The organism is Enterococcus sp. 125944, assembly GCF_051909435.1.
GTDB lineage: Bacteria > Bacillota > Bacilli > Lactobacillales > Enterococcaceae > Enterococcus_D > Enterococcus_D gallinarum.
The window spans coordinates 1-57,671 of sequence record NZ_JBQASY010000001.1; the positions used below are offsets into that span (position 1 = coordinate 1).

Annotated in this window: 53 protein-coding genes and 1 rRNA gene (1 of these 54 running past the window's edge); 16 read left to right on the plus strand and 38 right to left on the minus strand. The window is 40.4% G+C overall.

The window, feature by feature from the left end:
* The 8 genes from ACTFWY_RS00005 to ACTFWY_RS00040 form a co-directional block, all read right to left on the minus strand.
* Positions 1-207: ribosomal RNA gene (locus tag ACTFWY_RS00005) — 16S ribosomal RNA — on the minus strand; the annotation flags it as partial.
* Positions 208-751: 544 nt separating this feature from the next.
* Positions 752-937 (minus strand): hypothetical protein, encoded by a 186-nt coding sequence (locus ACTFWY_RS00010; RefSeq protein WP_003127300.1) that lies wholly within the window; start codon positions 935-937, stop codon positions 752-754.
* Between the two features lie 92 nt (positions 938-1,029).
* On the minus strand, positions 1,030-3,126 hold the full coding sequence (locus tag ACTFWY_RS00015) for a glucosaminidase domain-containing protein (RefSeq protein WP_253938030.1): 2,097 nt from the start codon (positions 3,124-3,126) through the stop codon (positions 1,030-1,032).
* 335 nt (positions 3,127-3,461) lie between these two features.
* Positions 3,462-3,974 carry a GNAT family N-acetyltransferase gene (locus ACTFWY_RS00020; protein ID WP_156233364.1) on the minus strand — a complete coding sequence of 171 codons (513 nt, stop codon included), beginning with the start codon at positions 3,972-3,974 and terminating at the stop codon, positions 3,462-3,464.
* 34 nt (positions 3,975-4,008) lie between these two features.
* Positions 4,009-4,944, minus strand: coding sequence for a dihydroorotate oxidase (locus ACTFWY_RS00025; protein ID WP_311811094.1), 936 nt, complete (start codon positions 4,942-4,944; stop codon positions 4,009-4,011).
* Between the two features lie 188 nt (positions 4,945-5,132).
* Positions 5,133-5,483, minus strand: a complete 351-nt coding sequence (locus ACTFWY_RS00030; RefSeq protein ID WP_060815115.1) for a hypothetical protein — start codon at positions 5,481-5,483, stop codon at positions 5,133-5,135.
* A 366-nt stretch (positions 5,484-5,849) separates the two neighbouring features.
* Positions 5,850-6,179 carry a metal-sulfur cluster assembly factor gene (locus ACTFWY_RS00035; RefSeq protein ID WP_005472593.1) on the minus strand — a complete coding sequence of 110 codons (330 nt, stop codon included), beginning with the start codon at positions 6,177-6,179 and terminating at the stop codon, positions 5,850-5,852.
* A gap of 82 nt (positions 6,180-6,261) precedes the next feature.
* On the minus strand, positions 6,262-7,197 hold the full coding sequence (locus tag ACTFWY_RS00040) for a YitT family protein (protein WP_003127293.1): 936 nt from the start codon (positions 7,195-7,197) through the stop codon (positions 6,262-6,264).
* Between the two features lie 149 nt (positions 7,198-7,346).
* Between ACTFWY_RS00040 and ACTFWY_RS00045 the strand changes: the two genes are divergently transcribed.
* On the plus strand, positions 7,347-7,838 hold the full coding sequence (locus tag ACTFWY_RS00045) for a YajQ family cyclic di-GMP-binding protein (RefSeq protein ID WP_311811093.1): 492 nt from the start codon (positions 7,347-7,349) through the stop codon (positions 7,836-7,838).
* A gap of 36 nt (positions 7,839-7,874) precedes the next feature.
* Here ACTFWY_RS00045 and ACTFWY_RS00050 read toward each other — a convergent pair whose 3' ends face one another.
* Together ACTFWY_RS00050 and ACTFWY_RS00055 are read right to left on the minus strand one after the other, a co-directional pair.
* Positions 7,875-10,262 (minus strand): ATP-dependent DNA helicase, encoded by a 2,388-nt coding sequence (locus tag ACTFWY_RS00050; RefSeq protein WP_103300089.1) that lies wholly within the window; start codon positions 10,260-10,262, stop codon positions 7,875-7,877.
* Between the two features lie 283 nt (positions 10,263-10,545).
* On the minus strand, positions 10,546-11,082 hold the full coding sequence (locus tag ACTFWY_RS00055; protein WP_003127290.1) for a hypothetical protein: 537 nt from the start codon (positions 11,080-11,082) through the stop codon (positions 10,546-10,548).
* 322 nt (positions 11,083-11,404) lie between these two features.
* On the opposite strand from ACTFWY_RS00055, the gene ACTFWY_RS00060 reads away from it, so the two are divergent.
* The 3 genes from ACTFWY_RS00060 to ACTFWY_RS00070 all read left to right on the plus strand — a co-directional run bounded on the left by ACTFWY_RS00060 (position 11,405) and on the right by ACTFWY_RS00070 (position 13,756).
* Complete coding sequence (locus tag ACTFWY_RS00060) at positions 11,405-12,022, plus strand: MBL fold metallo-hydrolase (RefSeq protein WP_311811092.1); 618 nt, start codon at positions 11,405-11,407, stop codon at positions 12,020-12,022.
* Between the two features lie 20 nt (positions 12,023-12,042).
* A complete protein-coding gene (locus tag ACTFWY_RS00065) occupies positions 12,043-12,747 on the plus strand; it encodes a histidine phosphatase family protein (RefSeq protein ID WP_005472589.1) in 705 nt (234 codons plus the stop codon).
* Between the two features lie 175 nt (positions 12,748-12,922).
* Complete coding sequence (locus ACTFWY_RS00070; RefSeq protein ID WP_005472587.1) at positions 12,923-13,756, plus strand: undecaprenyl-diphosphate phosphatase; 834 nt, start codon at positions 12,923-12,925, stop codon at positions 13,754-13,756.
* A 48-nt stretch (positions 13,757-13,804) separates the two neighbouring features.
* Here ACTFWY_RS00070 and ACTFWY_RS00075 read toward each other — a convergent pair whose 3' ends face one another.
* Positions 13,805-14,428 (minus strand): DUF47 domain-containing protein, encoded by a 624-nt coding sequence (locus ACTFWY_RS00075; protein ID WP_003127286.1) that lies wholly within the window; start codon positions 14,426-14,428, stop codon positions 13,805-13,807.
* Between the two features lie 12 nt (positions 14,429-14,440).
* The gene (locus tag ACTFWY_RS00080; RefSeq protein WP_003127284.1) at positions 14,441-15,475 is read right to left on the minus strand and encodes an inorganic phosphate transporter; all 1,035 of its coding nucleotides are present in this window, start codon (positions 15,473-15,475) and stop codon (positions 14,441-14,443) included.
* 255 nt (positions 15,476-15,730) lie between these two features.
* Here ACTFWY_RS00080 and rpsT point away from each other — a divergent pair, with 255 nt between their 5' ends.
* Positions 15,731-15,985, plus strand: coding sequence for a 30S ribosomal protein S20 (gene rpsT / locus ACTFWY_RS00085; protein WP_003127283.1), 255 nt, complete (start codon positions 15,731-15,733; stop codon positions 15,983-15,985).
* A gap of 44 nt (positions 15,986-16,029) precedes the next feature.
* On the opposite strand, the gene holA is transcribed toward rpsT, so the two are convergent.
* Genes holA through ACTFWY_RS00100 form a run of 3 tightly spaced genes read right to left on the minus strand, consistent with a single transcriptional unit; the run spans position 16,030 to position 19,853 of the window.
* A complete protein-coding gene (holA, locus tag ACTFWY_RS00090) occupies positions 16,030-17,055 on the minus strand; it encodes a DNA polymerase III subunit delta (RefSeq protein WP_003127282.1) in 1,026 nt (341 codons plus the stop codon).
* A gap of 31 nt (positions 17,056-17,086) precedes the next feature.
* Positions 17,087-19,327: a DNA internalization-related competence protein ComEC/Rec2 gene (locus tag ACTFWY_RS00095; RefSeq protein WP_311811091.1), complete on the minus strand. Its 2,241-nt coding sequence runs from the start codon at positions 19,325-19,327 to the stop codon at positions 17,087-17,089.
* Positions 19,299-19,853 (minus strand): ComE operon protein 2, encoded by a 555-nt coding sequence (locus ACTFWY_RS00100; RefSeq protein ID WP_005472581.1) that lies wholly within the window; start codon positions 19,851-19,853, stop codon positions 19,299-19,301. The genes ACTFWY_RS00095 and ACTFWY_RS00100 overlap by 29 nt, the downstream gene beginning before the upstream one ends.
* A 692-nt stretch (positions 19,854-20,545) precedes the next feature.
* On the opposite strand from ACTFWY_RS00100, the gene gadC reads away from it, so the two are divergent.
* Positions 20,546-22,060 carry a glutamate:gamma-aminobutyrate antiporter gene (gene gadC, locus ACTFWY_RS00105; RefSeq protein ID WP_005472579.1) on the plus strand — a complete coding sequence of 505 codons (1,515 nt, stop codon included), beginning with the start codon at positions 20,546-20,548 and terminating at the stop codon, positions 22,058-22,060.
* Between the two features lie 31 nt (positions 22,061-22,091).
* A complete protein-coding gene (locus tag ACTFWY_RS00110) occupies positions 22,092-23,492 on the plus strand; it encodes a glutamate decarboxylase (protein WP_021150904.1) in 1,401 nt (466 codons plus the stop codon).
* Between the two features lie 182 nt (positions 23,493-23,674).
* On the opposite strand, the gene ACTFWY_RS00115 is transcribed toward ACTFWY_RS00110, so the two are convergent.
* From ACTFWY_RS00115 to ACTFWY_RS00150, 8 genes are all read right to left on the minus strand, one after another.
* The gene (locus ACTFWY_RS00115; RefSeq protein ID WP_003127277.1) at positions 23,675-25,150 is read right to left on the minus strand and encodes a hypothetical protein; all 1,476 of its coding nucleotides are present in this window, start codon (positions 25,148-25,150) and stop codon (positions 23,675-23,677) included.
* A gap of 544 nt (positions 25,151-25,694) precedes the next feature.
* Positions 25,695-26,291 (minus strand): helix-hairpin-helix domain-containing protein, encoded by a 597-nt coding sequence (locus ACTFWY_RS00120; protein WP_003127275.1) that lies wholly within the window; start codon positions 26,289-26,291, stop codon positions 25,695-25,697.
* A 45-nt stretch (positions 26,292-26,336) separates the two neighbouring features.
* Positions 26,337-26,954: an HAD-IA family hydrolase gene (locus ACTFWY_RS00125; protein WP_003127274.1), complete on the minus strand. Its 618-nt coding sequence runs from the start codon at positions 26,952-26,954 to the stop codon at positions 26,337-26,339.
* A gap of 234 nt (positions 26,955-27,188) precedes the next feature.
* Positions 27,189-28,751: a TPM domain-containing protein gene (locus ACTFWY_RS00130; protein ID WP_138371823.1), complete on the minus strand. Its 1,563-nt coding sequence runs from the start codon at positions 28,749-28,751 to the stop codon at positions 27,189-27,191.
* 260 nt (positions 28,752-29,011) lie between these two features.
* Positions 29,012-30,361: a PFL family protein gene (locus tag ACTFWY_RS00135; RefSeq protein ID WP_311811090.1), complete on the minus strand. Its 1,350-nt coding sequence runs from the start codon at positions 30,359-30,361 to the stop codon at positions 29,012-29,014.
* 10 nt (positions 30,362-30,371) lie between these two features.
* A complete protein-coding gene (locus tag ACTFWY_RS00140) occupies positions 30,372-30,638 on the minus strand; it encodes an ACT domain-containing protein (protein WP_003127269.1) in 267 nt (88 codons plus the stop codon).
* A 103-nt stretch (positions 30,639-30,741) separates the two neighbouring features.
* The gene (locus tag ACTFWY_RS00145) at positions 30,742-31,407 is read right to left on the minus strand and encodes a 2,3-bisphosphoglycerate-dependent phosphoglycerate mutase (protein ID WP_021150912.1); all 666 of its coding nucleotides are present in this window, start codon (positions 31,405-31,407) and stop codon (positions 30,742-30,744) included.
* Positions 31,408-31,632: 225 nt separating this feature from the next.
* A complete protein-coding gene (locus ACTFWY_RS00150) occupies positions 31,633-32,277 on the minus strand; it encodes a 3D domain-containing protein (RefSeq protein ID WP_021150913.1) in 645 nt (214 codons plus the stop codon).
* A gap of 499 nt (positions 32,278-32,776) precedes the next feature.
* Between ACTFWY_RS00150 and ACTFWY_RS00155 the strand changes: the two genes are divergently transcribed.
* From ACTFWY_RS00155 to ACTFWY_RS00165, 3 genes are read left to right on the plus strand one after another with little or no spacing between them, the layout of a single operon-like run.
* Complete coding sequence (locus ACTFWY_RS00155) at positions 32,777-34,255, plus strand: ABC transporter substrate-binding protein/permease (RefSeq protein WP_005472565.1); 1,479 nt, start codon at positions 32,777-32,779, stop codon at positions 34,253-34,255.
* Entirely contained in the window at positions 34,248-34,970 is a 723-nt protein-coding gene (locus ACTFWY_RS00160) for an amino acid ABC transporter ATP-binding protein (protein WP_113849766.1), read from the plus strand. The genes ACTFWY_RS00155 and ACTFWY_RS00160 overlap by 8 nt, the downstream gene beginning before the upstream one ends.
* Positions 34,971-34,987: 17 nt before the next feature.
* Entirely contained in the window at positions 34,988-36,139 is a 1,152-nt protein-coding gene (locus ACTFWY_RS00165) for a pyridoxal phosphate-dependent aminotransferase (RefSeq protein ID WP_242387385.1), read from the plus strand.
* Between the two features lie 108 nt (positions 36,140-36,247).
* Here the strand turns inward: ACTFWY_RS00165 and ACTFWY_RS00170 are convergent, their stop codons facing one another.
* Together ACTFWY_RS00170 and ACTFWY_RS00175 are read right to left on the minus strand one after the other, a co-directional pair.
* Entirely contained in the window at positions 36,248-36,958 is a 711-nt protein-coding gene (locus ACTFWY_RS00170; protein WP_060815127.1) for a DUF4811 domain-containing protein, read from the minus strand.
* Positions 36,955-38,433 carry an MDR family MFS transporter gene (locus ACTFWY_RS00175; RefSeq protein WP_060815128.1) on the minus strand — a complete coding sequence of 493 codons (1,479 nt, stop codon included), beginning with the start codon at positions 38,431-38,433 and terminating at the stop codon, positions 36,955-36,957. Before ACTFWY_RS00175 ends, ACTFWY_RS00170 begins: the two co-directional genes overlap by 4 nt.
* A gap of 136 nt (positions 38,434-38,569) precedes the next feature.
* Between ACTFWY_RS00175 and ACTFWY_RS00180 the strand changes: the two genes are divergently transcribed.
* Positions 38,570-39,037, plus strand: a complete 468-nt coding sequence (locus tag ACTFWY_RS00180; RefSeq protein WP_195957703.1) for a MerR family transcriptional regulator — start codon at positions 38,570-38,572, stop codon at positions 39,035-39,037.
* A gap of 67 nt (positions 39,038-39,104) precedes the next feature.
* On the opposite strand, the gene ACTFWY_RS00185 is transcribed toward ACTFWY_RS00180, so the two are convergent.
* Positions 39,105-39,452, minus strand: coding sequence for a MerR family transcriptional regulator (locus ACTFWY_RS00185; protein ID WP_103300079.1), 348 nt, complete (start codon positions 39,450-39,452; stop codon positions 39,105-39,107).
* A 187-nt stretch (positions 39,453-39,639) separates the two neighbouring features.
* On the minus strand, positions 39,640-40,200 hold the full coding sequence (locus ACTFWY_RS00190) for a sugar O-acetyltransferase (RefSeq protein WP_103300078.1): 561 nt from the start codon (positions 40,198-40,200) through the stop codon (positions 39,640-39,642).
* A 133-nt stretch (positions 40,201-40,333) separates the two neighbouring features.
* Here ACTFWY_RS00190 and ACTFWY_RS00195 point away from each other — a divergent pair, with 133 nt between their 5' ends.
* From ACTFWY_RS00195 to spxB, 4 genes are all read left to right on the plus strand, one after another.
* Positions 40,334-41,218 (plus strand): LysR family transcriptional regulator, encoded by an 885-nt coding sequence (locus ACTFWY_RS00195; protein ID WP_123836343.1) that lies wholly within the window; start codon positions 40,334-40,336, stop codon positions 41,216-41,218.
* A 136-nt stretch (positions 41,219-41,354) separates the two neighbouring features.
* Positions 41,355-42,218 (plus strand): aldo/keto reductase, encoded by an 864-nt coding sequence (locus tag ACTFWY_RS00200; protein ID WP_138371814.1) that lies wholly within the window; start codon positions 41,355-41,357, stop codon positions 42,216-42,218.
* A gap of 330 nt (positions 42,219-42,548) precedes the next feature.
* Complete coding sequence (locus ACTFWY_RS00205; RefSeq protein WP_003127257.1) at positions 42,549-43,241, plus strand: N-acetylmannosamine-6-phosphate 2-epimerase; 693 nt, start codon at positions 42,549-42,551, stop codon at positions 43,239-43,241.
* A gap of 255 nt (positions 43,242-43,496) precedes the next feature.
* Positions 43,497-45,224, plus strand: coding sequence for a pyruvate oxidase (gene spxB / locus ACTFWY_RS00210; protein ID WP_103300106.1), 1,728 nt, complete (start codon positions 43,497-43,499; stop codon positions 45,222-45,224).
* A gap of 150 nt (positions 45,225-45,374) precedes the next feature.
* Here spxB and ACTFWY_RS00215 read toward each other — a convergent pair whose 3' ends face one another.
* The 10 genes from ACTFWY_RS00215 to ACTFWY_RS00260 all read right to left on the minus strand — a co-directional run bounded on the left by ACTFWY_RS00215 (position 45,375) and on the right by ACTFWY_RS00260 (position 56,580).
* The gene (locus ACTFWY_RS00215) at positions 45,375-45,632 is read right to left on the minus strand and encodes a TfoX/Sxy family protein (protein ID WP_003127255.1); all 258 of its coding nucleotides are present in this window, start codon (positions 45,630-45,632) and stop codon (positions 45,375-45,377) included.
* A 203-nt stretch (positions 45,633-45,835) separates the two neighbouring features.
* Positions 45,836-46,666 carry a class I SAM-dependent methyltransferase gene (locus tag ACTFWY_RS00220; protein ID WP_208775272.1) on the minus strand — a complete coding sequence of 277 codons (831 nt, stop codon included), beginning with the start codon at positions 46,664-46,666 and terminating at the stop codon, positions 45,836-45,838.
* A 385-nt stretch (positions 46,667-47,051) separates the two neighbouring features.
* Positions 47,052-48,521, minus strand: a complete 1,470-nt coding sequence (abc-f, locus tag ACTFWY_RS00225; RefSeq protein WP_311811087.1) for a ribosomal protection-like ABC-F family protein — start codon at positions 48,519-48,521, stop codon at positions 47,052-47,054.
* Between the two features lie 351 nt (positions 48,522-48,872).
* Positions 48,873-49,466, minus strand: a complete 594-nt coding sequence (locus ACTFWY_RS00230) for a uracil-DNA glycosylase family protein (RefSeq protein WP_103300073.1) — start codon at positions 49,464-49,466, stop codon at positions 48,873-48,875.
* 171 nt (positions 49,467-49,637) lie between these two features.
* On the minus strand, positions 49,638-49,766 hold the full coding sequence (locus tag ACTFWY_RS00235) for a hypothetical protein (RefSeq protein WP_005472549.1): 129 nt from the start codon (positions 49,764-49,766) through the stop codon (positions 49,638-49,640).
* A gap of 227 nt (positions 49,767-49,993) precedes the next feature.
* Entirely contained in the window at positions 49,994-50,653 is a 660-nt protein-coding gene (locus ACTFWY_RS00240) for a Crp/Fnr family transcriptional regulator (protein WP_060814851.1), read from the minus strand.
* A gap of 497 nt (positions 50,654-51,150) precedes the next feature.
* Positions 51,151-51,378 carry a heavy-metal-associated domain-containing protein gene (locus ACTFWY_RS00245; protein WP_060814852.1) on the minus strand — a complete coding sequence of 76 codons (228 nt, stop codon included), beginning with the start codon at positions 51,376-51,378 and terminating at the stop codon, positions 51,151-51,153.
* A gap of 25 nt (positions 51,379-51,403) precedes the next feature.
* Complete coding sequence (locus tag ACTFWY_RS00250; RefSeq protein WP_060814853.1) at positions 51,404-53,329, minus strand: heavy metal translocating P-type ATPase; 1,926 nt, start codon at positions 53,327-53,329, stop codon at positions 51,404-51,406.
* Positions 53,330-53,555: 226 nt separating this feature from the next.
* Positions 53,556-53,975 (minus strand): DUF4430 domain-containing protein, encoded by a 420-nt coding sequence (locus ACTFWY_RS00255; protein ID WP_138371810.1) that lies wholly within the window; start codon positions 53,973-53,975, stop codon positions 53,556-53,558.
* 121 nt (positions 53,976-54,096) lie between these two features.
* Positions 54,097-56,580 (minus strand): vitamin B12-dependent ribonucleotide reductase, encoded by a 2,484-nt coding sequence (locus tag ACTFWY_RS00260; RefSeq protein WP_208775278.1) that lies wholly within the window; start codon positions 56,578-56,580, stop codon positions 54,097-54,099.
* Positions 56,581-56,719: 139 nt separating this feature from the next.
* Between ACTFWY_RS00260 and ACTFWY_RS00265 the strand changes: the two genes are divergently transcribed.
* A complete protein-coding gene (locus ACTFWY_RS00265; RefSeq protein ID WP_060814856.1) occupies positions 56,720-57,250 on the plus strand; it encodes a hypothetical protein in 531 nt (176 codons plus the stop codon).
* 165 nt (positions 57,251-57,415) lie between these two features.
* On the opposite strand, the gene ACTFWY_RS00270 is transcribed toward ACTFWY_RS00265, so the two are convergent.
* Positions 57,416-57,671: the 3' portion of a GNAT family N-acetyltransferase gene (locus tag ACTFWY_RS00270; RefSeq protein ID WP_228073945.1), read on the minus strand. Its footprint extends 248 nt past the window's final position; 256 of the gene's 504 nt are visible here — the last part of the coding sequence; its start codon lies beyond the right edge, outside the window; its stop codon occupies positions 57,416-57,418.

Below are 57,671 nucleotides of genomic sequence, written 5' to 3' on the forward strand. Positions count from 1 at the left end.
CATGCGGAAAATAGTGTTATACGGTATTAGCACCTGTTTCCAAGTGTTATCCCCTTCTGATGGGCAGGTTACCCACGTGTTACTCACCCGTTCGCCACTCTTTTTCTTTCGGTGGAGCAAGCTCCGGTGAAAGAAAAAGCGTTCGACTTGCATGTATTAGGCACGCCGCCAGCGTTCGTCCTGAGCCAGGATCAAACTCTCATAATGATTTGTTTGAACGATCCATAGGATCGTTAAGCTCAAATAAAATTAACTTTGCTAGCTATTGCTTGCATGTATTTTGCTTCATAAATGAAGCGCCCTACACATTGGTTCGTTTGCTTGCTTTGTTCAGTTTTCAAAGGTCTACTGCGCTGTGTTAGCAACTTTTAAATCATATCAGATCAACAAGTGGATGTCAACTCTTTTTTTAAAAGTTTTTTTCGAAAGTGTTTATTCAACAACTTCCTGTGCGTCATCAGCGACTCCATTAGAATAACAAATGAATTGTTATTTGTCAACAACTTTTTTCAATCTTTTTTGTTGCTGCATCAGCATCAAATTGATTTCTTAAATTTGCGACTTCGTTATAATATCATCTGTTTCTGTTTTGGTCAAGCCTTTTTTTCAAAAAGTTCTTTTGAAAGGTTTTGACTGTCGGCGTGTTTTGCCAACGTTCACTACTTTATCATTAAGCGTATGAAAGAGCAAGTGTTTTTCTGAAATACTTTCAATTATTTTTGAAAAAGAAAAACTGCCTAAAATAGGCAGTTTAATCAATGTCCCGAGTCCGAAAACGAATCTGATCGTTTTCATCACGTCTCAAGACTGTTTCTTCTTTTAAATAACTAAAGGATCTCTCCTTGAGCTCAGGATTTTCCAACATTTCTTCATATCCTGTGAATATGTCTTGGATATACTTTTTATAGGCTTTTTTCTTTTTGATACGTTTTTTCATTCGGCACCGTCCTTTACGTGCTCTATCTTAGCAATTGTGGCAGAAGTTGACAACCGAATTTTTACGATTCGCTAGAGTTTTTGGTCAAAATTTTATTTTGGGGCAATATAACTGACACTTTGCGAATAAGCAAGCTCATTGGGAATGATTCGATAAGAAATCGTTTTGCCATCAATAACGTTGCCCTCTGATATTAAAATGCCATCTTTGCCAACCGCTTCCACAAAGGCGACATGTCCATATTGTGTGCTAGAGCCAGCAGTGCCTGGGCTAAAACTGATCAGATAGCCTGCTTTTGGAGTAGCCGCCGTTTTATAGCCTAAACGTTTTGCGGTTGCTCCCCATTCTCCACCATTCCCCATGTATTCATCCACACTGCCGCCCAATTGCTTGACCCGATTGTAAGCATACCAAGTACATTGTCCGACTGGATAAGAACCTGAGGTATTATAATTTACACCGTTATAATCAGGAAACACCAACAGCTGCCGATACTCTTTGGGAATCGCTTCTTTTGATTGCAGGACAACGCCGCTGCCAGCTTTGGCTTCATCATATTTCGTTAATTCATAGACAGCAATCAATGAATTCAGTTTATTGTTGTAGCTCGTATCCGTTGCATAACGCCCCGTTAAATATTCAGTCGCTTGCAGGTAGTTTTTTGCTTCAGAACGCCAAACCTTTTTGTAAAAATCAGCATTCCCACTAATTCCTGTCCGCAGTAAATGAACGTAATCCTTTAACGACTCCTTGTATCCTGTATAGGCACGAAAAGCAGCTTGGATCGTATAAAATTCTCCGGTCCCATTATCCTCAGCTGTCATCATAGAAACGGAACGACTACCGGAAGTTCCTTTGATTCCAAACAAATTATAATACGGGGGAGAAGCAAGGCCACTCTGACCAGATCCGCTTTCCAAAATTGCCTGTGCAATCATAACCGACGCATACACACCATAAGTTAAGCCTAGTTCCCGAGCATCTTCTGCAATTGCCGCAACAAATGCTTCTGTTTGCGGATTCTTGCGAAAATCATAGCTAGCCGCATACTTAGCGATTAGTGATTGTCCATGAGGTGTTACTTTTTGCGAGTCAGAAAAATGAACCACTACATCTGGTTTGTTTACCTGATCTTCTTGGATCAATTGTTTTGTTTCCGCAGTACTATTCTGTTTATCAGTAATAGTATAAATGCGTACGCCATTGTTTTCTGTCGCCGCTTTTTCTTCCTTGACTATTTGTTCCGCTTGGGGTTGATCTGCCATGATCAGTTTATCCTGTCCAAGGTAAATTGCTGCTTTGACTAATTGCTGACCGTCTTTCCAAAACAAAAGATCTCCAGGTACGGCTTTTTCAAGTGATGTTTGCTTTCCTACCCGGCTGAGCTGATCATAAGTTTCGATCCCTTTTATATCAAAAACGCCACGATAAACAGCAATAGGCAACGAAAGATTATTAAATCCAGTACCCTGCGCATCTTTTTCATATGGTTTGCCTAGTTGATTCAACGCTTCTGAAATCAGCGCTGCGGATCGTTCATTTGCTAACTGATTCAACAACGGCAAGATATAACCATTCAAATTAGAATCAGTTGGGGTGGTAACCAATTTATCTGATAAGTCAACTGTCTGGGAAGAATCTGCTATAGGCTGATTGGATGGCGGCAATTGGCTGACTGAAGAACCTGTGTCGGACGTCTTTGGTTCCGAAGAACTTTGGGTGGAATTTGCTGTCGTATCATTTGGCTTTGATGAATGACTGGTTCCTGATGGCCTTTCGGTAGTAGAAGACATACTAGGCGTTGTAGAATCCTTAGTTGAATCCGTTGTCGACGCACTGCTACTTGAGGAAGATGTCTCACTTTCAGACGTACTTGTACTTTCACTTGTTTCCTCAGTCGTTTCACTAGAAGACGATGGTTCAGTAGAATGACTTTCATCAATGGATTCTTCTGTTTCCATACTTTGACTGCTTGATGCCGTTTCGAAAGAATCGGCTGTTCGGTCTTCAGATGGTTCTGAGGGTTCATTTGATTCGGCTGAGATTGATGAGCCTGAATCGACTATTGCTGATTCTGCGTTATTCTCTAAGACAGTCAATGCTTCAACCGCAGGCACCCCTTGTCCAAGGGTGATCAATAGAGCCGCTAGCATTGCCAACGCCTTACGCATACTTTTTCTTTTTTTCATTGGATTCTCCTCCATTGTTTACTCAAATCAACTTTACCATATGCACAATATTAAAATAAAGTGATAACTCTCTATTTTTATACATTTAATTAATTTCGTCTATTCGGAATAAAAATAAACAAAAAGATAGCAAGCCCTGCATAATAAAGCTACGCAAAACTTGCTATCTTTCTTTCCGTCATGATCAATCTTTCAAAAAACATCTTATTTATGAGCTAAACACGCTGCCCAAAATCGACCTGAACCCGCTAAGGGAATTAAGGAATTAGTATGGCTCAGCCATTCCGCTTATGGTCTGGCAATTACAGCAGATATTACTATATTCACCCAATCAATTAGATTAATTTCTGATAGGCCAGTCGTTCACCGTGTGGAATAGGGAAAACAACTTGCCCACGATATTGATAACCACAGGTTTCGATCACTTTCTGCATTCCAATATTTGCTTGATAGGTATCAATCCGTAAATCATGGATCCCTTTTGCTACCGCTTCTTCCTCTAGCGCTTTTAGTAAATGTGCACTCAATTGTTTGCCTCTAAAATGGTCACTGACTACGACACGATGGATTGATGCATAAGGCCCATCCCCTGACCAACTACCTTCGATTATCGCAGTATAAACGGGATCGACCCCTTTTACTAAAGCGGCAGAAGCAGCAATTTGATCGTCATATAACAAGAGATAACTTTCTTGTTTATTGATATCTTCTTTGATTTTTTCACGAGTGGGACCATAGCCATTTTGCCATTGAGGTGAGCCTTGTTTTTTTAAGGATTGTATGCCCATCTCAAAGAGAGCCATCATTTCCGGCAAATCAGAGAGCGTCGCTTTTCTAAACTGGATCATGCCATTCCTCCTTCAGCAGCAATTTGCTAATCGGCTACAATGAGCGAAGTTTACCGCGGAATTCATCGATCGATGTGTAGCCTTTGGCAGTCATAATTTCTGTCAATTCTTTTTTCAGACGGGCAAAAATCGCTGGTCCCTCTTTTTGTAATTCCGTTCCGATTTGTAACATCGTCGCTCCGCATAACAAATGCTCAAATGCATCTTGTCCAGAACGAATACCGCCAGTTCCGATTACATTGATTTCTGGTTTTAGTCGGGTCGCGAAAGCCCGAACATTGGCGAGTGCTGTTGGTTTGACATACTCGCCACCGATACCGCCAAAGCCTTCTTTAGGCTTGATCACTACTGCTTCTGTTTCTGGGTCTATATATAGACCATTACCAATACTATTGATAGAATTGATGTATGTTAAAGGGAATTTATTCAAAATTTCAGCCATTTGATCAAAGTGCGCCAGGTCAAAATAAGGCGGTAATTTCACGCCTAAAGGCTTCGTGAAGAAACTAAAAACTTGCTCTAAAATTTGTTCTGTCAATGGAAAATCATAAGCAACTTGTGGCTTTCCTGGGACATTCGGGCAAGAAAGATTCAACTCTGTGATACCACGAAAGTTGCTAGCTTCAATCTTTCTTAGAAGTTCAATATTTTCTTCAACACTCATGCCTGCAACAGAAAAGAAGAAAGGTGCTTCAGGAGTGATTGCTTCTTGTTTCTCTAAAGCAAAATTCAAATAATAGTCTAAGCCTTTATTTGGTAATCCCATTGAATTGATACTTCCTAAAGCGAGATCCACATATCTCGGTTCGGGATTTCCTTCTCGCGGTGCTAAAGTGGCACTTTTTGTAACAAAAGAACCGGCTTCTGATGCTGCAAGTTCCTCCAAATCCGTAGTGGTCATACAGTGAACGCCGGAAGCATTCATAAAGGGATTGTCGTAGGTGAATTCACCAAATTTAGTCGTTAACATTGTTCGTCTCCTTTCTTCATTGAAAATAGTTTACCTTTCTAGTTTGCAAAATGCAATTGCCGTTTTAGGTTTCGTCATTATTTTATTTGTAGCAATTCTCTATTCGCTGAGATCCTTGAAAAAAAGACAATCAGTCTTCATCAACTTACCGCTCAAAATTCTTTTACAATTTAGGTACGTACCCTCTTTTAGAGCCGCTCGATCAATTCTCTTTGCATTTTTCCTAGTGTGACTATTTTCTTTAGTATGCGAAAACGCCATTTTTTATTTTGGACTGTAAAACGCCAAACAACGTCTAACCCATTGAACCCTTGACTTAATTGCTCATTGACTAGATCTTTTCTGGCGTAAGCCATGTGATCAATGACTTTTGTTTGAAAAAAGTTCAAAAATAAAATGATTACCTGGCGATCATTCACAAGTAAAATCGTTTTGCTGCTTATACTTTCTATACTTTGTGATTCGGCAAAACCAATACTCATATCTCCTTCATTATAGGGAGCCGCTAGGCGAGAGAGTTTTTTCTTTGTTAATAGCATAGGCCGGATTCCTTTTCTTTAGTTATCGATCATTATTTTATCATTTTTTACAAAAATGGTCTCTGAAACGACAAGCAGTCGTCGCACGAAAATCGTTCATTTCGCTAAATTCAGTCTCACTTTTCTTTTACTATAAAGCTTCCTGTTTAACAGGGGTATGGGGTCGCGTTTCCTTATTGAAAATGCAACAGATACTAATAAAAAATTGTTTAACTAAAAAACTCCTTTACTAACTTATCTTAAAAGTTAATAAAAGAGTTCCAAAATTTCTACGGATTATTTAGAGAATGAAATGTACTTATACATCCATACTATTTCAAACGACTTACGAAACTAACAGCCGCTGCATTGGAATCAGCAAATCCCCTAGCGAATCCCCAAAGCAATCCGTGCATAACGGCTCATTTTATCGGTCGTCCAAGCGGGATACCAGACTAATTTTACTTCTGGATTTTTGACTTCTGGAATGTCGCTTAATGCTTCATGAATTTGTTCGGTCAAAACGTCGGCTAATGGGCAACCCATAGTGGTCAATGTCATTTTAATAACTGTATCGCCTGTTTCCCCGTCAAATTCGATTTCATATATTAAACCAAGATTGACAATGTCAATCCCTAATTCTGGGTCAATAACTGTTTCTAACGCTGCTAAGACACGTTCTTTGATTGCTTCGCTTTCTGCTTCAGTATAAGGCATAGTCGAAACCTCCTTTGATGATCTGTTCAAATCATAACTTGTTTTAATCCCTTTGTAAATGGCACTTTCGCTTTCGTTTTCCTTAGGGACGATTCTTTTTGTTAACTTTCAATTCTGGAAAGACTCCGGTTGTTTTGAATGTACGCTGTTCATCGTCTGTTGCAAAACGTCCTGTGATCGATTGAGTCGGAACAAAGTTGATAAATGCATTCTCATCCGCTTCTAAAACAGCTTGTTCCAAATCATAGATTTCATAACGAGTAACTACCATCATAATCATATTTCCAGGAACACCAGAATACCCTCCTACAGATGGCAACAATGTCATACCGCGAAACACATGTTTTGAAATATTCTTGCCGACAGATTCCGCTTTGGTGGTGATGATCAATGCCGTAACTTTTTGATGGCTTGTATGAAGCATATCCACCACATAACTCATAGCAAAAATGGAAATGATCGTGTACAAGGCGCTCTCCCATGAGAAAATAAACCCTGACAGCATAACAATGATGCCATTAAGCATAAACATATATTTGCCGACAGTCTTACCTGTCGTTTTTGATAAGATCAATGAGAGGATGTCCATTCCTCCCGTTGTGAAACCCATTTTTAACGAATAAGCGACTCCAACACCAAGTAATACGCCGCCAATCAACGAATTCACGAGGATATTGTTTGTGATTTCTCCTTGAGGCAAAATCATCGTTATTAAAGAGACCACTACAACGTTAATAAAACTCATCCAAGTGGAAGCTTTACCTAGTTTGATAAAGCCTAAAATAAAGATTGGCACATTCAAAAGCAAAATAAAGAGACCGGTACTAAGATGCAAGCCGAATTGTTCCCACCCGACTGCTACGATCAACTGGGCAACACCATTCATCCCTGCAGAAAGTACTTTTGCAGGAATCAAAAAGAAATTCAACGCGATCGCTGCGGTCAATCCTGACAACAAAATAACCCCGATTTTTTTCAGTCTTTCCGACTGCTGATGTTTCGTCCATAATTTACTCACAATGCCATTTCTCCTTCACAAAAAATCTCCTTCCAAAGAATAGCAGTTTGTGTCTAAAATTGAAACTATTATTTGCAAAAATTTAGTTTCTCTCCCCTCTTTTTTCTGACTCATGGTAAAATCAAAGAAAAATAGAAAGGATGATCTTTGTGGCAAAAGAAGCAAGTTTCGATGTTGTATCTGAAATCAATACAGAAGAAGTAAAAAATGCCATCCAACTAGCAGAAAAAGAATTAAAGAATCGATTTGACTTTAAAGGTTCGACAGTTGAAATTAAAATGGATGGCAATAAATTAACAATCGTGGGAGACGATGAATTCAAACTTGAACAAATCAAAGATGTGTTAAGCAGCAAACTCATCAAACGAAGTGTTCCGACAAAAAATATCCAATTCTCGCAGACTGAACATGCACTTGGCGCCAAAGCCCGTCAGACTGCAGAATTGATCAACGGCATTGATAAAGAACAGGCGAAAAAAATTACGGCCGCCATCAAAAATGCAAAATTGAAAGTTAAAACGCAGATTCAAGACAATCAGATTCGTGTCACTGGTAAAAGCCGTGATGATTTACAAGAAGTCATCCAGCTGCTGCGCAAGCTTGAATTACCGATCGATTTACAATTCACAAATTATCGTTGACTTCTCTCTGTACCGATCGCAAACCGCATGTACGGTCTACGATCGGTGCTGAGAGTCTTTTTGTTTTTGCCAGAAATGGTCCATTGCTTTGCTAAGCTGCTCTGGTCGAAAGCAGGTTTGGGCGTGTTGCCAATGCAATGGAAACAGTTGCTGGTAAGCCGTTGTATGAAAACGCTGATCCAGCAACAGGATCACGCCTTGATCCGTAGAATCACGAATGACACGTCCCGCTGCTTGCAGAACTTTGTTCATTCCAGGCAGCCGATAGGCATAGGCAAAACCAGCATGTTTTTTTTCTTCATAATAGTCCCGAATCAGTTCTTGTTCGTGATTGATTTGCGGCAATCCGACACCAACAATCGCCGTTCCGATCAGACGAGTTCCCTTCAAGTCGATGCCTTCCGAAAAAATTCCGCCCAATACGCAAAATCCTATCAACGAAGTTTTTTCTTCAACGTCCGCCGTGTCGTATTTGAATTCCGCTAAAAAATTTTCTCGTTCCGTTTCATTCATAGCTGTATCCTGTACGAGCATCTTAATAGTCGGATACGCGTGATGAAATGCTTCTGCTACTTCGTCCAAATACTGGTAAGAAGGAAAGAAAACCATATAATTGCCTGACTTTGCGTGAACCATTCGATAAAGGGCATCTACAATCGCTGGCAGACTGGCTGTCCGTTGCCGGTAAGTCGTCTGGATGTAATTTGCGATCAGGATTTTTTGATTTGCAGGATCAAATGGACTTGGCAGTCGATAGCGTAATGCTTTTTCTCCGCCTCCCAGCACTTCCTGGTAATAATCAAGAGGCGTGAAACTGGCTGAAAACAACAAGCTGGCTTTTCCTTTGTCTAACACTTGCTGTAGAAAAGGAGCCGGTTCAATGCAAAATTGACGAAGAGTCAGCTCATATCGAGTGACCTCTACTGTTGTTTCATAATGATCGTCATAGAATTCAGCAATTTTCAAAAAGTGATTCACTTCAAAATAACTTTGCAGCACCGCTTCCTGAGCCGTATGTTCAGGGTTAGCTGGTAGCCATTCTTTCATAAGCTCAGCTAGCTTTGCTAATTGCTTGTTCATCGTTTCATGGGGTTCTTTTTGATGATGGTACTCCCAATGATCCGTCTCAGCGATTTTTTCAATCGCAGAGAATTCTTTCTCCACTTTATTCAATGCTCGACGAAGTTTTTGTTGATCCATTGGCAGTTGTTTTCTAAGATCTTTAAACGTGCTGCGACGAATCTCTGCTGAATACATCTCTTTTGAACGATTGACGAGATTATGGGCTTCATCGATCAAGAAAAAGTAATCTTCTTCTGGTTCCTCAAAAAAGCGTCGGAGATAAACAGTCGGGTCAAACAGATAGTTATAATCACCAATAATGACATCACAAAACACACTGACATCCAGCGAAAGTTCGAAGGGACAGACGGTATGCTTTTTTCCATACGTTTCAATCACTTCTCGTGTGATTTGATTTTCATGATGAAGCAGATCCCATAGCGCTTCATTGATTCGGTTATAATAGCCATTCGCATATGGGCAATGTTCCGGCGTACAATTCCGTTCATCTAAAAAGCAAATCTTATCCTTGGCAGTGAGGGTCACACTTTTTGTTTCACTGCCGTTATCCGCCAACTTGCTTAAAGCATCTTCAGCTACTTGGCGAGTGATCGTTTTTGCCGTCAAATAAAACAAACGATCGCCATCCCCTTCTCCTAATACTTTTAGTGCAGGAAAAAGAGTCGATATGGTTTTTCCAGTACCTGTTGGCGCTTCAGCAAACAATCGCTTGCCGTTTTTTAACGTCTTATAAGCGGCAGCAGCCAATTCCCGTTGCCCTTTTCGATACGTTTCGAAAGGAAATTTTAACAGTTGTAGTGAAGTATTTCTAACACGGCGCCAATTTTCCTGAAAAACCAGCCATTTATGATATTCATTGATCAAGTGGGTATAAAATTCAGTAAGTTCTTCCACTGTAAAATGGCGACGGACGCGGGTGATCAGCTGCTCCGTCGTCTGGTAATAGGTTAGTTGGACTTCAATTTCCGTCAACTTTTCTTCTTGAAGGTAAATATAAGCATAAACCATCCCTTGAGCAAAAAATAAATCGATTTGATCCTCAGGAAGATCTTCAAAGTAGGGTTCTGACGTTTTGATCTCATCGATTACCCAACATTGTTTCTCTTCGTCATAGAATAAGCCGTCTGCACGTCCTTCGATAGTCAACTTGTCCTTTTCGATCTCGCTTTCTATTTTGAAGAAGACTTCCTTTTGATAGGCATCGCCGGCTTCTTTTTGCAATCGTCGATGGATACGAGCGCCTTCTTGAGCAGTATGGTTACTGACTTTGCGACTATCGATATCGCCACGGCGCAAAATAAATTCAACGATTTTTCGGACAGCAATTTTTCCTTTATACACGTGATCACCTTCTCGGAGCTATTATATCGGAAGCTTCACTGATTTTAAAGCGAACAAAAAAAGCCTGCAGGATTTGCAGTCTTTTTCACATTTTCTTAAAAAATGCCTACAATGGTTACAGCATATCAAAAACAACCTCTCTTCTTGCCTAATGATGTGTTTTAATTCTTGGCATCATCGCAATCGAAAGTTGTCTCAATCGACTTGTCACTTTCTTGTGGCATCTATTTCTCTTAAACTTCTTATACTGTTCTGATTTTCAGGCATTTCTCATTAGTATCCGTCACTGATCCACTTGAACTTCATAGCGCACATTGTTCTCATCGTAGGCACGATTGGTTGCTTCATCATACTGAAATTTTAATTCCAACCCATGGGCTCGTAAAAATAAATATTTTCCATCGATGGAAAACGAAGCCCCATGTAAGGTCGTCTCGTAGATTTCAAAGGGATCATCTTTTAAGCGAAGATTCGCGGAAGCAAAATTTTTTTCAAAGTCTGCTTGGATCGTTTCATTTCTTTTTTTGAGTGCCGAACCACTCAACGTTTCATCACTGCTACTTTCTGTCATAGGCAAGTATTGTTTGACGATGGTCAATTCTTCTCCTTGCAGATCATAGACACCTTGGCTTTGCGGAAATTGACTGCTTTCTTCTTGAATCAGCATCAAGTCGACATTCTCGGCATTTGTGGAGCTGAGCTTGGTCGCAGTAGCTGTCGTAGGTTCGCTCGTTTTGATTGCTTGATTTTCTTGCCCACAGCTTGCGAGTAACAAGCTGCAAAAGAATGAGCATAAAACTAGACATACTTTCTTATTCATGTTACCGCCTCCACTATTTCCATAATTAAGGTTTTTTAAATTAATTACAGTATAACAGTGTATTTTTTTTACGGAGGTTTCTTAGAAAATTTTTCGGGATAGTTTTTTAAAAACGACCCTATTTTTAATCAAACTGCCGTTTTTTGCAGATTTTTTTAATCTCATTTTCTCTTTGGTTTCTTCCACCAGCGCAAGAAGAGCCATTTTACGCTCTTTTGCTTTTTCCTAAATAAAGAGCAAAACTGTGAATCTTTAAAAAGCTTTTTTTGTTTCCTTGAATACTTTAGGCTATACTAAAAGAAGAAACAGAGGAGGTTAAAATATGAAAATCATTGGCTTAGTCACCGGCCCTGTTCAAGAGAATTGTTACTTGGTTTGGCAAGATGGGCATTTATTAATCATTGATCCGGGAGCAGAGGCTGAACGAATCATTGCTGAAATCGAAAAAACAGAAGCAAAGCCTAGTGCAATCTTATTGACCCATACTCATTATGACCATATCGGTGCAGTGGATCACTTAAGAGACTATTACAGTATCCCAGTTTATGTCAGTCCATTAGAACGAGATTGGTTAGGAGATCCTCTAAAAAATCTTTCTGGTCGCCATCCTGACTTAGGCGGTATTACTGCACGTCCTGCAGAGCATGAATTGGCGTTAAAAGATTATCAAATTGACGGCATCTCTTTTCGCGTTGTGGCAACTCCGGGACATTCCATTGGGAGTGTCAGCTTTATTTTTGATGATTTTGTCGTTTCAGGAGATGCCCTTTTTAAAGGCAGTATTGGACGTACGGATCTACCAACTGGTAATTTGGAACAATTATTAACGAGTATCCAATCTGAGTTGTTTATTCTGCCCAACCAATTAACTGTTTATCCAGGGCATGGTGAGCCAACGACGATTGAAAACGAAAAACGGACAAATCCATTTTTTAGATAAATGTAAAAGGAGGAAACGATATGGCAAGAACAGAATTATATGTCGTGCGACACGGTAAGACAATGTTCAATACATTACAGCGCGTTCAGGGATGGTGTGATACTCCATTGACCCGCACAGGTGAACAAGGAATCCATTATCTTGGGCTTGGTCTCCGGGAGATCGATTTTGTGGAAGCAGTATCCAGTGATAGTGGTCGTGCTATCGAAACCATGCGCTTGATCTTGGGCGAGCATTTACGTGGGCCTCAGATTCCTTATCATATTGATAAACGAATCAGAGAATGGTGTTTTGGGTCTTTAGAAGGGGCTTATGATGCAGAAATGTGGGGCGTCATTCCTCGTGTGTTGGATTTCCCTGATTATGACAATATGATTGCTAGCCATGTCAGCTTTGAGGCTGTTGCCAATGCGATTCATCGTGCGGACACAGCGAATTGGGCCGAATCCTTTGATGAATTGACTGAACGGGTCAAAACCGGCTTTGAAGACATCGCGTATCGGGTTGAGAAAAAAGGCGGCGGCAATGCGTTAGTTGTGTCCCATGGTCTAACCATCGCCTTCTTGCTGCATTTGATCAATAACGAAAACAACGTGCGTATGGACATCGATAATGGTTCGGTTACCCGACTGATTTATGAAAATGGTGAATTCACAATTGCGGAAGTGGGCAACACTGAATATATCAAGAAAGGACTTGCCCTTTCACAAGATCTCCTTGCTTGATTTTCTTGCAATAATGAATCAACAAAAGTAAGAGTAGTTTTTTGCTGAAAAGATCCTCGGCTTGACGATTTTTTCAGCAAGAAAAACTGCTCTTTTTTTAGGAAGTGTTTGGTATTTTTTCCTAGAACAGGTATACTATGTAATGTATTTCACCATACAAGAAAGGACTGAACAAATGTTTTTTGCGAATTTTATTAAAGCCATCCTTTTCGGGATCATTGAAGGCATTACCGAATGGCTTCCCATCAGTAGTACCGGTCACTTGATCCTTGCTGATGAATTTATTGGGTTGAAAGTAAGCCCGGAATTTATGGCGATGTTCAACGTCGTGATCCAGTTAGGAGCGATTCTGGCGGTTGTTTACCTCTATTTCCATAAATTAAACCCTTTTTCACCCACCAAAAATGCATTGGAAAAGAGAGACACTTGGACACTCTGGTCGAAAGTGATCATTGCTGTCTTACCATCTGTCATCATTGGTTTGCCACTGGACGATTGGTTAGACGCTCACTTCTATAATTTCCTCTCTGTTTCGATCGTTCTGATCATCTACGGGATCGGCTTCATCGTCGTTGAGAAAAGAAACAAAAACAAAGAACCAAAATGTACCGATTTGAACAAGTTCACTTATAAAGCTGCACTAATTGTCGGGATGTTTCAAGTATTAGCATTGATTCCCGGAACATCACGCTCTGGCGCTACGATTCTTGGAGGAATCATGATTGGTGCCTCCCGCTTTGTCGCAACAGAATTTTCATTCTTCTTAGGTATCCCTACCATGTTCGGTGCAAGTGCCTTAAAAATATTTAAATTTCTGAAAGATGGAAATGCTTTTGACTTGCAAGGAACAGTTATCTTATTAACTGGAACGATCGTTTCCTTTATCGTTTCCGTGTTAGCCATCCGCTTCTTGATGAATTATATCAAACGAAACGATTTCACTTTCTTTGGTTGGTATCGTATCGTACTTGGTGCGGTTTTGATCGTTTATTGGTTAGTATCTTTATAATAAAAACACTGCGATGTCCTTTTGGACATCGCAGTGTTTTTAGCTAAATTAGGTATTTTTGATGACCATGCCGTCAATAATATCGACAGCACCTTCTGTGTCGTTGATGATTGTTTCAAAGCGGTCATAAATGTCTTTCCATTTAATGATTTCTAAGACATCTTTTTCATCAGTGAAAAGGGCCTTTTTCAATTTAGAGTACAAAAGGTCCGCTTCAGACTCGATACGATTGACATCATTGATCATTTGTCGTAGCGTCTTTGAATTTTTGAACTTAGGAAACTCTTTTAATGCCGTCTGCACACCTTGTGTGGCCTGTTCGATCATGACAGCGAAATCAGCTGTTTCCGGACGTAATGACTTGATCACAAGATTTTCAAATAAATAAGTCAATCCCATGATGCCATCTAAAATATCGTCCAAGCGTTCAGAAATAATCAAAATATCTTCACGATCGATCGGTGTGATAAAAGAATCATATAATTCATTGGTCAATTCTGCGATCACTTGATCGCCTTCTTTTTCTAATGCGTGAATTTCTGCTGCTGCTTCAGTTAACGCTGCTTCTGAATAATCATTTATCAGAACTGAGAAACGTTTTGCCGCTAAATGACCATTGGTTGCCAGCTGCTCCATCGCTGCAAAATAATCAAAACTTTTTTTTCGTGCCATTCTTCTCTCTCCTTACAAAATCACAAGTAATACTTTTACCATTACATAGGCAATCAAGCCACAGCCTGGGAAAGTCAAGATCCAAGCATAAATCATTTCTTTCACGATGCGCCAGTCAACGCTGGAAAAGCGACGTGATGCGCCAACACCCATGATAGCAGTTGTTTTTGTATGTGTCGTCGAAACGGGAATCCCAAACACGGAAGATAAGAACAAGCAGATTGCCGCTGTTAAGTCAGCCGAAAAACCTTGATATTTATCCAGTTTGACCATGTCCATGCCGACAGATTTAATGATTTTCATCCCACCGACAGAGGTTCCGATTCCCATAGTAAGAGAACATAACGCCATTACCCACAAAGGGATCGTAAAGCCGTTGCCGCTTTTTTCTACAAGGTTATTGTAGTAAAGACCTAGCATAAAGACCCCCATAAACTTTTGACCGTCTTGTGCGCCATGCAAAAAAGCGTTTGCTCCAGCTGCGACCGCTTGCCCGATCGTAAAAACTTTATTTGCTTTACGACGAGAAGTTCCCCGGAAGAGCCAAACGATCAATTTGGTGATGATAAACCCACCAATGAACCCCATCAATGTTGAGACCACCAGCCCTATCAGTACTTTGACCCATTCTTGTCCGTTTACTGCATGTAATCCGCCCAGTGCCATTGCTGCTCCTGTAAGTCCAGCAATCAATGCATGGGATTCACTGGTTGGAATACCGAAGTACCAAGCCGCAACCGTCCAGACGACGATTGAAAAAAGTGCAGCAGCTAAAGCAATTTGTGCAACATGAAAGCCGCCAGCAGTATCAAAGCTGACAATGTTACTGATGGTTTCAGCAACTTGCGCATTGAAATACGTCATCACTAAGACCCCAAGGAAATTCATCACTACCGCCATTCCAATAGCGACATTTGGACGTAGGACCCTCGTAGAGACTGCGGTGGCAATTGCATTTGGAGCATCCGTCCACCCATTGACGAAAATAACGCCTAACGAGAGCACGATGGTTATAACTAAAGCCATATTCACATTTATACACCTCATTTAAAAATTCCGAAGTAATCATAGCATAGAAAGTGAACAAAGTGTAAACTTTTTGTAAGTATTCATTAAAAAATATGTAAAGGATTAAAATAATAATATAGAACAAGAAAAAATAGCTGACAAAAGCACCTTTTTTTGTGTTAAGTAAAATTTCTTTACAACTTTTATTGCAAATGAAACTTGCATTAGGTATAATGACTAGTGTTGATTTATACGTTTCAAACGTATAAGAACTTATTTTTGGAGGTGAAATACATGCCAAACATTGAATCTGCAATCAAACGTGTTCGCACAAGCGAAGCGGCTAATGCTAAGAATTCATCTCAAGTAAGCACAATGCGCACAGCAATCAAAAAATTTGATCTAGCTGTTGAAGCTGGTGCTGATAACGTAGATGCGTTATATAAAGATGCTGTTAAAGCAATCGATATGGCTGAGACTAAAGGATTGATCCACAAGAACAAAGCTAGTCGTGACAAATCTCGTTTAAGTAAAAAAATTGCGAAATAAGCAAATTAAAGCCGAAGCAATCAAATGATTGCTTCGGCTTTCTTTTACCCTTGTCTTTTACCATGCTTTAAAACGAACAATTGAAACAGAAATTCTTTATCGATTTGACCACTTTTCACCAAATAATCATTCTCAATCAATTCATGATAAAGGGCTGCTAATTGCTTTTCATTGAACTTTCTTGCCTGCTGCATCGCTAACTTGACCCGATAGGGATGGATTTTTAGTGTCTCAGCAATATTTGCCTGTTGATAGCCGACCTTCATCAGAATCGACGCTTGTAAAAGCAAGCGTACTTGTCCAATCAAAATTGCATTGATTTTAATGGTCTCTTCCCCTTGTAACAACAAGTCATCATACAACCGCCAGGCATCCGCTACTTTTCCTTGTAACACATCATTAGTCAATTCAAAAACATTGTGTTCTAAGGTTTTAGGAATCAATTGCTGAACGATTTCTTTTGTGATCTTCGCATCTTTTCCTGCATACAAGCGTAATTTTTGCAGCTCCTGCATCGCTTTTGATAAATGGAGATCAGTCAACCGCAGGAACAGTTCAAAAGCTTCTCTAGTCATTTCAATACCATCGTTTGTCAATGTCTGTTGCAAGTACCGACGAACATCCGCTTCTTTCATTGGTGCCACATCGATGATGATCCCTGCTTTTTTCAACTGCTTCGTGATTTTCTTTCGTTCATCCAGCTTATCATATTCGGCAAAAATCACCAAAACAGCCGTGTCCATTGGATTTTTTAAATACAGCAAAAAATCATCAAGGTCATGTTCTGGAACATTGGCTTTTTTTTCTGCTGTTAGAAAAAAAGGCCGCTCCACAAAGATCAATCGCTGATCACCGAAAAACGGCAACGATTGCGCTTCTTGAATCACCAAATCCAAAGGCTCTCTTTCCATATCAAAAGAAGCAAAATTCAAGTCATCTTTTGAAACTTCAAAACGCGTCAAAAATGCTTGACGTACTTGTTCTTGTAAAAATTTTTCTGTGCCTGTCACTAAATAGATAGGTTGCAGAGATTTCGTCCGAATCTCTTGCAACGCTTTTTGCAGTTCCATAGATTCCCCCGCTTTCTTTTCCATCCTATCATCATTCTAATCGATAGTCTAGCCATGTTTCTAGCTGTTGGACACGATGCCAATTTGACCAGCTGAAGCGGATCATCCCCTGCTGATCTGTTCTCAAGATGCTTCTTCCTTCCATCACTTCCAAAACTTCAGAATGTGGATGTCCATAGCGATTGTCTTTGCCACAAGAGATGATGCCGATTTTGGGTGAAAGGCTCTCGATAAAACGAGCAGAAGTGGAGGTACGACTGCCATGATGCCCTAGCTTTACCACTTCTGCCTGGAGATGAGGGTACAGTTGAATCAACTTTTCTTCCCCTTTTTGATCTAAATCACCGGTAAATAAAAAGCGCCATTTCTCAATTTCAGCCTTCAAAACTAAAGAATCTTCATTTTCACCTTGCCCAGACTCAGGAGCTAAAACAGTGATAGCAAGGTCGCGACCAATGGTTTCACCCACATTTGTCCAGTGAACAGTTCCTTGCGGAAGCTGCTTGATTAACGCGGCAATCTGAGGATGGTGTTCACTTCCAGGAACTAGGTATATTTTTTTGACAGGGATTGCTGTCATTAATGCCAGTGCATCACCTAGATGGTCCGTGTCTCCATGAGTCAAAAAAAGCCCATCGATTTGCCTGACTCCCTCGCCTTTTAAAAATGGAATCAATGAGGCGTGTGCATTTTCTTGATACGCGCGTTGCTGCCACGCCTCTTTAGGAAAAGATAAACTGCCGCCGGTATCAATCACATACACTTCCCGGTTAAAGGCTGTTTGTAAGACAATACTATCACCTTGCCCAACATCGACAAATGTAACGGCAGCAGGAACAAAAAGACGCTGTAAAAGTAGCGGTAAAAACAAACTGACTAAGAAACAAAAAAAGAACTGATGTCGCTGATACAAAAATAAACCAAGAAGACTACAGAAAATAGCAAGTTCTATGGGAATCCTTCCAGTCGTGAGGGCAAATCTTCCAAGAAAAAAGACGATTTCCTCTATTCCATGCAAAAGTGTTTCACTCCAACTATCCAGATAGGGTATTTTTGGTATCAAAAGACTTACGGCAAAAAGAGCAAAACAGCTAGGTAAGATAAAACGTTGAAACAACGGAAGCAAAAGAAGAGTAAAAATCCCAACCAACAAAGGAAATTCATAGAATAAGTGCATCAGCAGCGGCGCTGCCAATAACGGCAAAAACTGAGAACGGATCACTGAGGAAACCTGTACGTTTCTTTGCATGAGCAGTAAAAAAGTCATCAAAAAACATAGCTGCCCGGACGTTTGCAGAAAAACTTTTGGGTCGATCATAAGTGTTAGAAAAAGCACGATACCGTAACGATCACAGGCTGAAAGGTGACAGGAAAACAGTCGCAAAAGAACGGTCATCCCATAAGCGAGAACAGCTCGAATCACGCTGATAGAACCACCAAATAAAATGGCGGCTATCAGGATAATTGGCAAAAGAGGAAGCAGCATCTCCTCTCTGGTGAGCTTTCCTCGTCTCAGACCTCGTTCTAACCAGTAGAAAAAGAAAGACACATGCAGTCCGGACACAGTAAAAAAGTGCAGCAAGCCACTGCTACTGAATAATTGACGGATCTCTTGAAACTCATGATCTTTATACCCAAATAACAATGCGTTTATATAAGATGCCAGCTTCTCAGGGAAAAACTGCTTCACGTGAGTCACTGCAGCTGCTCGCCACCTGTGGATCGAAGAAATCCCGGCAGTTTGTTTGCTTGCGAGAATCTCAGTAATCGTCAATGTGCCTAAGAAGTTCCTGCTAGTCAAATAAAATGAGTAATCAAAGGCATGTTTGTTTCGGATTGGCTCTGCTATCTTGAAATTTCCATGTACTCTTAGTGATTTCTGCCAATTTTGTCGGCTGAGCCATTGGTCTTTTTCGGAAAGAGAAGAAACTTGATAACGCCCCATCACTTTACCTTCAGGCAGTTTCCCTTCAAATGTCACTAAATCACCATTGACTTTGATCGTATCAGGATAGATAAGAACCTCAGCAGTTAACGATCCTTCTTCCAACTGAGGATTTTGAAAACTGACCATACGTCCCCCTATCAATACACTGCCAAGACAACAAAGTGCCAATAAAGCAACTTGTTTTTTTATCAGTAGTCCCAGAAGAAGATAACTTGCGATAATAAATAAAAGAACAGATTTCAAATAGAAACCTGTTACCCAGCAACCAATGATCACTCCAACAAAAAGGAAATGGTCACGGCATGTTTGTATGTGTAGCCCCATTCAAGGCACCAAAAGATAATTTTTCAAAATATGCTGGATCAAGTTCAACTTGGTGGACGGTAGCACCAACTTGCTGAATCAAATCTAGAGCATATTGATTATTGCGGTAGTCATTCAGATAATGAATTTTCTTGACGCCTGCCTGCAAAATCGCCTTCGTACAAGGCAAACATGGAAAGTGTGTCACATAAATCTCGGCATTGTCGGTTGAAACACCTAGCTTGGCGCATTGCAGTAATGCGTTCATTTCTGCATGGATCGTGCGGATACAATGTCCGTCAACCACATAGCAGCCTTCATCAATACAATGAACGTCTCCACTAACTGAGCCATTGTAGCCGCCGGCAATAATCCGTCGGTCCTTGACTAGTGTCGCCCCCACCTCTAACCGAGAGCATGTACTTCTAAGAGAAAGTAAAACAGCTTGAGCCATAAAATACTGGTCCCAAGGGATTCGTTTATTTCCTTCTATCGATCGGTTTTGAGAATTAACCCATTGATTCTTTTTATTCAGATCGCTTGTCATCTGCGTACCTCCTTTTTCTATTTTTCCGATTGCGAAATAATAGTACACAATTTTTTATAATATACTATACCCCCACTGATTAATCTAGGGGCTAATGAATTTTAGTGTCTTTTTCTCCATTCACTTCTGCTTGTTTTTCCTACTGCTACCGTCAGTCAAACAGTTCTCAAAATGACTCCACTACCTGCTGGGTATTGTTTTTGATTAAGGGACTGGGAATAAAATTGCTTGTTATTTTCTTTGATGCTACTAATATTTGATGCTACTAACGGATGGAACGAAAGATCCTCACTTTACTCTTCCCAGGTATAATAGTTTTTTCGCCTTTTCTCTCTTTCTTCTTTCGATTCCTCCCTTTCATTGAAACACTTGCCTAACGCAAATTTTTCATAAAACCTTTGTAGCAACACCATCTGCCTATTTCTAGTTTTTCAGGGGTACATAAAATAATACGCCTTTCGAGTGCTCTTGCTTTTTTTTAACAGCAAAATACACGCTTCTTTTTTATTTCCAGCTTTTTTTCTTTTTCACTTTTGTTTTCAGAAAAAACTTGGAAATTTTCTTACCCAAAAAGTTTTATACTTCGTTTTGTAAGAAAAGAGGTGGACACACAATGAACAGAAGCATACATCAGCTTTCTCCTCCAAGATAACAGCGCCAAAAAGATATTAGACTTAGAAAGAAGCGATTTGATGAACGAGAAAAAATTATCTTTATTTGGTTTTTTCGCACTAACAGCCTCGATGGTCCTGACTGTGTACGAGTACCCAACTTTTGCCACGTCACAACTTCATTTGGTTTTCTTCTTATTATTAGGAGGTATCCTCTGGTTTTTGCCTGTTGCACTCTGCGCGGCAGAAATGTCGACGGTAAAAGGCTGGCAGAACGGTGGGATATTTAGTTGGGTCAGTGAAACATTAGGCGAACGGTTTGGCTTTGCAGCGATCTTCTTTCAGTGGTTTCAGATTACTGTCGGATTTGTTACGATGATTTACTTCATCTTAGGGGCACTTTCTTATGTGCTGAATTTTCCCGCCCTCAACAATGATCCATTGATGAAGTACATCGGTTTGCTGATTATTTTTTGGCTCTTAACGTTTTCTCAGTTAGGTGGAACCAAAAGAACAGCAAAAATTGCAAAAGCAGGATTTGTTATCGGGATCGTCATTCCCTCTATCCTCTTATTTGTGCTAGCAGCAGCTTATTTCATCGGTGGAAATCCTATTCAAATACCCCTGAGTGAAAAAGCATTTATCCCTGACTTTTCAAAAGTTTCTACTCTCGTGGTGTTTGTCTCTTTTATTTTGGCTTATATGGGTGTGGAGGCCTCTGCTTCCCACATTAATGAACTAAAAAATCCGCAAAAAAATTATCCACTAGCAATGATTTTGCTAGTCATTCTTGCCATTGCATTAGACGCTATTGGCGGATTCTCTGTTGCTGCGGTCATTCCGCAAAAAGAATTATCTCTCAGTGCCGGAGTGATTCAAACCTTTGAATCGTTGTTGCTTCACTTCAATCCGCATCTTGGTTGGCTAGTGAAGTTAATCGCACTAATGATTGCCTTTGGTGTCATGGGTGAGGTCAGCTCATGGGTCGTTGGCCCATCAAGAGGTATGTTTGCAGCGGCACAACGAGGATTACTGCCGACTTTTTTGCGAAAGCACAATAAACATGGCGTCCCTGTTCCGCTAATCATGATTCAAGGAATCATCGTTTCAATATGGGGTGCTGTTCTAACGTTTGGCGGCGGTGGAAACAACTTATCTTTCTTGGTAGCTATTTCGCTGACAGTAGTGATTTATTTGATTGGTTATTTGCTGTTTTTCTTGGGCTATTTTGTTCTGCTTTTTAAGAAAAAAGATCTTCCTCGTACCTATAATGTTCCAGGAAAAACAATCGGAAAAACAATAATCGCAGGATTAGGGCTCATCATGTCGCTGCTCGCATTATTCGTTTCGTTCTTCCCACCTTCTTCGATTCCTGCCAGTGAAGACAGAACTTACCAAGTCATCTTGTTGATTAGTTTCATCGTTACTTTATTGTTACCATTCATTCTCTATGAACTTCATGACAAACGTGGCAAAGAAGCTCAAATCGACGAACCGGTTCATATGAAAACAGGAGATGTGAACCCTGCCACTTATCCAAGCGCTCGAGGAGAACACCACATCGTTCAAAACGAGAAGTATACAATCAAACATTAACCGTATTTTTTATCTATTAGGAGGAATTATCATGTTATATGGAAAAGAAAACCGCGAAGAAGCAGACTATTTGGAACCAATTTTTGGAGCTGTTTGTGAAGGAGAAGATTTACCGAAATACAAACTAAATCCACAATCTGTTGAACCTAGAATGGCCTATCAGCTCGTACAAGATCAGCTACTTGATGAAGGAAATGCCCGTTTGAATTTAGCTACATTCTGTCAAACCTACATGGAACCGGAAGCAGTTAAGCTGATGACACAAACTCTAGAAAAAAATGCCATCGACAAATCCGAGTATCCACGAACAGCAGAAATTGAAAATCGCTGTGTGAATATCATTGCAGATTTGTGGCATGCAAGCAAAGAAGAAAAATTCATGGGCACTTCTACCATTGGTTCTTCAGAAGCCTGTATGTTAGGTGGGATGGCAATGAAATTTGCTTGGCGTAATCGGGCGGAAAAACTCGGTCTCGATCTAAATGCTCATAAACCTAATTTAGTGATTTCAAGCGGTTATCAAGTTTGTTGGGAAAAATTTTGTGTCTACTGGGATATCGAGATGAGAGAAGTCCCTATGGATGAAAACCATTTGTCGATCAATCTTGATAAAGTGATGGACTATGTTGATGAATATACGATCGGCATCGTTGGCATTCTAGGAATCACCTATACAGGACGCTATGACGACATTAAAGGATTGAATGAACTTGTTGAACAATACAACCAAACAACGGACTATAAAGTCTACATTCATGTGGATGCTGCTTCTGGTGGTCTCTATACCCCTTTTACTGAACCGGATCTCGTCTGGGACTTTCAATTACCAAATGTCATATCAATCAACACATCGGGTCATAAATACGGTCTCGTTTATCCGGGTGTGGGTTGGGTACTTTGGCGCGATCAATCTTACTTGCCTCAAGAACTTGTATTTAAAGTCAGCTATTTAGGCGGTGAGTTACCAACCATGGCCATCAACTTCTCCCATAGTGCTGCTCAGTTGATCGGACAATACTATAATTTTGTGCGCTATGGTTTTGATGGTTACAAAGCGATTCATGACAAGACCCATAAAGTTGCTCTTTATTTGGCAAAAGAAATCGAAAAAACCGATCTATTCGAAATGATCAATGATGGCGCTCAACTTCCGATCGTCTGCTACAAATTGAAAGACGATCCAAAACGGGAATGGACGTTGTATGACTTAGCAGACCGTTTACTCATGAAAGGTTGGCAAGTTCCAGCTTATCCATTACCAGCCAATTTAGACGACCAAATCATCCAACGATTGGTCATTCGTGCAGACTTTGGTATGAATATGGCCCACGATTATATTCAAGACATGAAAGAAGCTCTGCTGGCACTTGATCAGGCTCATCTGGTCTATCATAAAAAACAAGAAATCAAAACCTACGGCTTTACTCATTAAAAAGGCCAACACGTTCTAGCAAGAAACTTCCCCAAAATCATTAGAGCTCTCAACGTTACTTCTATTGCGGAACTGTCCCAAGTAGTGCCATTCGCTTGCACTACTTTAGTTCAAAGAGAGGGATTGCGCACGGCTGTGCGCAATCCCTCTCTTTGTATCAATAATTATCTTTTTCAGTCTTTTCAATTACTCTTTGTTGCAAAGATTTCCTCGACTCGTTGATATAGTGTCTGATTGATAGCTAAGATAACAGAGGAAACAGTGTTGAAAGTCACCGGATAAATTTTAGTATTTTTCGTTTGAAGTGTTTCTTGATAAAGAGAAGCATCACATAAAATCATTCGTTTGGTACAAAAAAAGACATCATCCACCACATCAGTTAATTGGTGATAGATCATATTGCTTATGGTAAAGTGCTCATCTAACATTTCTTCTAACTGTTGGCGATAATACAAGTATTTAAAATCAGAAGGTGCAACAATATACACTTCCAAATGTTCAGTTTTTTCAGCATCAGGAAGCAAACTTAGTAAAATCGTCAATTTACGAACCAGATTGTCATTCCATCGAATCATCTGCTGGTTTTGGTTTGCCCATAACCCAAGGCTCTCCATTATTTGATCAAACATTTCCCTCTCACTTGGGTAGAGAAAGAATAGACGATCCGTTTGAAAGATCTGCATGTCCCCCCAAGCGGAACGAAGAAACGGTAGTAACGCTTTTTCGAACAACAAATGATTTTTCTCGGAGATTCCTAATCGGTTTTGTAATAAATGCGTGAGTTCCAACATCTCCGGACAGCGATGAATGTGATTACGATAAACGACTTCAAAATCTCTTTGCAACAGCTCCAGATTATTGCACTGATACTTGCGTGAATTAAAAAGTGAATAGATGTAAAATTCTTCGTCCTCATTGCTACACAAAGAAACTACAAGTTCTTTAAGACCTTGCTGTAATAATTGAAATAGCGGTGTCTGTCGTGCCATCTCCTTGTCCCTTGATGCAAAACAAATAGGAGCTATTCGGCTTCTTGCTAATCCGATGTGGATCCCTAAATGAATGATTTGACGTTCGTCTTCAGGATAAGAACGCAGAAAAAAACGTTGTTCCACGAATTGGATCAGTTCTTCACAAGCCTGCTCAATAAAAGACTGATTTTTTTCAGGACGTTTTCCTAAATAGTTCATTACAGCCAATAGAAGATAGCGGAAGTCTTTCTCGGGGATCTCGACCTCCTCTTGCTCTTCATTTAAATAGCCCATTTCCTCAAAAAATCTCCATAAGTCTGTCCGAATGGTATAAACCTTGCTTAATGAAATAAACACCTCTTCCGATATTTTTTGCCAACTTCTCTCTCCAATCAAAAATTGATAGAGAACTTGTAAAAAATAGGATCCTTGATAAATGGTTTGAGTAAGCTCTGATAAGGAAGATCCGGCAGTAAAAACCACTTGATATGTATGCTTCTCGTGAGTGGCGGTAGCAATGCGTTCTTTTAGTAAAAGCAGAATTTTATCAATGTCATTGATAATGGTCGCAGGACAGACATCCAGCTGTTCGGCTAAACGGTCAATAAGCACGCTCTCCTTCTCATACAACTGCTCGCAAAGATAGACTTGACGAATCACGCATTTTTCTATATACCTTTCCAGCATAGGCTCGCTCCTTTCCCGAATTTATTACGTCCGTTATTATAAACTATCAGGAAATAGGAAGAAATGAAATTGATAGCATTCTGAGGAAAAGTTTAGGCAAAAAAATTGTTTTCAAAATTATTTTTAATTTTATCTTGGGAAAAATGAAGAATTTTTCATGTAATCGGTATAGCTTACCTTTAGCAAATCTTTTCCTGCTGAAATAAACAAATGGATTACACAGTGAGAAAAGGTCTACTTTGTATTCACACGATAAATTCCTTAGATCCCCTAGCATTCGATACAACATATAGTTGTATCGATTGACTCTTTTTGAGCAAAAGATTAATTTTTACAACCACCGGCCGCCTGCGACAGAGTGTGTTTTTGTTAGCATAATACGTCGCGATACTGACTTGTTTCACCCGATCGCTCTACTAAATAAAAATGACTTCTCTACTTACCTTATACCCCTTATACCCCTATACTCCCTATACCCCCTACAACAACGAAACAGAAAAGCCACTGAATCGCGAGCTTATTCTCTTATTCTTTCTCTTATTTTTCATCGCACCTTGATCAACCCCTCCAAAGCCTCATAAGTTTTAGGGCCAATACCAGAAACTTCTTTCACTTCTTCCACGGTTTTAAAAAAACCCTTTTCTTCACGGTAAGCGATGATTGCCTCTGCCTTTTTCGCGCCAATGCCTGGAAGCTCTTGTAACTGGCTGCTATCTGCTGTATTTAAATCGATCTGGTTCTGAGCAAGTGTTCCTTCTGCTCCGTTGTCAGCGTAAACTACCGGATCATCTAAATGAGGAACGATTACTAATTGTTGATCTGACAATTCTTGGGCAAAATTCATGACTTCTTCATTTCCTTCATCAGTGACCCCGCCCGCTAATTGGATCAGCTCATACAGTCGAGCTCCACTAGGTAAGGTGTAAATACCCGGATTTCGGATTTCTCCTTTGATATCTACAACGATCTGGTCCAATGACTCTTTCCTACTCTCTGATTCGAAAATTGGTGAAGATTCTTCTGCTTCGGGCCATTCTGGCTCATTCGGGGTAAAAAACAAACCAAATAGAAAAAGAATGACCAACAGCGCGCTCAAGGATAAATGCCAATATTTTTTCCCAAAATCCAACCACTTGTCCATAATGAATCACCTCAAAAAGAAGTACGCAAAAAAAGTCTTGATTGCTCAAGACTTGATAATTTCTTCGATTTCTTTCATGGAATGAACGACATGGTCTGCATCCAAATCAGTTAGCAATCCTTCAATATCATAGAACATCGTTTGCACCCCTGCCCCTCGTCCAGCCAGCACATCCATCGCACGATCACCGATCATTACAGTCGTTGTTTTGTCCAATTGATATTTTTCCACTAAATAATTCAAAGACGTTGGGTCCGGCTTGCGGGGAAAATTATTCTCCGGTCCCACGATCTCTACGATCAAATGGTCAAGATTTTCTTTCATTAAAAGTTCTTTCGTTGAAACAACGTCACGATGGGTCAAAATATAATTCTTTCCGCCATGGTCTACTACTGCTTGTAAAGCTTCTTTCGTTCCCGGAAATGAAACGGGTAGCCGCTCATCTAGTGCTTCATATGCTTTAAAACGAGCGCTAAAATCAATGAAATCCAATTGATATTTCTCAGCTACTTGTTTTGATGACGATGCTTTCAAGATGCGATAAATTTCTCTCGAATCGGGATCAAATCCAGCGTCTTTCAATGTTTTAAGAAACGCCTCTAACATGATTGGGTAACTGTCAAACAATGTGCCGTCAAAGTCCCAAATATACGAATGATACATGTACAACCCTCATTTTCTAAAAATAAGCTGAAATGTTTCCGTGAAAAAAATGTTTTTTCAGCAACTTTACAAAGTTTATCACAAAAGTCCGCCTTTGTCTTTAGATCAAAAGGCAAAGTGGTTGAGACAGAAGTGATTAGTTGCAAGAAATTACGGCTTATTACTGCAAAAGCGACCGCTTACCGTGCGTTCGAAAAAAGAGCTATGACAACCTTTTGTCACAGCCCTTAAAAATTACCAGCTTCCGGAAATTCCGCCCCCACTACTGGACCCACCGCCAAAGCCACCGAAATCACTATCCGAGCTTTTACTCTCTGCGATGACCTGTTCTTGTCGCGTGACATGATTGATGAGTAACAAATAAACTAAAGATTGATCCATAGTGGTTGGATTGTATTCACGACGAGCATTATTCAATAGTTCTGAACGATCTTCCCCCGAAAAATCACCTACTTGTTTTTGTAGATCTGGATGATTTTTATATACTTCATGGAGATCGATAGTAAACAAAGCATCCGTTTTAACAGAATCAATCAAGCTAGCTATTTCCTGAGAACTCGTCTGCACCATTTCAGGATACGTCTTTTCCTTCGTAAGCAGCATAGCCAAATAATCGTTGTTGAGACTACGCCGCTGAATTTCTTCTTCCGCCAACTGCTGAATCTCTTTTTTATACTGTGGAATCAAATAAGCATTTTCTGCAAGAATATCTCCAGTTAAATCATAATCTCGTAATTGTTCCTTGAGTTGCCGCTGCAATTGTGTTTCATAGGTTCGCAATGTGTCATGGCCTTGGGCTAACTCTTGCCCAAAGATCTTCAAATTTTTATGATCTTTCATATATTCTTGCACGAATTGATCGGCCAACTGCGGATTTTTCAATGCTTGTTGAATCATTTGGTTTCTAGCTGGTTGCGGACTGATTCTTTCAAACTCAGCTAATTGCCTCGGAATAACTTCACTAAGCAGGTACATTTTTAACGCCTTCAAACACTCTCCAGCAACAATATAGTGATTGAAGGTCTGATAATTCCTTCTTTTACTTGCCCATCTGTAAAAAGCCTTTTCATCAAACGCTGGATCCGAATGAATATGAGGAGGAATCACATTGGCTGCTTGAAAACTTTTCTTCGTTTGGCGCTTGCGCCAGCCTATCACTCCGCTAATAGCTGCAATAATCAATGCACTAACTGAACTAACAAGTTGCCAAAACAGCAACCAAAATTTCTTTGACTCTGCGGCTTCTCGGGCCTTTTTTTCTGCCAGTAGCTGTTGCCCATCCGCATAAATTTTGTTCAGACCAACCGTTTCGTCCGCTGTTTTCATTTCCTCATAGACGCGATCAGAAGCATTTAAAACAGCTTGATCATAGTCTTCATCACGCAAAAGATCTTTTGTATCTTCATCGATCAGGTCATCATCTGACAAATCAGAAAAAATATACGTTAAGCCATCCCCATAGCCTAAACGAAATTCCCGGTCCTCGATGGCAAACACAAAGACTAAGCCATTGTTATACGCGGATTGACCAAAACTGTATTCATCAAATAACTGATTGGTTACTGTCTCGATCGTTTGGCCGTCTAAGTTTTTAAGCGTGACAACAGCGTATTCTGGACTTCCTGGCAACGTTTGGAACCTCTCTTGGTTTAATTGATTGATTTTTGCGATTGTCTCTGCTGAGAGGACCCCTGCATTATCCTTCACAAAACTTTGACCAAATACTTTTTGGGGAACAAGTAGCACGAACATGACGATCACTACCAGTATGGAGCTGCCCACTACCCTCTTTTTCATTCTTGACACCCCTATCTGTATAAAATTACGTTAATTGTATATTATTTCCAGATGATCAGCATAGGGCTAAAGCCTTAGATCACAAAGAAGAAACTGCGAACTAAGTGCTACACTAAACAAAATGTCCGATTTTTTTACTAGCATCCCCTCCAAAATACCATTAGGTCTTTATGAGCGAATGTTCGAAAAGTAATCACCTTTTCGTCCAATCGAGAGCATTTGATTTTGTGTGTTCCTTATATCGCAGTTTCAGAAGATGATCAGTTTTTGAAAGAATGAATCGGCGCAGGAATTCGGCCGCCTCGCTGAATAAAGTCAGCAGATTTAGCTGGATTAACTTTCATAACAGGTGCTGTGCCTAGTAAACCACCAAATTCGATTCGGTCTCCTACTTGTTTTTCTTTAGCCGGAATGATACGTACCGCCGTTGTTTTATGGTTGATGACGCCGATTGCTGCTTCATCAGCAATCATCGCAGCAATCGTTTCTGCAGTAGTATCTCCAGGAATTGCGATCATGTCTAAGCCCACCGAGCAAATTGCTGTCATCGCTTCTAACTTTTCTAGATTCAACAAACCACTTTCAACTGCTTTGATCATGCCTGCATCTTCTGAAACCGGGATGAAAGCACCCGATAAACCACCAACATGATTGCAGGCCATGACGCCGCCTTTTTTGACGGCGTCGTTCAATAACGCCAATGCAGCCGTTGTCCCGTGAGTTCCAACGGATTCCAGACCCATTTCTTCCAAGATGAGCGCCACACTATCCCCTACAGCCGGAGTAGGTGCTAAAGAAAGATCGACGATCCCAAAAGGAACCCCTAAACGCTCTGAAGCTACCCGTCCGACGAGTTGCCCCATACGGGTTATTTTGAAAGCCGTTTTTTTGACTGTTTCTGCAACGACGTCAAAAGATTCTCCTTTGACTTTTTCAAGCGCACGCTTGACCACTCCAGGACCGCTGACGCCTACATTAATCTCGACATCTGCTTCTCCGACACCGTGAAAAGCACCGGCCATAAACGGGTTGTCTTCCACTGCGTTTGCAAAAACAACTAATTTCGCACATCCCATATCTGAAGCTTCAGCCGTTTGTTTGACTGTTTCCCCCATTAACCGAACAGCATCCATATTGATTCCAGCTTTGGTTGATCCAATATTGACCGAAGAACAGACAAAGTTCGTTGCTGCCAGCGCTTCTGGAATCGATTGGATCAATGCTAAATCACCGCCTTGATACCCTTTTTCAACCAGAGCACTGTAGCCACCGATGAAATTGACCCCTACTGTCTCAGCTGCCCGATCCAATGTTTTAGCTACCTTCACACAGTCTTGTGGCGTCGGTTGACTGGCTGCCACAACAACGGCAATCGGGGTAACAGAGATTCGCTTGTTGATGATTGGAATACCATATTCTGTTTCGATTTGTTCGCCAACTCGCACCAAGTTCTTGGCTTTTGTCGTAATTTTTTGATAGATTTTTTCGCACATCTGATCGATATCGTCATCGATACAGTCTAAAAGAGAGATTCCCATTGTAATGGTACGAATATCAAGATTTTCTTCTTCAACCATGCGAATGGTTTCTAGTATTTGATTGATTTCCATAGAAGACCTCCTATAATTTATGCATGGTATCAAAAATTTCTTGGTTTTGAATACTGATTTTAACACCTAGTGTTTCGCCTTTGGTATGCAATTGCTCACGAATCGTTTCAAAATCTGCATTTGCCTCCATCGATAATAACATCATCATCGTAAAGTATTCTTCCATGATGGTTTGTGAAACATCGAGGATATTGATGTCTAATTCTGCCAATAGTTGGCTAACCCCTGCGATGATCCCTACCTTGTCTTTTCCAATAACGGTCAATACTGCTTTCATAAGAGCCCGCCTTTCATAAAATTTTTCTTATTATAGCATAAGAAAACCGCACTTTCGATGAAACTTCATACGAAAGCGCGGTTTTTAGTAATAATGTTCGTCTTTATCCCAACCGTTCTTGTAAAACAGCTTGTGAATCAAAGGTATAAATGATTGGCTCTGCATTGGGGACATCGATTTTGTCGACTTCTTCTTCAGGTACATTCTCCAAATACTTCACTAAAGCCCGCAAACTATTGCCATGGCCTGTGATCAAGACATTTTTTCCTGATCGAATGAAGGGAACAACATCATCCGACCAAAAAGGGGTGATCCTTTCAACGACCATTCCTAGGTTTTCTCCTTTAGGAATCAAGCGTGGATCTAAGTCGTCATAACGACGATCAAAATGATTTTCTGAAACATACAGCGGCGGTTCATTATACCCTCGTCGCCACTTTTGGACTTGACCTTTTCCATAACGAGCAACCATTTCATCTTTATTGACACCGACTAACTGTCCGTAGTGTCGTTCATTCAACCGCCATGTCTTATAGGTAGGTACCCACAATTGAGCGCTTGCTTCCAAAACAGTGTTGCAGGTGATGATGGTTCGCTGAAGATAAGAAGCAAATGCTACATCAAAAGAAATACCCAATTCTTTGATTTTTTCTCCCGCTTGCCAAGCTTGTTCCCGACCCTTTGCTGTCAAGGCCACATCCAGCCAGCCCGTCCAATAGTTTTCAAAATTTGCTTCGCTTTCGCCATGCCGTATCAATACTACCTTCACTTGAACGCCTCCTCTTTGATTCATTATCTCAAGAAAAAAGCAAAATGTCTTGGGCAAAGTTCACAGAGGCATCCTTTTTTTATCTGAGTATACAAAAAGGCTAGGCATAAGTTGAGCCAGACCCGATCTTTAAGGAACAATTGTCCTCTCGAGAATCTTTCTGACTGTTTTTACTTATGTCCTAGCCTCATACGTGCATGGGTCTGTTCTTAAAATTTGGAGAAATTAATCAAGAATCGTTACTTGAACGGTCCGACGGCCCCATTGTTCGCATTGTGCATTTGTTGGGAAATGCACGTCGATGATATTTCCCTTGATCGCACCACCGGTATCGCTGGCGATGGCTTCTCCATAACCTTCAACATAAAGTCTTGTGCCTAGAGGGATCACAGATGGGTCCACCGCAACTGCCATCGGATTTTCCAACAAGTTTTGGCCGGTAGCTGTCACAGTTCCGCCGCCTAAAACATCTGCTGGATCAGAACTATATGCTGTTGCTTCCATCGTCATCGTTGTTCCAGAATAGCTGCTTGCTGCAGATTCAGATTGGTTTTCGTTGGCAGATTGGTCTTCTGCTTGTGTGGTTTCTTTTGCAGGTTGTTCACTTGCTTGGTTATCTGATGATACTTTTTTGTCGGTGTCAATAATCAGAGTTGTACCATCATAGATGATGTTAGGATCTTTCAGTTTGTTGTCTTTTGCAATTTGATCAATATGATCTAAATTACCAAAGTATTTTAAAGAAAGACCAGATAATGTGTCATCAGATTTCACCACGTGTTTGATTTCGTCTGCGTTAGCAGTTGTACTTAATGCAGCAAAACCAGCAATTGTGGCTGTAGTTAATACGAATGTTTTAATTGATTTCATAAATTTTATTTTCCTCGCTCTATGTAAGTTTTCGTCGTAACGACTTGATAAATAATAGCAAGATACGTTAAGTCCTTGGTAACAGTTCGATGACGAAATATTTCACTTTGATAAAAGAAATTAAATAACGTACCAAATAAAAAATAGAAATACTTAAAACCTTGCTAAATAAGGCTTTAATAGTAAACAGAAGATCGATTAACTGTTACAAGTTTCTTTTAAGCTAATCAAAAAAGCCGAATGAATCTTAAATATTTTCATAATTTCCGGAAATTTTCTGAAATAAATTTTCTTATATTACAAATTTGTAAAAAACAATTCAACCTGTAAACTTATAGAAAACACTGTTTTTTCTGAAAACTCAAATATATTTCGTGATTTTTCCAAGAAAGGGATTGACTTACCAAAAAGGTGTGATACGATATTTCTAACGTTTGTTGTATTTTTATACATAATTCAAGCTATTATTGTATTTTAAAACAAAAAAAGGAGTAATTGAATGAAAAAGATGTGTAAATGGTTCGCTTCAACAATGATACTGATCGTCCTGTTCTTTTGTGTTACCACAAAACTGGTACACGCTGAAACAACAGATCCCGTCTATGAAAAAATAAAACAAAATGGCGCATTGATCGTTGGCTTATCTGCGGATTATGCCCCCTATGAATTTCATACCACGATTGATGGCAAAGACGAAATTGTCGGCTTTGATCTATCAATTGCCAAAAAAATCGCTGATGATCTAGGTGTCGATCTTAAAATTGAAGAATTAGGTTTCGATGCGCTGTTAGGAGCATTAAAAACTGGAAAAATCGATCTTGTCATTTCGGGGATGGCTGCTACCGATGAACGTAAAAAGGAAGTCAACTTTTCTGACACTTATATGGAAGTCCAACAAAAAGTGATTGTTCGAAAAGAAGATCAGAACCGGTTTCAATCAACAGCAGATTTCAACGGTGTAGCTGTCGGTGCTCAAAAACAAACCACACAAGAAGAATTAGCTAAAAATGAGTTGTCCGGCTCACTTGTAACCTCTTTGCAAAAAGTTCCGGATCTGATCACAAATTTAAACTCAAAAAAAGTGGATGCTGTTGTGATGGAAGGTCCTGTGGCGGAAGCCTATGTTCAATCAAATGATAACTTAGCAATTGCCGACGATGTGGTCTTTGAGAAAGGTACGAAAGAAACAGCGATTGCTATTTCAAAAGAGGCGCCGCTGCTCCTGGAAAAAATCAATGCTTCCATCAAGACGATTGTCGATAACGATCTATTGAGTCAATATCAAGATGAAGCCTATGCTCTAATGTTCAATGAAGAAACAGGAGCACCTGAAGAAGGCTTCTTTAGCAAATATCTGCCCTTTTATCTCTCAGGAGCCGGTTATACTATTTTTTTAGCCTTTGTCGGTGTACTCTTTGGCTCGATTGCTGGTAGTCTACTGGCATTTATGAAACTTTCTGCGTCAAAAATTTTGCGTTGGATTGCGATTGTTTATATTGAATACGTGAGAGGTACCCCGCTCTTAGTACAGATCTTTATCGTTTATTTTGGGACTGGCGTACTAGGTCTGGATTTATCCAAATTAACGGCAGGTTGTATCGCTCTTGCACTTAATAGTGCCGCCTATGTGGCTGAAATCATTCGTGCGGGGATCAATGCGGTCAACAAAGGTCAGTTGGAGGCAGCCCGTTCATTAGGAATGAATCAAGTTCAAGCGATGCGCTTCATTATTTTTCCGCAAGCCATCAAGAACATTTTACCTGCTCTCGGCAATGAATTTGTGACAGTCATCAAAGAGTCTTCTGTTGTCTCTGTCATTGGTGTCTCCGAATTGATCTTCCAAACAGGGGTCGTCCAAGGTGCCAGTTTCAAACCTTTCCTACCATACGTGATTGTTTCCTTGATTTATTTTGTCTTGACTTTTGCTCTTTCACGATTACTAGGAGTTGCAGAAAGGAGAATGAAAACAAGTGATTAGCGTAAAAAAACTTTTAAAAAATTTTGGTGCGACAGAAGTTCTGAAAGAGATCGATCTTGAAATCTCCACGGGTGAAGTCGTTGTGATCATTGGACCTTCTGGAAGCGGCAAAAGTACTTTTCTGCGTTGTTTGAATCTTTTAGAACAACCTACCAGTGGTCAAATCGAATTTGAAGGAAACGATCTTTTGGCTAAAGAGATTGTGATCGATCAAATTCGTCAAAAAATGGGTATGGTATTCCAAAACTTTAATCTGTTTCCTCATAAAACAGTTTTGGAGAACATCACCATCAGCCCCATAAAAGTAAAAAAACAAGATCAAGAGACCGCTGAGAAAAAAGCCTACGCACTTTTGGAACAAGTTGGATTAGCGGACAAAGCGACTAGCTATCCTGCAAGTTTATCTGGTGGGCAACAGCAGCGAGTAGCTATTGCTCGTGCGTTGGCTATGGATCCAGATGTGATGCTTTTTGATGAGCCGACTTCTGCACTTGATCCGGAGATGGTTGGTGAAGTATTAGCGGTGATGCAGGCACTCGCCGAGAAAGGCATGACGATGGTCGTTGTGACTCATGAGATGGGCTTTGCCAAGCAAGTAGCGGATCGCGTGATCTTCATGGCTGACGGTATCATTCAAGAACAAGGAACACCTGAAGCGATCTTTGACCATCCGCAAAATAGCCGCACACAAGATTTTTTAAGAAAAGTACTATAAAAAATGGAGATGAACCTATGAAACAGTCGATGATTGCACAACGATTTCAAACACCCGAAGAAAATCTACTAATGGACATTGCAACGATTGCCAAGAAAACACCAAATTTGATAGATCTGTCCATCGGCGATCCTGATTTGATTACTGATCAGTCGATCATTGCTGCCGCTTTTACGGACGTCAAAAATGGACATACAAAATACACGGCTTCTGATGGCAGTGCCGATTTTATTCAAGCTGTTGTCGATTTTTATCAGACCCATTATGGATTGACTTTCTCCAACGATCAAGTACGGGCCTCAGTTGGTGCGTTACATGGCATGTATCTTGCTTTGTGCGCGATCTTGGATCCTGGAGATGAAGTAATTATCCATGAGCCTTACTTTTCTCCTTATAAGCAGCAAGTTGAAATGGCTGGCGGAAGCCCGGTTTTCATCCCTACCTTTGAAAAAGATGGTTTTCAGATCGCTATTGATGTATTAAAAGCAGCGATTACCGACAAAACAAAAGCCATTATCATTAATTCTCCCAACAATCCCACTGGTGCTGTCTTTTCGCCGACAACTTTTAAAGCAATTGCTGAAGTTGCCGAAGAAAATGATTTGTTGATCTTGTCAGATGAAGTGTACGAAGCCTTTTGTTTTATGGAAGAGTTTGTTCCTATGGCCACTTTTGCGCCTGAACGGACGATTACTTTTAGCAGTTTTTCAAAAGCTTTTGCTATGACTGGCTGGCGGATTGGTTACATGATCGCTCCTTTATCCATCAATCAGACAGCCAAGTTGATTAATGAAAGTATTGCTTATTCTGCTCCTACCCCCTCACAACGAGCGGGAATCTATGCGTTGAATCACTACGACGAACTTGTTCCAGCAGTCGTGGAAACCTTCAAAAAACGGCTAAGTTACATTCAGCAACGAGTCGCTACTATTCCTTTTCTTTCTTTGTCTCCTGTCAAAGGAAGTATGTATGCCTTCATCAACATAGAAAAAACTGGCTTGGATTCTGTTACTTTCGTTGAAAAACTTTTAAAAGATACTAGCGTGCTAATGATTCCCGGTAAAGCTTTTGGTGAGACGACTGGTGATCATTATGTCCGTTTAGCTGCTACGCAATCAATGCCAATGCTAAGAGAAGCCTTTGATCGCATTGAGCAGTTCACTTTTTAATCAACAAAAAATCCCTCTGCTCCAAGAGAGTGAATCACTCCCAAAAGTTAGCTTTTATGGCTAACTTTTGGCGAATGGTTCAATCACTCTAGTTGCAGAGGGATTTTTTTATTCTTTTTTTGCTTCTTCAATCAGTTTTGCTATTGCTTCTTTTTGATATTCTGCAGTGAATTGACTGATTTTTGCTTTTTGTTCCGCCGCATCCATTGTTGGGTCAGCCATCAAAGCGGCTTGCATCTTCTCTTGAACAAAAGTTTTTGCTTCTGTTTTCATCGCTTCTTGTTGGTTTTCAACAAGACTGGCTAGTTTTTTCGCTTGATCAACAGTTAAGAGAGTCCAAGAATCTGGAAGAGAGAACGTATTCTTTTCACGAATAAACTCTTCATCATTCCCAGCTATTCCAAACAAGAAACGATAAAAATCATTTTTATACGTCCAACGGGTCGTTTTCGTTTCTTTTTGTGCCGATTTGGCATCTTCGACGACATGATTCGTCACATGGTCCATTCTTGTTTGTTTTGGTTTCTTTTGCGACTCATCTGTGCGGTACAAATAGATTTTCTCAGTTCCATCACCCAAAGGTTGATACAACAGCATTGGCAACTGATCATTGTCACTGCTTGAAACTAACGGCTGTGTAGTCGTTGTGGTGGTTTTTTCCATCCCAAAATGTGCGGATAGATTGGCCATCATTGCTGTTAAGCTTAAGACAAAAACCAAACCAAAGAGAAGTGAAATAACAGTTTGGACTTTATTTTTGGCAAAAACATTTAATAACGCAAAGGCAATTACACTGATGACGACAATCACTAACATCATTTGCCGTCACCTCCTTTAAGAACAGTCAACTGAGGCTCTTTTTTCTTCAATGCAAAGGCAATCAAAAAGCCTAAAAAGCCAAAGACAACAGCGACATAAAAAGCAGCATGATAACCAGAAAGTGTTGCTTCGATCGCTTTTTCTTTGTAAGCAAGCGGTGTTGCCTTCAACAAGCCATCACTTGGAAGATTTCCTTTGGTTACATTTGATAAGACACTGATCAAAATCGCCGTTCCAATTGAGCTGGCAACTTGACGGAAAGTATTATTAACTGCTGTACCATGACTGATCAAGTTTCCTGGCAAAGCATTCATACCAGAAGTAGTAACTGGCATCATAACCATGGAAATCCCAAACATACGAATCGCATAAAGAATGACGATATGCAAGATCGGTGTGTCTTTTGTTAAAAAGGCAAAAGGCAATGTTGCAGCAGTCAAAATGAACATACCGGTAATAGCTAAACGCTTTGCCCCATACTTATCAAAAATTGCCCCAGTGATCGGCATCATCGCCCCCATTACCAATGCCCCAGGTAAAAGCATCAAACCAGAATGAAAGGCAGATTCTCCCCGAATATTTTGGATATATAAAGGCAAGACCATTTCTGCGCCCACCATGGCCATATTGGTCACACCGGAAAGAATGGCCGCTAATGTGAATGTTTTCGATGAAAAGACGCGTAATTCCAAAAATGGATGCTCGATGTGCAATTGTCGCCAAGCAAAAAAGGCGATAAACAAGACCCCAACTACTAAGAAACTAATGACCTCCACGCTTCCCCAGCCCTTGTCTCCGACACTGGAAAAACCATACAACAATGTTCCGAAACCGATGGTTGAAAGAATGGCAGAAAAAATATCAATTTTCGGATGAGACAGCTCGATAACACTCTTCATCAAGAAGACAGCTAAGATCAATACTAAAATAACGATTGGAATGACCATTCCAAACAAATAGCGCCAAGTATAGTGGTCAATGATCCAGCCGGATAGTGTTGGGCCTAAAGCTGGTGCCAACCCAATAACGATCCCCGACATTCCCATTGCAGAACCGCGTTTTTCTGGCGGAAAGATCGATAACATGATATTTTGCAACAACGGCATGGAGATACCAACACCGGCAGCTTGAATCAAACGACCTAATAGTAAGATCGAAAAATTAGGTGCTGCAAAACAAGCAATTGTACCAATTAAGAAAATCGTCATGGCAGTTAAATACAAATTTTTCGAATTGAATTTATTAATCAGCCAAGCGGTAATTGGAATCATGATCCCATTAACAAGCAAGAATCCGGTCGTCAACCATTGAACATCAGAAGCCGTAATATCGAAGGCATTCATCAAGGTTGGAAAGGCAGTCGTCAGTAATGTTTGATTCAATACTGTACAAAACGTACCGATCAGCAAAACGACAACCAATAAAGAACGATTGTACGGTTTACCGTATATATCTAAAGGACGATTATTTGTCATATTTCACACTCTTTTCACAAAATTTTTCAACAGCACTATACACTTTAAAACTTTCTCACTTATTTGTCAACCTACTTGACACAAAAGTAAAACAAGTTACAATATAAACAAATACCTTTACAAGAATGGAGAAAGCATGTCTCAAACCTTTCGTAAATTATTAGAAAATGACAATTTGCTGGTAGGGATCAGCGAGCTGAGCCAAATGTGTGAAGTCTCCCCGCGACAGTTACGCTACTGGGAACAAAAAGGATTGATCGAATCGGTCCCTCAAGAAGAGAATGCCCCACGTAAATATCGATTGCCTACGGTAATCAAAGTTGAATTGATCAAACGTTTCCTCGATGAAGGATTCACTTTGACAAAAGCCGTAGAAAAAGCAGAGGAAAAAATTCGGATCGCTCACCATATTCGCAAAGTCTTTACCGGGGTCCTGCAAAATTTGGAAGTGGTCGATGATCGATTCACGATCATCAGTCTTGGACCCATCAATGAATCCAATCAAATTCTGCATATTATTCATGACGATGTTTCCAATCAATTAAACTATGAATTATTACCGGAAAACCAACCCTTGACTATTGATAAATACCAACAACAATAACAGACTTTCAATGATCGAAAAAAGGATTGTCCCAGGCCCTCTTCTAGGCTTGCGACAATCCTTTTTTTCATTGTTGTTCGTAACGCTGAATTTTGCCGTCCAATCGACTCAATGTCTCTTTTAATTCCTCGAAACGTTGGCGTAGATTTTCACGTTCCTCGATCAATAGTTGTTTGCGAGCTTCTTTCGTTCTTTCCCCTTGCTGATACAAATCATTGTATTCAATCAAAGATTCCACTGATAAACCGGCGCTGCGCATGCATTTAATAAAATCAATCCATTGGATATCTTCTTCTGAATAATCCCGTACGCCATTGCTGGTACGTTTGATTTGCGGCAATAAGCCCACCCGCTCGTAATACCTTAAAGTTACAGGGGTCAATGAAACGATTTTTGCTACTTCTGAAATAGTCATTCGACTACACTCCTTTAATGACTTTGTTGTCCTCTTATGTGGCTGTGCCATAAGTCTTCTAGTAACACTATCCGAAACTATTATTGCTTCTGCGGTGCAGGGACTCTTCGTCGCAAAAGTAGGAGTCTAGAGCAATAGCATAGGAATCGGTTTAACTTGTTGAATGATGACTTATGACACAGTCCCGTCAAGCGATCGTTTTGACGATTTTTGCTGGTGTGCCAGCTACGACCACATTGGCAGGAACGTCTTTGGTTACCGTCGCATCTGCTGCCACGATGGCATTTTCTCCTACCGTTACTCCCGGTAAAATCGTCGCATTTGCACCAATCCATGCATTTTTCTTGATGACAATAGGTGCCACCCATAACCCACGACGCTTCTTCGGATCAGTCAGATGGTTGACAGTTATCAGACGAGCACCAGGTCCGATCAATACATGGTCTTTAATAAAAATACCACCTAAGTCAACAAAAGTCACATTAATATTAAGATAGACATTCCGACCAAATTGGATATGTCGTCCATAATCTGTATAAAAGGGCGTATTGACTGTTACGGACGCATCAATCTTTTCACCAGTGATCTGCTCGAGATACGCTCTGATTTTGTCAGCTGAATGGTACCCTTGATTCATTTCTCGAACCATCCGCTCATTGTATTCTTTGTATTGGTGGATTCGTTGAAAAATTGGTGCGTCTGCTAAAAGTTCACGATTGACTAGTTGTTGTTGAAAAGCACGATCCATATTTATTGCCTCATTTCATTCAAAGTTGTTGACTTTAGCATACTCCGTTAAAATAAAGATAACTAATACTTAATATGAATATAGAATAATTCCTTAAAGTTATAATACAAATAATCAAACGGAGGACGAGGAGATGGAACTACGTGTGATCAACTATTTTTTGGCGGTGGTCCGAGAAGGCACCATTACCAGAGCTGCCCAAACATTGCACCTATCCCAACCTACCCTTTCTAAGCAATTACAAGAATTAGAAGCTGAGTTAGGAACCAGGTTATTTGAAAGAGGTAGCCGAGAAATTCGATTGACAGATGAAGGTCGCTATTTCTACGAACGAGCCAAGGAGATCCAGCAATTGGTATCTACGACGAAGGCCAATCTTACTACGAAAGAACATATCAGCGGTGAGCTTACGATTGGCGGTGGCGAAACAGAAGCCTTTCGTTTGCTGGCTGAAATCATCACCGCTTTCCAAAAAAAACATCCTGCCGTCCTCACGCATATCTATAGTGGGAACGCAGATGATGTATTAGACAGAATCAATCGTGGATTGCTCGATTTTGGCTTAGTGATCGATCCTGTCGACAAGCAAAAATATGAGTATCTTCAGCTGCCCCATCAAGATCACTGGGGATTGTTACTCCGGGAAGATCACCCATTGGCGACTAAATCAGCGATTTCTGCATCCGATCTAGCGAAGGTCCCTCTTCTTGTTTCTCGTCAAACACAGGTGAACCAACAGTTGACAGATTGGCTGGGACAGTCGATTTCAGCGCACCAAATCGTAGGTACGTACAATTTGCTCTACAATGCTTCTCTTTTGGTTCAAAGTGGAGCTGGCTGTGCCTTATGTTTGGCGGGAATCGTGAATACCAAAGGAACTCCCTTAACTTTTATCCCATTGTCCCCTGCTTTCACCGCCAGAGTGAATCTTATTTGGAAAAAGCATCAGACATTTTCTCAAGCTGCTCAAGTATTTCTGTCAAAGGTTCAAGAAACATTTTCTTCTAAAAAAAATTAAACACTTACCTTTTGTTCTTCTGACCCATTCTTTCTGGTCACTTTCCCTATATTTTATTACTGAAACTTTTTTCTTGCCTTAAAGTCCAGGTGAAGTAGTATGCTAGATTTAGTACAAAAAGAAAGAAGGAAATAACATGATGAATGAAACATTTACGCTATCAAATGGTGTGTCGATTCCTAAAATTGGTTATGGTACATGGATGATTGAAGATAGTAAAGCGGCTGAAGCTGTAAAAAAAGCGATTGAAGTCGGTTATCGCCATATTGACACTGCCCAAGCATATCAAAATGAACGTGGGGTTGGTGAAGGCATTCGCTCGTCTGGCATCAATCGCCAAGAATTATTCGTAACGACGAAATTGGCAGCTGAAATCAAAAATTACGCTGAAGCCACAGATGCAATCAACGCCTCATTGGATCGTTTAGGATTGGATTACATTGATTTGATGATCATTCATAGTCCGAAACCATGGGCTGCCTTCCAAGAGGATGAGCATTACTTTGAAGGAAATGTCGCCGCTTGGCAAGCGCTGGAAGATGCCTACAAAGAAGGAAAAATCCGGGCAATTGGGGTCTCAAATTTTGAAAAAGCAGACTTACAAAACTTATTTGATTATGGTACGATCAAACCAATGGTCAATCAAATTTTAGCCCATATTGGTCATACCCCCTTCGACTTGATCGACTATTGTCAAAAAAATCATCTGCTTGTGGAGGCTTACTCTCCGATTGCTCATGGAGAAATGATGGCAAATCATGAAATTACCGCTATGGCTGAAAAATATCACGTTTCAGTACCGCAGCTAGCGATTCGCTATTGCCTCCAACTAGATCTCCTTCCTTTACCAAAAACAGTATCCATGGAACATATGAAGAACAACGCTGATGTGTCTTTTGCAATTTCAGAAGAAGATATGACTCACTTAAAAGGAATCACTATGAATGATTATGGCTCGAACAATGAGATTCCTGTGTTCAAACGGGCCGCTACAAAATAATTGCAACGAAAGATCGCTTTTCCAGAAACAGCTCTGCCTTGGTGCTGATGTTTTTGGAAAAGTTTTTTGTTTAAAAACTTAAGTTACCAAGTAGTTGCTGCAGTTGTTGTGGCTATAGTCGCTGTTTTTGACCTTCACTTTTAAGAAAGACTGCCTGCTGAAAGCAGAAATAATCGGTTTTCACAGGGATCTTTGGCCATTGACTCATTCAGAGAGAAATCATTTACAAGAGCTATTTTTCCATGCTATAGTCCCTTTGAAGACCCTCGATCGAATTTCAGATTGAAGGCTATTGCTAGTCAGTTGATTGATAATTAGGAGGCAACGTCCATGAACAAAACAGAATTTTTACAAGCAATATCTGGTGGCTTGATCGTTTCTTGTCAAGCTCTGCCAGGGGAACCCTTTTATACCGAAGAAGGTGGCGTGATCCCTCTTTTTGCGGTGGCAGCTCAAGAAGCAGGTGCGGTCGGAATTCGTGCCAACTCTGTACGAGACATCCAGCAAATCAAAGAAAAAGTGTCCTTGCCAATCATCGGTATCATAAAAAGAGACTACCTACCTGAAGAACCGTTCATCACTGCTACGATGCGCGAAGTAGATGAATTAGTTGCAACCGGTGTCGAAGTCATTGCGCTGGATTGTACTTTGCGAAAAAGGCACGATGGTCTAACCATCAATGCATTTATCAAAAAAATCAAAGAAAAGTATCCTGACCAGCTGCTGATGGCAGATATTGCGACTTTTGAAGAAGGCCGCAATGCTTACCAAGCTGGGGTCGATTTTGTTGGCACAACATTAGCGGGTTATACCAAAGACCGTGAGCCAACAGATGGACCCGACCTCGAACTGATCCAACAACTTGTCGCTGAACAGTTGCCCGTCATCGCTGAAGGAAGAATTCATTCTCCTGAACAAGCCAAACAAGTTCAGCGTCTAGGGGTTGCAGGTATCGTGGTAGGCGGTGCGATTACCCGCCCCAAAGAAATCGCGGCTCGTTTTATCACAGAATTATCCAATTAGTTTCATAAAGAATCGCATACTTCTAGGGCTTCTAGCGAACAAGCCTCTGATGGCTGAATAAGGGTACCATGATTTTAGATGCATCTGACACAGGTGCATCTTTTTTTGCAGGTATTCTATTCTTTGTACTATTTTTCCTCTGTTGAATTTGATTGCTGATAACCGGGAGTTTCCCTTGTGAGTCGAGTCACATTTTTTGTTGTCTTTTTTAGAATACTTTATACTGAAAGAAAGAGGAGAAAGTGAGTGAAGAAAATGACAAAAATCAATGCAGGTGTCGCCATGGTAAAAGTCTTTGAGGCTTGGGGGATCGATCACATTTATGGCATTCCCGGCGGTTCATTTAATTCCACAATGGATGCACTATACCAAGAACGCGAATCCGTTCGCTATATCCAAGTTCGCCATGAAGAAGCAGGCGCTCTCGCCGCCGCTGCTGATGCCAAACTAACTGGTAAAGTCGGGGCTGTCTTTGGCTCAGCAGGCCCTGGAGCTACCCACCTAATCAATGGATTGTATGATGCTCAAATGGATAATGTGCCCGTAGTAGCATTACTCGGTCAAGTGGCATCAAGTTCAATGAATTACAATGATTTCCAAGAAATGAATGAAAATCCGATGTTTGCGGATGTCAGCATCTACAATCGAACGGTCATGTCCCCTGAAAGTCTACCACACGTGGTAGATGAAGCTATCAAGGCTGCCTATAAATTTCGGGGCGTCGCTGTCGTGACGATTCCCGTTGATTTTGGCTTTAAAGAGATTGAAGCCCAAGAGATCGCCACAGCCAAAAACCATAAAACTGGGGTTATCCTACCTAATGAAGCAGACTTAAAAGCTGCCCTCCCCTATTTTGAACAAGCAAAAAAACCCGTTCTTTATATTGGACAAGGGGTGTTCGGCGGATTTCCAGCGATCAAAGAATTTTCCGAGTTCTTTTCAATGCCAGTTGCGGCTTCTGTTTTGGCGAAAGGAATCGTTCCTGATATGTATAAGAATTTTCTTGGCTTTGCCGGAAGAGTTGCCACGAAACCTGCGAACGAAGCACTAGCCGAAGCGGATCTGATTGTCTTCGTGGGGAGCGATTTTCCATTTGGTCGTCGTTTCTTTAATCCGAAAGCCAATTTTGTTCAAGTTGACATTGACTCCTCGAAATTTGGGCGTCGGCACAACACAGATGTCTCGGTGTTAGGCGATGGGATCACTGCGTTGAATCAATGGGTCACCCTAGGAACCGAACGACCAGCAGACCAATGGCTGGCAGCAAATCAAGAAAACATTGTTCGCTGGCATGCTTGGCGCCATCACTTTGACACCAATCAACAAGCTCCTCTTCGTCCAGAACCGATCTTCAAAGAAATTAACCGCATTGCCGAGCCGAATGCGATTTTCGTCAGTGATGTCGGAAATGTGACGATCAACAGTATTCGACATTTAGACATGACAGGAGAACAGCGTTTTACCACTTCTGGCTGGTTCGCTACGATGGGGAACGGTGTTCCAGGAGGAATTGCCGCCCAATTGAGTTTCCCCGATCGCCAAGTCTTTACATTGAGTGGGGATGGCGGTTTCGCCATGCAAATGCAGGATATTTTGACCCAAGTCAAATACCAATTACCAATCATCAATATCGTCTTCTCTAATGATTCTTTTGGATTTATTGAAGCAGAACAAGAGGATACCGAACAAAAGAAATTTGGAGTCTTTCTAGAAGGCGCAGACTTTGGGAAAGTTGGGGAAGCACTTGGTGCAAAAGGATATACTATCACTCGTTACGAAGACCTAACACCTGCTTTTGATGCAGCAAAAACCAGCAACGGCCCTGTAGTTATTGATATCAAGATCGAAAATGCTCGTCCACTTCCTGTAGAGGAATTGAAATTGGATCCAGAAAAATTTTCGGCAGCTGAAATCGCCGCCTTTAAAGAAAAATACCAAGTCCAAGAAATGCCTACTTTGAGAGAACTGCTTAAAGGTAATTAGCATAAAGCTATGCCCTAAGAAACAAAAAAGACCGAACAATCAATCTGACACTTCCAATGTTTTTCGCGGAAGTTGTCAGGCATTGTTTGGTCTTTCTTTTTTGTGTTTTAGATCACAAATATGATTGGTTTGACTCCCTTTGCAAATCAATCAAGAAACAGTCTGGAAAAACGTTCGCAATTCTTGCTTTCTTGCAGCTGAAATCTGCGTTTTAGGAATTCCTTGTATTGCTCCCTCAATCCCATAGAGCATGTGTAGACAAGCCCCGGGATCCCGTTGGGTACGAATACGCATAAAAATGGTTTCTGCTGTTGCAGACTTCATTTTCTCCACCGAATCGATGCCAATCGCATGCAAGTGTTCGGCAAGAACCTTTCCTACATTCGGTATTTTTTGTAATTCTTCCATGATACTCCTCCTCTCAACGATGTTTCTGCAGTTTTATATTTATTGCACAAATCTTGTTTGATTGTTACCCTATATTCCTTCACAAATCTGCATTAATTTTGATGGGCAGAAAAAGGAAGCTTCATCAGAAACAATAAGACTTTTTTCATTTTATCTCTCCTCTTTATTTTAGCGAATTGTCCCCTAAAATGTAACCCTACCGTTTACTTCTTTAGCAACATCGCAATTGTTTCACTCTCTTTCGTATAGCTTTCGCCACAAACGTTGCTATAAAGCTGATACTCTTTAAATCCAACCGCAGCCAGTTCGGCAGCCAATGAGTGCTCTGTAAAACAACTAGTCCACACATTGTAAGTTATCTGATCCTCTTGAGTGATCACCATTGTTTGATCTAGCCAGACAAAGTTGGGATATTTACTGGTCTTATTCAATGCAAGATAGGAGTTCTCGCTCCAAAAGCCAGCTCCTTCTGAGTAGTCCCATGATTGCTGCACTACAGTCTGATCATATTTCGTTGCACTAAAGACATCTAGCAAGAATTTTCCGCCAGGCTTCAACCAGCGATAAATGTTTGCTGCCAGCAGATGTCGATCGTTTGCAGGTAATGCACCAAAGTCGCAATAGATCATCACGATCAAATCAAAAGTTTCTGTCAATTCCATCTCAAGGTAGTCTTGTTTTAGGTAGGAAATAGGCAACTGTTTTTTTCGTGCAGACTCTTTTGCATAGTCGATCGATCGCTTTGAGAAATCTACCCCTGTTACTTGATAGCCAGATTCAGCAAACAATTCTGAATAGAGCCCTGGTCCACACCCTAGATCAAGAAGGGTTGGATAATCTGCTGGTGGAACTTTTTGACAGATCCAGCTAGCAGATTTTTTGATAAAGGACCGATTTCGACTGGCCCCATCTATACTCGGATCCAAATGATTTTCTAGCATTTTCTGAGAAATATAGTCATCCGTCCAGAATGGGGTATCGGTTTGTTGATAGATTTTTGGCTGTTTAATGAAGTCTTTCATTTTGTTTCGCATTTTTCTGCTCCTTTGATTGATTATTTGTGTAACTGAATAGTTTTCTTTAGTCCTCCTTTTGCATGATTACTATAAAAGAATAAAAAAAAGCGATGGTTACCCATCGCTTCCGTGAAAAGAGAAGTTAGAGTAAGATAAAATCAATAGCTAGGCAACTTAAATAAACCTACAAAAGCGGTTATTTTTAGCCTGTTCAATTGATTTTATTTACTCTTTTCCAGTCATACCTATAGCACTGATTGTGTACTATCAGCTATGCCGAACTTCATCACCTGTTCATTCAATTATGACTATACTTTACCACATTAAAGCAGTTGCAGCAAACCCTTTCACGATTTTGCGTTCAACGTTACGAGCATATGCGATTAAGAAAATGGCCATACGTTTAAGTGATTTTTTTAAGTTTTTGATCAACGACTTGATAGACCTCATTAGCAACTTGATCAACAAATAATTGATCATGAGAAGTAAATATAACTGTTCCAAGATAATCCCTCATTAGTTTTTCCAGGGCTTCAATCGTAGGAAGATCAATAAAATTAGTTGGTTCATCTAAAATGAGAACATTTGCTGGTTTAACAAAAAGCAGCGCAATTTGAACTCGTGTCGCTTCTCCTCCGCTCAATTTTTTTACGGGCTTTAAAATTTCTGTTTGACAAAAACCAAGGTTATGCAAAATACTTCTGACAAATGATTCAGAATAATCGGTTTGTTTCATTAAATAAACAAGAATTGATTCCGATTCAGTCATTTTATAGGACAATTGTTGGTAACTAGCAAAAACTACCTTAGGAGATAAGACAATTCCTTTACCATCATTTAAAATATGATTCAATAAAGTCGTTTTTCCACAACCATTTGCACCTACAATCGCGATACGCTTTCCTAATCCAAATTGAAAATCACAATCATCAAACAAAACTCTCTGTTCATATTGAATTGAAACGTTGTCTCCTTTTATCGGATAAGGATTATGAATTTCTATGCCTTTTGGTGCTGGAAAAATAATTTGTCTCGGCTCAGTCAATGAATGATGCTCACCTAAATGATCCAAACGGCTTTTCATTGCCTTTGCTGTTTTATGAAGATTCTTTTGAATTGTATCCTTTTGTTTGGATGATGCCAATCGATCAGGACGACTATTTTTCTGCTGCATTTTTTTAGAAACTTTACTAATCTTTTCAGCTTGCTGAAGTTTACTTTCAATCGCCGCTTCCAAGCGCTTCTTTTCTTTCAAGTGACTTTCAAGCGCATGTTTTTGATGCAGTAATTCCATTTCCTTTTGCTGTTTATACGCATCAAAGTTTCCGTGATATTCCCGTACACACCCCTGATCAATTTCCCAAATTTTCGTTGCTAATTGGTTCAAGAAAAACCGATCATGACTGACAAAAAGCAATGTACCATAGTAATGCCTCAACTCCTCAATAAGCAATGAAATACTTTTCTGATCCAGATGGGTGGTAGGTTCATCCAACAAAAGACCCATTTCATAGTTCGATAGTGTTCGAACCAATCGTGACTTTGCGGCTTCCCCACCGCTCCAGCTATCCATTGAATGTTTTGGTAACGAAAAGCGGCTCATGATTTCCCAGTCAACGGATGAAAAATCGTAAGAATCCTCGATCCCTCCAATTTGGGCAAAATAATTAAAGGTCGTGGTTGTCTGAATCGTGCCACTATCAGACTGGATTTCTCCAGTAATTAATTTTAACAGTGTTGACTTTCCTTCACCATTTCTACCAATGATCCCGATTCGTTCTCCATGATAGGCGGATAACGCCTCAATTGACAAGACTTCTTTAGCGCCATATTGTTTTTTGATCTGTTTGAATTGGACTGTTAATGTTTCCATGAATGATCTCCCTCTCTCGTCTAGGAAAAAGGAAAACACAAAAAAGGCATAGCCTGGCGCTATCCCTTCATAAATAATTGGAAAAGTAGACACTCATCCCTTGAAATCGCGATCACCTAGACTTTTGAATAGTATTAAATTAACGATTCAAAAGATCGATCCACAATTTCATTGCCGCTGTCATGACTTTTCCTCCTTCAGTAAATGATTTCCTTAAGTATAGCAGATCCGAAAATACTTGTACAGAAAGGTTCGCATGAGTTCGCTGGAAGTCCCTTACACCAGTGTGTCCTATAATTTCAGCGGAAGATCTGTCATCCTGCGAGCTCATGGGATCGTCTGCTAATCAAATCATTCCTTCGTAATCACTTGATACATTTTCGCGATATCCTCGGCTGCCATCGTGACTTTAGATTTTTCGATCAATACATTCTTCCCTGTCATAATATAAGAAGGCAATAAGCGGATCTTTCCATAGTAGATTTCAGTCTGGCGTATTTTATAAGTTGCAACGGAGGGAATCGCATTCTTTTTTTGCTGCTTTTTGGCGATTTGATTGAAGGCTTTTTTGGCGACATCCCCCATTAGCATAATCACTTCAATATTTGGAAATAACGACAACTCTTTTTCTAATAGCGGTAGATTTTCAGTGATCGTTTGTGTTTCAATTGTCGTCGTGTGTTTTGGCGTTTTGATCGCATTGGTCAAATAAATCCCTAAATCCAATAAGTCATGGGCAGAATCTACATAGATCCCAGCTTGTTGAAACAACGGCAACGTCGTAGAAAGATAAGCGCCATCTGTTGCCCCATAAAAATCATCTGTTGGATCTAGGGGAACGACTTCATTGATCAATACTGCTTTAATGGTTTTCGGATCGACTTCAATATCATTCAAAAAAATACTTTTTTCTGCTCCAGCCATCAATGCCTCTTTCACATTCATTTTCTCACTCCGTTCCTATTCTCTTTTCCTTAATCATACAAAAGGAAAGCGGCGAAGTCGAGGAGTACTTTGTGTTGAGAAAATCAGTCGGTACCCCTCTCTAAAAGAGACAAAAAACTGCGTAAGGAGGATTTCCTTACGCAGTTATACTCAATGAGTCGCGCTCATTTATTACTTATTGTAAATCTTTGGTCCTTTACGCATATTCTTGCGATCATTTTTTGGTGTGTCCATTTGTTTCGAACGGCCACCACCTTGTTTCTTTTTGATCAGTTCAAGCATTTTTTCTTTTTGGTTCACTATTTCCACCTCGTTTTCCCCAGCCCCTCTCTTATCTGATAAAACAAATCACTTTGATAAAAGAATTTAGCATCCTGATTAAATCTACTTGGATTTTGACCGTTTGTCAATCGTTGATTGCACAATCTACTGAAATTCAGAAGGTTTGCACTGATTTATTGGCAGATGTGAGGTCCCCTTCGCGGGAAACGAATGGTAAAGGTGCTTTTGAATAAAAGTCTCTTTCTTTAAAGATCTGCTAACTGATCTTGGTCAAGCAGCCACACCGTTCGCTTATTGCGGCGGATCCATAGTTTCTCTTCAAAGCGTTTTAATTTTCTTGAAAGAGTTTCGGGTGTGGTTCCTAAAAACAACGCCAGCTCCTTCATTTTCATAGGCAGCACAACTTGATCTGATTCGGCAACTTTTGCTAGATCTAGTAGATAAGTTGCTAATCGTTCATCAACTTTTTCCATCATCAGAAAGCGTGCTTGCTGCTCGACTTTTAGCATTTTTTGCGCATTTATTTCTAATAATTTCAAACTTAGCTGAGGGTAATCCAGCAACAACTGCGTAAAATCTCGCTGTTTGAGAACACAAACTTCTGTTTTCTCCAACGCTTCTCCAAACAATAGTTCGTTTCGAACACCAAATAGTTGTTTCTCTCCCTCATAGCCACCGGGTTCAATGACACGCAGGACTTGCTCTTTGCCATTAGCGGAAAGCTGATAGACCTTCAAGCTTCCACGAGCAACGATCACTAACTGATCAGCACTGGTTGGGGTAAATATCAGTTCCCCTTTTTCCTTAATGTGATGTGTAACCAGCATGTGAATCACTCGTTGATCCGTTTCATCTAAATGATTGAACAATGGCACTAATGAAACACACATATGATCCTTTGCCATGGAAATCCTCTCCTATTCGTTACCAGTTTCCCCGCAAAATTGTCTTATCCAAGGAATCAATGGCCTTGCAATCACGCAGAAACTTCTTTAGAAAACTCAAAAACTCAGTCCTGCCGAACTTCTTTTATGGAATGTCTCAAACAGCAACAACAGCTGCGATTGCTCAACAGCCATGCATGTTAACACGCGACGTTTCTTTTTTAATGTACCACTTTTTTTGAGCATCGTACACCCACCAATTAGCACTAGTGTTGACATAAATTTCTGGAAGTTTACTACTTGATGCACCCATTCAAGGATTCCTTCTTCATCAATACTGTTGAGACTAAATCTCCTTGTTGAAGCCTACCCGACTGCTTTGAAATAAGCCATTAATCCCGTGATCGTCTAACGGCTAAATCTATACACGAAAAAATAATTAACGATAGTAATAGAAAAGATCCATTATCCCTTTCCTATTAACTTCCTTCGGCTTCATTCCTTTGTTTCAAGTAATATCAAGCCAACTCTTTTAGTTGAATCCCTTCAACGACATAACCTAGCGTTTCGATCACTTGTTGGATTTCTTGCGGAGTGATGATTTCTGGTTGAAATTCTACTTTTACTTTACTGGCATTGAACAGAACATTCACTTTTGTTACACCAGACTGGCGACTCAACCCTTGTTCGATTTTTTGCATACAAGATGGACAAGTTAAGGTTTGTAATTGAATAATTGATTTCATGACTATTCCTCCTTTATTGATAGTCTTATTTTAATTCTTCTTGTGTCACTAATAATTGATTTGTATCAAGTTTTGACTTATTTGGTTTCGCCAGCAAGCGCATCGCGTTCAAGACAACAAGCAAAATACTTAACTCATGGAAAAACATCCCGCTGGCCATATAGATGAAGCCAAAGACCAAACCTACTAACAAGAATAAAACAGTTCCTAACGCAATCAGAATGTTTTCTTTCATCTTTCTGACGGTTCTTTTCGTTAGTTGATAGGCATAATTTAGTTGCTCGATCCGTGATTGAATCAATACAATATCAGAGGTTTCGACTGCCACATCTGTCCCATTGCCCATCGCAATCCCAATATCAGCAAGTGCAATTGAAGGACTATCATTGATGCCATCTCCCACAAAAGCAACTATCTCCCCTTTTTTCTGTAAATGTCGAATAAAGTCCGCTTTTTCTTCAGGTAAAAGCTCACCATGAATCTCTGTTAACCCTAACGTGTGGCCAATCAAATTTGCGGTGTGTTGATGGTCTCCCGTCAGCATGATCAGCCGTTTTATGCCGCTTTTTCTCAGTGCATGAATCGTTTCTGATGCCCCTGAACGAATCGCATCTTTGATACCAAATAATTGAGTCAATTGCTGATCACACGCTACTAAAACGATTGAATGACCCTGTCCTCGTAATTCATCTTCCTGCCGTTGTACCTCCATCGATAGCTCGATCCCTTGTTCAATCATAAATTGTCTGTTACCGATCAACACATCATGGCCATTTGCAACCGCCTGTACACCGCGTCCCTTATGGATCTTCGTCTGCTCCACATGGACTGCTTCCCAACTTTCCCCGACAGTTCTTGCATACTGAAGAATCGCTTGACCTAATGGATGATCGGATTCTGCTTCTACGGCTGCCGTTAAGGCTAAATCGTCTTTATCGGTAAAAATCTTTGCGGCAGTCACACTTGGCTTGCCTTCAGTCAATGTCCCTGTTTTATCAAAAACAATCGTATCGACACGGCTGAAAGTAGCCATGACTTCGCTGCCTTTAATCAGTACTCCATTCTTGGCACCATTCCCGATCCCCGCAACATTGGCTACCGGAACACCGATAATAAGCGCTCCGGGGCATCCTAGCACCAGTAGCGTGATCGCTAGACGAATCTCTTTAGTAATCAAGCCTATGAGAACAGCCAGCACCAAAATCAGAGGTGTATAATAGGTGGCAAAACGGTCAATCAAACGTTCGGCAGCTGATTTGCTATCTTGTGCCTCTTCAACGAGTTCAATGATTTTACCAAATGTCGTCTCTTCTCCAACTTTTTGAGCTCGGATTTTTAATGTACCGTTTTCGAGAATCGTTCCTGCAAAAACCATTGCGCCTACTGCTTTTCTAACAAGTTCAGCTTCTCCCGTCACTGCTGCTTCTTTTAAGTAGCCCGATCCTTCAACAATCATGCCATCCACTGGCACTTGAGCACCTGCTTTCACCAGCAAGCGATCCCCCACTTTGACTTCTTCAATTGCTACTTCTGCCGTCTTTTCAACGGCGTCTTCATTCGCTGAGGGGATATATTTCCAGGCTTTTGCCGGCGACATATTGATGAGAGATTGAATTGCTGATCGCGTATGGGCTAACGTTTTTTGTTCAAGAACATGACCAAACAAAAAAAGAAAGGTCACAATAGCTGATTCATTGTATTCCCCAATAAAAAGGGCGCCCAGCACTGCCACAGTCACTAATAAGTCAATACTAAGGACTTTCACTTTTGCCGCTTGATAAGCTTGGATAGCAATGGGAAGACCACCAATAACAGAAGCAATAAACAAGCAACTCTCATAGAGTACCTGCTGCTGCAATAAATATTTCCCACCAAATGCAGTGACGATCAGACAACCGCTGATTATTGTCAGCAACACTTGGTTTGCTTGTATCTTTTTTTGGATCTTCAATGTCTCCACTCCTTTTTTGTTTGTAGGGATGATTCAGCGCTAGTTTAACGAAAAGGAGCGAAAAACAAATTGATTTGTATCAAGAAAAAAAGAGCTGCAACATAAGTAGCAACTCGAGGATACTGAATGGCACGATACATCGTGCAAGCCAAAGAGACCTGCTGGATCCTAGTCCTTATTGGGGGGTCTCGGTTGAAAACATATGTTACACCTCTTAAAGGGTGAGTTAGAATGCTTGTAAATTAAAAGTGATCGTATCAGCTTTTTTCAAAAACAGCTCTTGGGCACCTTTATCACTCATTTCATCATTGACTGTATAGACCCAAAATACATTGTTCTTTTGATCTTGACTCATTCCATCGATCGAAGTGATAAAGCCATCTTTTTCTTCAATCGTAAAGTTTTCTTTCATTACTTTCAGTAGTGATTCATTTTCTTGAAAAGCAACTTCTTTTGAGGTGACTTCCTCACCTTTATTCGTGACAACAATCGTAGCTGTTAATTGTTTCTGATCAACAGAACGTTCTGTGCTTTCTGCACTTTGTGCATTTTGGGTATTTTCTGAAGATGTACGCGTGTTTCCTTGACAGCCACTAGTGACAAATAATCCGCCTAACAACACGATTACGACTAACAATTTTTTCATTTATTTATTCCTTCCCGACATACGTCATTAAAATCTACTCTTTTATCCATCGAAAAACATACTAAATATTTACTGAAACACAGGTATATCCCTTATCTCTTCAATCACTAATGATCTATTTTTACAAACCACATTTCAATTGAATTTTACAATTGGTACATGTACTACAACCGCCAATTTCTTCTATTGTTCCTTCATGACAGATGGGACAAATGTCACCAGAAATCACTGGTTCATTCGTTTGGGTGGTAAATTGATCTTCTGCTGGTTCTACTTGAGTGTTCATTTCATTGTCGATTGCTTCCAAAGTCAATACTTGTGAGTCACGGCTGCCATCCACGTATACAGTACCGCCTTTGGCACCACCATCGTAGAGATCCATATAGACTTTCGCCACCTGACTTACAGAATACCCTTTCGGTGCATTGACAGTTTTTGAAATCGAACTATCCACCCAGCGTTGAATCGCACATTGAACACCAACATGTTCTTCTGGGGACAGTTCCATTGCTGAAATGAAGAAGTCTGGCAGCTGATCTTTGTCTTGTTCCGGATGATTCGCAAGATATTCTTCAACGATTGCTGCATTGATCTCAATAAATTTGCCTAATCTGCCACTTCTAAAATAGGAGAAGGAGTAGTAAGGCTCTAATCCTGTTGACACACCGGTCATCGTTCCCGTCGATCCTGTTGGTGCGACAGTCAAAAGATGTGAGTTGCGAATCCCAAATTGCATCACCCCTTCACGAATATGGGCTGGCATTTTTTTCATATACCCTGTGTCAATAAACTTCTCTCGTAATGCTTGTGTCTCTTGATCATCTTTCCCAATCAAAAATGGAAAACTACCCTTTTCTTTTGCTAAATCAATGGAGGCTTCATAGGCGGTGATAGCAATCGTCTCAAAAATCTGATCGACTAATTGATTGCCTTCTGCTGAACCATAAGTTTTCTCACAATAGATCAGTAGATCGGCTAAGCCCATGATGCCAAGTCCAACACGTCTTTCACCTTTCGCTTGGCGCTCATTTTTATCAAAGAAGTAAGGGGTCGCATCAATGACATTGTCTTGAAAACGAACCGCGGTTTTAACCGTTTCTCTTAATTTAGCAAAATCAACTGTCCCCGTTTGATGATCGGCCATGTTTGCCAAATTGACTGCTGCTAGATTACATACAGCATAAGGTGTTAACGGCTGTTCACCACAAGGATTCGTCGCAACCACTTTTTGCCCATAGGCTGTAGCATTGGTCATTTTATTGGCATTATCGATAAAGAAGATACCGGGTTCAGCTGAGTACGTGGCACAAAAAGTGATCAAATTCCACAATTCACGAGCCCTGATCCTTTGATAGGTTTTTACTTTATGACCGGCGGCTTCCCATTCTCGTACATCTCCGACTTCTGCCCACTTTGCATCGTATTCCGCCATTTCTTCTTCGGAATAATTATCGATATCTGGGAAACGCAGCGCATACCAATCGTCTTTCTTTACTGCATCCATGAATTCTTCTGTCAAACAAACAGAAATATTCGCTCCAGTCAAGAAGTCGCTGTTTTTAACCGTATAACTTCCTCCATGCCGTAGCTTTTCTTTTGCTGTCTTGATCATTTCATTTTGCTCGGTATCTGATGATTCTGGAAGCTGAGCAATATGGGTATACATTTTTTCTTCCATTTTTGACAAAGGATCAAAATGAAGTTTTTCATTGATTAACTGTTTGATGGTGTCATTTTTCAATGTTTTGTTTAACTGCAGCAATACTGCAGGATTCTGGATTTTAGAAATAATGAACGCCAAAATGTCTGGATGCCAGTCAGCCATCATGATCATCTGTGCGCCGCGACGACTTCCCCCTTGCTCGACCAGATTCGTCAAATTGGCTAAGTCATTCAACCAAGAGACGGCACCAGAGGATCGCCCGCTGACACCATGGACCACACAAGCTTTTGGCCGTAAAGTTGAACCATTAGTACCAACTCCTCCGCCCCGACTCATAATCTCCATCACTTCTTGTCTGTGTACAGCGATTCCTTTACGAGAGTCGTGAATGAAAGGCATCACAAAGCAATTGAAATAGGTAACTTGAGACTTAGTACCAGCGCCATAAAGGACTCGACCTGCTGGAATCAGATTTTGTTCGGCAATCTGCTGATAAAACTGCTCAAGAAACAACTCCTGCTCTAACTCTTTATCGGAAATCCCTCTAGCGACTCGGCGAGCGATTTGTTCGAAATAAAGTTCCAGTGGTTTTTCGATCTCATTTTTCCGTCGTTTAACAAGACCACTAACTTGTTCAGCAGTATTTTCTATAGCTGAGCGATACTCTTCTTCAACCTCTATGGAGACCATGTCGTCATCAATAGACTTTACCCATCCGATGCCTCGAGCAGGATATTGAGGATCTTCTTTTGTGGTTAAAATAACCAAATCACCCTTATCTAATGTTTGGTGGTTTTGATCCTTGAAAGAATAGCGATCGAGCATGATCAAGCGAGAAATTCCCTCAAATGTGTTCGTCATCTCAGTAGTGATTGCTGAGACTTCTGGGAACATATGAATGTCCTCGTTTAGCTTGCTTATCGTTTGTTTACTGTAATTCATTTTTTGTGCCACCTTCCCATACTCAACATATTGTGTCTGGAATTCATTATCACACTACATAATGTGTTTTTCAATCTTGAAATTTATTTTTTTTCATGTATAATGAGAACAATTATCAATTAGAAAGACGGCGATTTCGATGTTCCAGCCTCATAGCCATATATTTTCCGTTCAAAAAATTTCTCTATTAGCACTCCTTACTGCGTCTTGTATCGTTGGACGCTTATTTTTTGTCTGGATCCCCAACGTTCAGCCCATGAGTGCTGTTTTATTTTTATTAGCCCTGGCAGGCAGTTTGTCTGATGCTTTGATCGTTGCTTTATTGAGTTTGCTTGGTACAAATATCTATTTAGGGATGGGGCCTTGGACGATCAGCCAATTTGTAGCACTGGCTGCTATGATTACTTTTTTTCATCTGGGAGGAAAAATATCTCTCATAAAGCAAAGCCGCTTAATCCAAGCACTTCTAGCGTTCATTTGTGGTATTCTATACGGTTTGATCGTTTCTATGATGGAAGTTTGGCTTTATCAGTTTCCTTCTTTTACAGCCTATTATCTTCAAGGCTTCGTATTTGATTTGTTTCATGCTAGCGGAAACTTCCTGTTTTATTTGATCTTATTCCCCGTATTTGAGCGAATGATGCCCGCATTAAATAAATGGAGAAAATAGAAAAGCGTAATCTTTGCTCGAACCATCACCAAATTAGGAGCACTTACCAACTCTTTTGTCAAAGAAACGTGAAGCGGATTCGTCAAAAAAAATCTTTTTACCAAGTTAGCCTAGGCTTCTTAACAAGGTAAAAAGATTTTTATTGTTTGAAGAGAACTTTCTGATTCACTGTTCCTGTTTTATCCTATTTTTCTGTTGTGGGTAGTCAAGGCGATGCAACTGATAGAGTGCGTCTTCTTCCGTTTTGACTAACGAAAAATTCAGTTTTTCTAAAAGTTTTATCGAAGCTAGATTTCCAGGCGCTACCTCTGCTTTTACTGATTGAACACCTTGATCAAACAGCCACTGTATCGTCGCTTGAATCACTTCTGAGCCGTATCCTTTTTGAGACTCATGAGGATGGATAGTGTAACCGATCCAG

What these genes read in the sequence shown, in the direction of transcription:
- ACTFWY_RS00010 (WP_003127300.1), bottom strand. Translation starts at nt 937, where the DNA reads ATGAAAAAACGTATCAAAAAGAAAAAAGCCTATAAAAAGTATATCCAA.
- ACTFWY_RS00015 (WP_253938030.1), bottom strand. Translation starts at nt 3,126, where the DNA reads ATGAAAAAAAGAAAAAGTATGCGTAAGGCGTTGGCAATGCTAGCGGCT.
- ACTFWY_RS00020 (WP_156233364.1), bottom strand. Translation starts at nt 3,974, where the DNA reads ATGATCCAGTTTAGAAAAGCGACGCTCTCTGATTTGCCGGAAATGATG.
- ACTFWY_RS00025 (WP_311811094.1), bottom strand. Translation starts at nt 4,944, where the DNA reads ATGTTAACGACTAAATTTGGTGAATTCACCTACGACAATCCCTTTATG.
- ACTFWY_RS00030 (WP_060815115.1), bottom strand. Translation starts at nt 5,483, where the DNA reads ATGCTATTAACAAAGAAAAAACTCTCTCGCCTAGCGGCTCCCTATAAT.
- ACTFWY_RS00035 (WP_005472593.1), bottom strand. Translation starts at nt 6,179, where the DNA reads ATGCCTTATACTGAAGCAGAAAGCGAAGCAATCAAAGAACGTGTCTTA.
- ACTFWY_RS00055 (WP_003127290.1), bottom strand. Translation starts at nt 11,082, where the DNA reads ATGAATAAGAAAGTATGTCTAGTTTTATGCTCATTCTTTTGCAGCTTG.
- ACTFWY_RS00060 (WP_311811092.1), top strand. Translation starts at nt 11,405, where the DNA reads ATGAAAATCATTGGCTTAGTCACCGGCCCTGTTCAAGAGAATTGTTAC.
- ACTFWY_RS00065 (WP_005472589.1), top strand. Translation starts at nt 12,043, where the DNA reads ATGGCAAGAACAGAATTATATGTCGTGCGACACGGTAAGACAATGTTC.
- ACTFWY_RS00070 (WP_005472587.1), top strand. Translation starts at nt 12,923, where the DNA reads ATGTTTTTTGCGAATTTTATTAAAGCCATCCTTTTCGGGATCATTGAA.
- ACTFWY_RS00075 (WP_003127286.1), bottom strand. Translation starts at nt 14,428, where the DNA reads ATGGCACGAAAAAAAAGTTTTGATTATTTTGCAGCGATGGAGCAGCTG.
- ACTFWY_RS00080 (WP_003127284.1), bottom strand. Translation starts at nt 15,475, where the DNA reads ATGAGGTGTATAAATGTGAATATGGCTTTAGTTATAACCATCGTGCTC.
- rpsT (WP_003127283.1), top strand. Translation starts at nt 15,731, where the DNA reads ATGCCAAACATTGAATCTGCAATCAAACGTGTTCGCACAAGCGAAGCG.
- holA (WP_003127282.1), bottom strand. Translation starts at nt 17,055, where the DNA reads ATGGAACTGCAAAAAGCGTTGCAAGAGATTCGGACGAAATCTCTGCAA.
- ACTFWY_RS00095 (WP_311811091.1), bottom strand. Translation starts at nt 19,327, where the DNA reads ATGGGGCTACACATACAAACATGCCGTGACCATTTCCTTTTTGTTGGA.
- ACTFWY_RS00100 (WP_005472581.1), bottom strand. Translation starts at nt 19,853, where the DNA reads ATGACAAGCGATCTGAATAAAAAGAATCAATGGGTTAATTCTCAAAAC.
- gadC (WP_005472579.1), top strand. Translation starts at nt 20,546, where the DNA reads ATGAACGAGAAAAAATTATCTTTATTTGGTTTTTTCGCACTAACAGCC.
- ACTFWY_RS00110 (WP_021150904.1), top strand. Translation starts at nt 22,092, where the DNA reads ATGTTATATGGAAAAGAAAACCGCGAAGAAGCAGACTATTTGGAACCA.
- ACTFWY_RS00115 (WP_003127277.1), bottom strand. Translation starts at nt 25,150, where the DNA reads ATGCTGGAAAGGTATATAGAAAAATGCGTGATTCGTCAAGTCTATCTT.
- ACTFWY_RS00120 (WP_003127275.1), bottom strand. Translation starts at nt 26,291, where the DNA reads ATGGACAAGTGGTTGGATTTTGGGAAAAAATATTGGCATTTATCCTTG.
- ACTFWY_RS00125 (WP_003127274.1), bottom strand. Translation starts at nt 26,954, where the DNA reads ATGTATCATTCGTATATTTGGGACTTTGACGGCACATTGTTTGACAGT.
- ACTFWY_RS00130 (WP_138371823.1), bottom strand. Translation starts at nt 28,751, where the DNA reads ATGAAAAAGAGGGTAGTGGGCAGCTCCATACTGGTAGTGATCGTCATG.
- ACTFWY_RS00135 (WP_311811090.1), bottom strand. Translation starts at nt 30,361, where the DNA reads ATGGAAATCAATCAAATACTAGAAACCATTCGCATGGTTGAAGAAGAA.
- ACTFWY_RS00140 (WP_003127269.1), bottom strand. Translation starts at nt 30,638, where the DNA reads ATGAAAGCAGTATTGACCGTTATTGGAAAAGACAAGGTAGGGATCATC.
- ACTFWY_RS00150 (WP_021150913.1), bottom strand. Translation starts at nt 32,277, where the DNA reads ATGAAATCAATTAAAACATTCGTATTAACTACAGCCACAATTGCTGGT.
- ACTFWY_RS00155 (WP_005472565.1), top strand. Translation starts at nt 32,777, where the DNA reads ATGAAAAAGATGTGTAAATGGTTCGCTTCAACAATGATACTGATCGTC.
- ACTFWY_RS00165 (WP_242387385.1), top strand. Translation starts at nt 34,988, where the DNA reads ATGAAACAGTCGATGATTGCACAACGATTTCAAACACCCGAAGAAAAT.
- ACTFWY_RS00170 (WP_060815127.1), bottom strand. Translation starts at nt 36,958, where the DNA reads ATGATGTTAGTGATTGTCGTCATCAGTGTAATTGCCTTTGCGTTATTA.
- ACTFWY_RS00175 (WP_060815128.1), bottom strand. Translation starts at nt 38,433, where the DNA reads ATGACAAATAATCGTCCTTTAGATATATACGGTAAACCGTACAATCGT.
- ACTFWY_RS00180 (WP_195957703.1), top strand. Translation starts at nt 38,570, where the DNA reads ATGTCTCAAACCTTTCGTAAATTATTAGAAAATGACAATTTGCTGGTA.
- ACTFWY_RS00185 (WP_103300079.1), bottom strand. Translation starts at nt 39,452, where the DNA reads ATGACTATTTCAGAAGTAGCAAAAATCGTTTCATTGACCCCTGTAACT.
- ACTFWY_RS00190 (WP_103300078.1), bottom strand. Translation starts at nt 40,200, where the DNA reads ATGGATCGTGCTTTTCAACAACAACTAGTCAATCGTGAACTTTTAGCA.
- ACTFWY_RS00195 (WP_123836343.1), top strand. Translation starts at nt 40,334, where the DNA reads ATGGAACTACGTGTGATCAACTATTTTTTGGCGGTGGTCCGAGAAGGC.
- ACTFWY_RS00200 (WP_138371814.1), top strand. Translation starts at nt 41,355, where the DNA reads ATGATGAATGAAACATTTACGCTATCAAATGGTGTGTCGATTCCTAAA.
- ACTFWY_RS00205 (WP_003127257.1), top strand. Translation starts at nt 42,549, where the DNA reads ATGAACAAAACAGAATTTTTACAAGCAATATCTGGTGGCTTGATCGTT.
- spxB (WP_103300106.1), top strand. Translation starts at nt 43,497, where the DNA reads ATGACAAAAATCAATGCAGGTGTCGCCATGGTAAAAGTCTTTGAGGCT.
- ACTFWY_RS00215 (WP_003127255.1), bottom strand. Translation starts at nt 45,632, where the DNA reads ATGGAAGAATTACAAAAAATACCGAATGTAGGAAAGGTTCTTGCCGAA.
- ACTFWY_RS00220 (WP_208775272.1), bottom strand. Translation starts at nt 46,666, where the DNA reads ATGCGAAACAAAATGAAAGACTTCATTAAACAGCCAAAAATCTATCAA.
- abc-f (WP_311811087.1), bottom strand. Translation starts at nt 48,521, where the DNA reads ATGGAAACATTAACAGTCCAATTCAAACAGATCAAAAAACAATATGGC.
- ACTFWY_RS00230 (WP_103300073.1), bottom strand. Translation starts at nt 49,466, where the DNA reads ATGAATGTGAAAGAGGCATTGATGGCTGGAGCAGAAAAAAGTATTTTT.
- ACTFWY_RS00240 (WP_060814851.1), bottom strand. Translation starts at nt 50,653, where the DNA reads ATGGCAAAGGATCATATGTGTGTTTCATTAGTGCCATTGTTCAATCAT.
- ACTFWY_RS00245 (WP_060814852.1), bottom strand. Translation starts at nt 51,378, where the DNA reads ATGAAATCAATTATTCAATTACAAACCTTAACTTGTCCATCTTGTATG.
- ACTFWY_RS00255 (WP_138371810.1), bottom strand. Translation starts at nt 53,975, where the DNA reads ATGAAAAAATTGTTAGTCGTAATCGTGTTGTTAGGCGGATTATTTGTC.
- ACTFWY_RS00260 (WP_208775278.1), bottom strand. Translation starts at nt 56,580, where the DNA reads ATGAATTACAGTAAACAAACGATAAGCAAGCTAAACGAGGACATTCAT.
- ACTFWY_RS00265 (WP_060814856.1), top strand. Translation starts at nt 56,720, where the DNA reads ATGTTCCAGCCTCATAGCCATATATTTTCCGTTCAAAAAATTTCTCTA.